The following is a 56,700-nucleotide window of genomic DNA, read 5'->3' as shown; positions in this document are numbered from 1 at the left end:
CAGCCGCCTCCGCAGGACCAGTACGGCGCGCCGCAAGATCAGTACGGCGCTCCGCAGGACCAGTACGGGGCCCCGCAGGACCAGTACGGCGCACCGCAGCCCCCGGCCGACCACCAGTTCGGCGGCCCGCCGCCCCAGTACGGTCAGCCTCAGCACGGCGCACCCCAGCACGGGGCACCCCAACACGGCGCACCCCAACACGGGGCGCCCCAGCAAGGGGGCCAGCCGCCGCTGCCGCCGCACGGCCGCGAGGCGACGCTGCTGCCGCCCGACCACAACCAGGGCCAGCGTCCCCCCGCCCCCGACAGCACGGCGTTCATGTGCCCGTACTGCGAGGCGGTGCTGAGCAACCCGGGCGCCGCGCAGTGCGACTCGTGCCTGCGTCCGCTGCCCAAGCAGGGCACGCCCGTCCTGCGCCTGCAGTTCCCGACCGGTGAACTGAAGGTGTCCGTCGGCCAGCACCTCGTGCTCGGCCGGGACGTGGGCCAGTCGCCGGTCGCCGCCACGTTCACGCAGTACGACAACGTGTCGCGGCGCCACTCGACGGTCTGGCTCGACCCGTCCGGCACGGCCTGGGTGCGGGACGAGGGCTCCACCAACGGGACGTTCGTCAACGGCGAGCGGCTCCCCCGCGGCGTCGAGGCGCCGCTCCGCAACGGCGACCAGCTCCGCCTGGCCGCCGACGTGACCGGGACCGTCCAGCTCAAGTAACGGCACGTGAGAAGGCGGCCCCGCGGTTCCGAGAACCGCGGGGCCGCCTCTTTCACGCGGCGGCGGGGCCGTTACCCGGCGCGCTTGGTGCGGGCGCGCGTGCGCTCGCGCTCCTTGGCGTCCAGCACGACCTTGCGGATGCGGACGTTCCCGGGCGTCACCTCGACGCACTCGTCCTCGCGGCAGAACTCCAGCGCCTCCTCCAGCGACAGGAGGCGCGCCGGGGTGAGCCGCTCCAGCTCGTCGCCGGTGGACGACCGCATGTTCGTGAGCTTCTTCTCCTTGGTGATGTTGACGTCCATGTCGTCGGCGCGGGAGTTCTCCCCGACGATCATGCCCTCGTACACCTCGGTGGTCGGCCCGACGAAGAACGTGCCGCGCTCCTGCAGGTTCGTGATCGCGTACGCGGTCGCGACACCGGACCGGTCGGCGACCAGCGAGCCCGACGGCCGGGTGCGCAGCTCGCCGAACCAGGGCTCGTAGACCTCGAAGACGTGGTGCGCCATGCCGGTGCCGCGCGTCTCGGTCATGAACTCGGTGCGGAACCCGATCAGGCCGCGGGCCGGGACGAGGAACTCCATCCGGACCCAGCCGGTGCCGTGGTTCGTCATGTGCTCCATGCGGCCCTTGCGGACCGCCATCAGCTGCGTGACGGCGCCGAGGTGCTCCTCGGGGATGTCGACGGTGAGCCGCTCGACCGGCTCGTGCTTCTTGCCGTCGATGGTCTTCGCGACGACCTGCGGCTTGCCGACGGTCAGCTCGTAGCCCTCGCGGCGCATGTTCTCGACGAGGATCGCGAGGGCCAGCTCGCCGCGGCCCTGCACCTCCCAGGCGTCCGGGCGCTCGGTCGGCAGCACCTTGATCGACACGTTGCCGACCAGCTCGCGGTCGATCCGGTCCTTGACCATGCGGGCGGTGACCTTGGTGCCCTTCTCGCGGCCCGCCATCGGCCCGGTGTTGGTGCCGATCGTCATCGAGATCGCGGGCTCGTCCACCGTGATCAGCGGCAGCGGGCGCGGGTCGTCGGGGTCGGCGATGGTGTCGCCGATCATGATGTCCGGGATGCCGGCGATGGCGATGATGTCGCCCGGGCCCGCGTCGTCGGCGGGCTTGCGGGTGAGCGCGTCCGTCATCAGCAGCTCGGTGATCTTCACCTTCTCGATGCTGCCGTCGTGCCGGCACCAGGCGACCGGCTGGCCCTTCTTGATCGTCCCGGCGCGCACCCGGCACAGCGCGATCCGGCCGAGGTAGCTGGAGGCGTCCAGGTTCGTCACGTGCGCCTGCAGCGGCGCGTCCGGGTCGTAGGACGGCGCCGGGATCGTGTCGGTGATGACCGTGAACAGCGGCTCCAGGTCGGCCGAGTCCGGCATCTCCCCGTCCGCGGGCTTGTCGAGCGAGGCCCGCCCGGCCCGGCCGGAGGCGTACACGATCGGGAAGTCGATCTGCTCCTCGTCGGCGTCGAGGTCGATGAACAACTCGTACGTCTCGTCCACGACCTCGTCGATGCGGGCGTCGGGACGGTCGGTCTTGTTCACGACCAGGATCACCGGCAGCTTCGCCTCGAGCGCCTTGCGCAGCACGAACCGGGTCTGCGGGAGCGGGCCCTCGCTGGCGTCCACCAGCAGGACGACGCCGTCCACCATGGACAGCCCGCGCTCGACCTCGCCGCCGAAGTCGGCGTGGCCGGGCGTGTCGATGATGTTGATCGTCAGCCCGTTGTGCCGGACGGCCGTGTTCTTCGCGAGAATCGTGATGCCCTTCTCGCGCTCCAGGTCGTTGGAGTCCATGACGCGGTCGTCGACGTCCTGGTTCTCGCGGAAGGCCCCGGACTGCCAGAGCATGGCGTCGACCAGCGTCGTCTTTCCGTGGTCGACGTGGGCGACGATCGCTACGTTACGGAGGTCGTCGCGCGTGGAGATGGGCATGCGGGTTACCTTGTGTGAGATTTCAGGGAGACGCCGCAGAACCACGGCAGCACTCCATTCTACGCGCCGCCGCGCGCCGCCCATCCCGAGCGCGTCCGTCACACCCGTCAGCGGGCTTCACACGGGCCCCGATTCGCGTACTTTGCCGATCCTTTGTAATCTTCCCGAGATCCGGTCGTCCGAAGCCCCACCCCCCGGGGCTGCGTCCGGAACGCCGAATCTCCCGCACGCCGGGAGAACCGGGGACCCACCTCCCTGGGGTGAATCGGCGCCCGCCGCGAGCGCGCGCCGTAGGGCGACTCCTGGCCCGAACCCGTCAGCTAACCCGGTAGGCGCGCGAGGAGAGGAGAACACCGGCTTGGCACCGGACCCCCACCGGCGGCGCCGCGTCGCGCCCGCCGCCACCGCGGCCACCATGCTCCTGATCGGCCTCGGCGCCACCGCGCCCGTCGCCGCGCACGCCGCCGGACCGTTCGCGCTCACCGCGGCCGCGACCGCGCCGACCCCCACCCCGACCACGGAGCAGGGCCTGCGCAAGAGCCTCGACGCGCTGAACGAAGAGGCCGAGATCCTCACCGAGAAGTTCAACAAGGCGCGGGTGGACTGGAAGGCTGCGCAGAAGGCCCAGCGGGACGCCACCAGGGCGGCGGAGACACTGCGCGCCCAGGCCGGCCCGGCCCGCGAGCAGCTCGGGCGGATGGCCGCCGCCACCTACATGGCCGGCGCCCCCGACGCGATCTTCGGTGCCGACGGCTCCCCGGAGGGGCTGTCCGAGCGCGCCTACCTCACCCAGAACCAGGCCGCCGCCGTCCAGGCCCTGAAGAAGCAGATCGACCGGGCCGAGGCCGCGCAGCGCACCGCCGAGGCCAAGACCGCGCAGGTCCAGAAGGCCTGGGAGGACGCCAAGAAGGCGCGCGCGGACGCCAAGGCCAAGGTCACCGAGGTGATGAAGCGCCTCGACAAGCTGACCACCACGAGCGCCCGCGACCCCCGCACCGGCCTCAGCGCGACGATCAAGGGCTCCGGCCTGCCCGCCAAGATGGCCCGCAAGGCGTACGGCAAGATCGGCTCCCCGTACGTGTGGGCCGCCGCCGGCCCGAGCAGCTTCGACTGCTCCGGCCTCGTCGTCTGGGCCTACGCCCAGGTCGGCAGGTCCGGCCTCCCGCACTACACCGGCGACCTGTACCAGCTCGGCACGAAGGTGTCCCGCGGCGCGCTCCGCTCCGGCGACCTGGTCTACTTCGGCGGCAACCTCCACCACATGGGCATCTACCTCAGCGACGGCAAGTACCTGCACGCCCCGCAGACCGGCGACGTGGTGAAGATCTCCAAGCTCTCCGACCGCTCCGACTACGCGGGCGCCAACCGCATCTCCTGACCGGCCCTCCCACGCGGCCCCTCGATCGTCGGGGGCTTCCTGCGGCGCGGTAGGAAGCCCCCGGCGTTTTTTTGGTATTTTTCTCCTCCTTCGGGCCTGGCGGCCCTCCATCGTCGAAGAACACGTGCGATCGCTGCATCGCATCCGACTCGCCTGGCGGCTCGCTGCGCGATCAGGTTCTCGCTCCGCTCGAACCTGCCTTCGGTCGCGATCGCGACGCTTGGGTCGTTGCGTGGTTGCTGCGCCGGTTGATGTCGTTGGACACGCCGGCCCGCCCGTTCCGGGCTCCGGTCGTGGGCGTCTGGGGGGCTAGGTCAGGCCCTCTTGGGCGAGTTGGTCTATGACGGGGCGGTCGCCGGGGAGCCAGGCGACCTCGTAGAGCTCGTGCGGGGCCAGCCAGCGTAGGGCCAGGTGTTCCAGGGGCCGGGGTTCTCCCTCGATGATCTCGGCCGTCCAGATGCGGAGGACCGCCTTCTCGCTCAGGCGCCAGTCGCCGCCGACGCGGCGGCGCAGCCGGACCTTGATCGCCAGTTCCTCGTGGCACTCGCGGACCAGGGCGTCCTCGTCCGACTCGCCCGGATCGACCTTTCCGCCCGGCAGCTCCCAGCCGCCCGCCATGTGCGGCGGCTCGGCCCGCTGCGCGCTGAGCAGCCGTCCGTCCGCGATGATCGCCGCACCCACGACCACGAGATCGATCGCGATCAGCCCCTCTCCGTCACGGCGGCCCGCGGGCCGCGCTCGCCCCGTGCGGCGTCGGCCAGCCGCGTCGCGTCCTGGACGATCTCCTCCAGATGGCCGCCGTGCGCGCCGCGCCAGTAGACCTGCCCGCAGTCGGCGCAGCGGCCGTAGACGTCGTAGTTGCGGCGCGTCCCCGCCTCCAGGCGGCTCTCGACCTCGCTCTTGTCGACCGGGACCAGCTCGCCGTTGCAGGCCGTGCAGCGGGTCCACGGGTGCAGGACGGGCGCGAACCGGTCGAGCAGGTCGCGGAGCTGGTCGTCCGGCCGGGAGCCGCGGACGTAGGCGCCGAACCACAGCGCCCGGCGCCGCAGGAGGCCGCGGTCCTGGGTGAGCAGGACGCGGCGCTCCGCGTTGGCCTGGACGACGAGCGCCGGGTCGTCCATGTCGTTGTGGTAGGCCGTGTCCAGGCCGAGGAGGCGCATGCGCCGCGCCAGGGTGCCGAGGTGGACGTCCAGCAGGAAGCGCGGCGCGTCCCGGCCCGGGTCGAGCGGGACGGCCTGGGGGCGCGGCACCGCCGCCACCTGCGCCTCGTCGCCCGCCTCCGGGCGGACGGACGGTTCGACGCGGGCGCCGCCGATCGTCATCGGACCGGCCTCGGGCAGCGGCACGCCGAGCGACTCCACGAGATGCCCGAGCGTGGACGTCCCGTCGCACGGCACCCGGTTCACGGCCTCCCGCCGGGTCGCGGGCAGGAACATCAGCAGTTCGCCGGCCACGCGGATCGTCATCTCGGACTCCACGCTGATCAGCATGCCACGTCACTCCGACGTTCCCCGACGCGTCGACGGCGGGTCCGGCGTACTCCCCCGCGGCTCAGGAGCGGCGGGCGGCCAGTTCGCCGACCTTCTTCTTGAAGTCGGGGCGCGCGAGCGGGCGGGTCACGCCGACCCAGTCCGACCGCTTGTAGGTCTTCACGCCGATCGCGGGCACGCACGTCGAGCAGGACGCCACGATCATCTTGCCCTTGCCGATGACCATCCCGACATGGCCCGGATTGTCCGAAGACGTTCCCGGGCCGGAGTTGAAGAACACCAGGTCGCCGGGCTGCTCCTTGCCCTTGGCGATCTTCTCGCCGAAGGGCCACTGCTGGAACGTCGTCCGCGGGAGGTTCAGGCCGACCTGCCGGTAGGCGGCCTGGATGAGGCTGGAGCAGTCCCACGCGTCCGGGCCGTTCGCACCGAAAACGTACGGCTTGCCGCGCTGCGCCATCGCGAACTGGATGATCTGCTCGACGAGGTCGCCGATGTTCGCGGGCAGCTCGTTGTCGTCGCAGTTGACGCCGTTCGCCTGGACGACCTTGAACTCGCCGCCGGCATAGCGCTTCGCCCAGTCGAGGACGAGGTCGACGTAGTCCGACGAGTGGTTGTACTGGAAGATCGCCGTCTTCATCCGCTGCGGGGCGCCGTTGTGCTTGAGGTAGGCGGCCGCCGAGGGGATCGCGTCCGCCGGGTCGTAGCGGTCCTTCTTGCCGTCCTTGTTCCCGTCGACGCCGAACGACGTGAACGTCGCGGCGAGGAACTGCATCGGGCCGCCCGCGCCCGCGTAGTTCTCCCCGCTGCCGACGCCGGGGAGCGAGGACCGGCCGTGGTCGGTCTCGACCTTGCCGATGCCGGCCAGCACGTTCCACGGGATGCCGTACTTCTTGCCCGCCTCCTCGTACAGCTTCAGGTAGTTCGCGGGGACGGCCTTCGCGTCGTTCGCCGCGGCGGGCTGGGCGTCGGCGCCGGCGACGTCCACGCAGTTCCCGCCGCCGCCGATCCCGCCGCCGAACATGAACTGGCTCGCGCCGAACAGGATCGGGACGAACACCAGCGCGACGAACAGCGTCGCGGCCGCACCGAGGCCGCCCGCGAACAGCAACCGGCGCGGGCTCATCCGGTGTCACCCGCCTGGCCGGCGTCGGCGGGCGCGAACGAGTACACCTTCAGCGAGCCGCCGTCGCGCGCGACGGTCACCGCGTACTGCTTGCTGTCGGTAGTGTCCTTGCCGCCCTTGGTGAGCTGCTGCCGGCCCGTCACCAGGAAGATGACCGAGTTGTTCTCGATGGTGCGCACCTGGTCGACGGACGCCGAGCCCTGCGCGACGACCTGCTCGCGGCGGCGCTCCTCCACCAGGCCCGGCGTCGCGGCGTCGCCTCCGAGCTGCCGGGTCAGGTCGTCGGTGGCCAGGCCGGACAGGCGGCCCATGTAGGTCTCGGGGGTCTCGTCGTAGCGGTACGTCCCGTAGGCGGCGACGAACCGCTGGGCCATGTCCGCCGCCGTGGCGAACTCCTGCCGGGAGAACGGCAGCAGCCGGTAGATGTCGAAATCGCCCGGGTTCACGGCGTTCTGGATGCCGGGCGGCGGGGACTGCGGGCCCGGCGGGCCCGCCGTCGGCGTGGCGCTCGGCCTCGCCTCCCGGTCTTCGCCGCCGTGGTCGGGCGAGGCGACGGTCAGGTAGATGCCGACGACGGCGAGCACGACCACGAGCCCCGCGAACAGGAGCTTGCGCCGGCGGTCGTTCAGGTTCACCGGTCGTCCCCGCCGGACTCACCGGACGGACGGTCGACCGGGCGCAGCCAGAACGGGATCGGCGGGCTCTCCTCGGAGCCGCGCCGGCCCCACAGCGGCGGGGGCTGCCGCCGCCCGCCCGGGTTCTGCGCCGGCGGTGTCCCGTTCCCGCTGGACGAGCCGCCGCCGCCGGAACCGCCGCGCTGCCTGGGGACATTCGCCGCAGGCGACCCACCGCCGGAACCACCGCCGGAACCGCCGGAACCGCCGCTCGAGCCGCCTCCGGAGCGGCCTCGGCCGCGTTCCACCGAGCCGCCCGAGCGTCCGGCGCCGCCGAACCAGCCGCCGCCACCGCCGGACCCACCGCCGTTACCGCCACCGGAACCGCCCGAGCCGCCGCCGGAACCACCACCGCCGCTGACGCCGCCGCCGTTGCCGCCGCGTCCCGACCAGGTGGTCGGCCGGACGGTGCCCGCTCCCGGACCCGTGCCGGACGACGGCTTCCCGCCGCCGGCCGCGGCTCCAGCGCCCGCACCGCCGCCGCCCTTCGCCACCGAGACGCCGCCCGGCCGGTCGGCCGCCGTCCCGCCGTCCGTCCGCCCGTCGCCGCGCGCGCCCGCGCGGGTCGGCAGGTTCAGCGGCGGCGCGCCGCGCCTGGACCGTCCCCGTGAGGCCGCCACGGCACCGCCCGCGCCGCCCGCGCCGCGCGGCTTCGCCGCCAGCACCGGCGCCTCCTCCGGCGACGGGCCCTCGCCCGTCCCGGCGGCCGCCCGCCGGTCCGCGACGGCGACCGCGGTGCCGGGCGTGACATCGCCCTGCGCCGCTGGCGCCACGCCCTCGGACGCCGCCTCGCGCTTCGCCCACCGGGCCAGCCGGTACCCGGCGGCGCCCGGCACGACCGCGCCGGCGACCCCGGTGGTGCTCCGGCGCGCCTCCGCGACCGACTTGTTGAGCTGGGCCTCGCTCTTCTCCCGCGACCCGACCGCCGAGTAGCCGACGGCGGAGAACAGGTGCTGGAACGGCTTGCGATAGATGAACGCCGCGAACGTCACGAGCGCGATGAGCAGGACCTGGAGCCCCCACGGCAGCGTCTCACCGAGGATCAGGCTGTACGCCCACAGCAGCAGCGACAGCACACCGATCAGCGCCGCCTGTTTGAGCAGCATCGACAGCAGCAGTTCGAGCCATCGGACGGCGATGACCCGTCCGATGCCCGGATGTATCCCGATCCCGAGGAAGATCGGCCCCGCGACGAGCAGCAGCAGGAACGCGATCTTCACGACGATCAGCGCGATCGCGATGACCATGATGAGCAGCCCGGCGACCAGCGCCGCGAACAGGCCGCCGAACGCGACCGCCAGCCGGTTCTGCCAGTTCTTGCCCTGATACAGGGCATACGTCTGCGGGTAGTTGTCCTTGATGTTCTTCGTGACGTCCTTGTAGGCGTCGGCCTTCTTGCCGAGGTCGACCTTGTTGCCGCCGTAGGTCTCCGGCAGATCGACCGCCTGCGACCACAGCAGCTTGTCGGCGTTCTCCTTGACGATCTTGGCGTTGGGGTCGGTCGTGCCGAACTCGCCCTGCAGCCACGGCTTGCAGACCAGCGCCACCCACAGCCCGTTGGCGTTGCGGGTCGTCGCGTCCAGGTTCTGCGAGGTCGCCGGATCGGGCTTGCCGTCCGGCCTCGGTATGCACGTCCCGCCCTTGGTGTCGCTCTGCGGCAGCGCCGCGTTGAACGCGGCGCTCGTCGCCTCCGACGTCTTCGTCCCGAGCGTGGTGAAGTCGGCGGGGCGCGCGACCAGCCAGATGAGCGCCACCATCGCGGCGACCATCCAGATCACGCCCTCGGTGACCTTGCTCGCCCGCTTGCGGACCAGCCCCCACCAGGCGAGCCACATCGCGCCGAGGATGACCACCCACGACCAGTAGCGCGCGTTGAACGTCTTGCCGATGTTGCTGATGACGCCGTCGACGGTGTCCTTGAGCCAGCCGAGCAGCGAGTCCGACGCGGCGGCCTGGTAGACGCTGATCGTCGTCCGGTCGACCGTCCGGACGATCGTGAACGTCGTGTTGGCGAGGGCGTTGCCCATCAGCGCCATCGCGTCCGAGCAGTCCATGTCGACCGCGTACCAGGTCTGCCCGGCCATGCCGTAGCGGTCGTAGTACGTCAGCTGCTCGACGGAGGTCTTCTGCAGCTTCTCGTTCGGGTAGTCGGGCGGCTTGATCATGCCGTCCGTCCCGGACCCGTACGCCTCGGGGGCGGGGCTGTCGGCCGGCCGGCACGGGCTGTTCGGGGAGAACGGCCCCGCACTCGCCATCGGCGACAGGAGGACGACGAAGATCGCCGCCACCAGCATCACGAGGACCGAGCGGCGGGTGCGCGGACGCGGCCGGAGGCGCCGGCGGCGGCCTGGGCGGTCCAGGACCGCGCGGTCGAGCCCTTCGCCGGGCGAGCGCTGCAGGCGCGCGTTCGTCCGGTCGCGGGGACCCCTCATCGACTGACCTCCTCGACCTCGGCCCCCGGCACGGTGAGTTCGGACGCGCCCGGACGGGACCGGGTCGGGTTGGTGTCCAGCCAACGCTGCAGTTCCTCGGAGATCAGGTCGACGCCGATACGCCCCGCTCGGCCGTCGAGGTCACGGAAGATGCATTCGCCGTTGCCGAGGTTGCGCAGCACGGCCTTGTGCTCGTCGGACGCCTCGACGCCGAGCAGCGACATGACGTTGCCGACCTCGACCCGTTCGGTGGAACGGAACGAGAACACCGACGACAGGCAGTTCGTCACCTGTTCGTTCAGCAGGTCCCCCGCGTTCTGGGAGACCAAGATCAGGGCGGTGTTCCGGGATCGTCCCATGCGGGACACCTCCGGCACCAGCTTCGCGCCCTCGGGTGTCGAGGTGATCGCCCACGCCTCGTCCAGGAAGATCGCCTTGGGCACCCGGCGGTCGAGGCCGTGCATGAGCCGCCGCGCGAACTGCGACACCAGGTACATCAGCGCCACCGACAGCCGCTGCTCGTAGGAGTAGTCCTCCCGCGGGATCGTGACGTCGGGCAGGGTGAGGCCGCCGAGCGTGAACACGGTCGTCCAGCCCTGCGTGTCGATGCGCTCCCCGCCGGACGGGTCGAAGCACAGCCGCGCGAGCTTCATCTCCGACATCGAGCGGAGCACCGCGCCGAGGTTCTTGGACGCGGGGTCCTGCGACGCCTCCAGATGGTCGACGACCCGGCCGAGCGACGGCCGCTCCGCGTTGGCGACCGCGCCGACCGCCTGGATCATCGCGGACTCGCGCTCCTCCGACATCCGCGGCAGCAGCAGCCGCAGCGTCTCGGTCGCCATCGTCTTCATCGTGGCGAGGTCGTCGCCGAACGAGAACGGGTCGAGCAGGCCGGGCGCGGCCGACCCGAGCGGCAGGATGCGCGCCCTGCGCCCCCGCGACTTCAGCAGCTGGACGAGCGACTCGGCGTCCCCCTTCGGGTCGATCGCCGCGATCGTCACGCCGCGCAGCGCCATCTGGTAGATCAGCAGCAGCGCGAGCGTGGTCTTGCCGCCGCCCGGCTCCCCGGTGATCGCCACCGCGGTCGGACGGTTCCGGGCCGCCGCGACCAGCGGGTCGAAGTGCACGATGGACCGGGCCCGGCCGAGCGTCTCGCCGATGTAGGGGCCGATCCAGCCCTCCTGCTCGTCGTCCGGACGGTCGCCGAGGTCGACGGTCGCGATGGGCATGCCGCCCGCGATCGTCCGCAGCGGCTGCCGCTGCGCGTAGGCGTTCAGCCGGATCTGGTCGCCCGGCAGCGACTCCAGGAACAGCGAGAACTGGTCGCCGGTCGAGTTGACGACGTCGATGCCGATGTCGCGGTAGTGCTCCACGACCGCGTCCACCCGCCGGGCGAGCAGCTCCTCGGTCGGCGCGGACACGATCAGCCGGTGCCACCCGTACACGAACGGCAGCCGCTCCTTGGTGATGCCGTGCTCCAGCATCCGGGCGGCGTCGATCTGCTCCGCGAGCGCGATCGGCGCCTCCGCGCCCGCCTCCCGGATGTGCTGGTCCATGTCGCGGGCGTGCGCGAGTTTCCGCGAGACGTCCTTGGACGCCTTCGCCGGCGGGATCAGCTTCATCCGCGCGCTGATCTCCACCGGGAACGGAAGCGCGTCGGAGTAGTGGAGCCAGGGCTCGCCGTCCGGGAACGGCATCATGTCCGGGAACCGGGCGAACGACAGGTACGCGACATACGACTGGGCGGTGGCGCTGCCGCCCGCGCCCGTGAAGTTGGGCTGCTCGATCCGCAGGTAGGAGCGCCCGTTGTGGATGGCGCCCTCGACGAGCGACTCGATCTCGCCCTTGCCCCACGTCCTGCGCGCGACGGCGGACGGCGGCGGATCGGCCAGCGACCCCGTCACCGCGTGCTGGAACAGCCACGCCACCTCGGTCGAGGTGGCGTGCCGGGCGTAGAGGGCGGACCCGCCGAGCGCGCGCCCGACCCGTTCGGCCTGCTCCGTCCAGCGCGCGATCTCCTTCTTGTCGATCGCGTCGTCGTGCACGCCCAGCACGTTCTCGCTGCGCTTGTAGAAGCCCAGCATCTGCGACAGCACCCCGCCCGACAGGTGCGCGCCCATGCCGCGCGGCCCGAGCCGCACCCCGAGGTAGACCTCCTTGGTCCAGAAGTCCTTCGCCCAGACGTGCGCGTAGGTCTCCTCCAGGTACTCCCGCCACCCGGCGCCGCCGTCGGACGTCCGGTCCAGGGCGAGCGCCCATTCCGCGGCCGGGTACGTCCGGTGCGCGATCCGCAGGTGGACCTCGGCGTCCTGCATCCGGATGCCCGCGAGCGCGATCGTGATGTTGGTGGCGAGCGCCTCGCGCTCCTCACCGGTGGTGAACTCGTACGTCACCGTCGGCAGGCGGAAGTACGCCCAGGCGGCGTTGTCGGTGAACAGCACCCTGTCGTCGAAGTACCGGACGGCCAGCCGGCTGGACTTGCTCATGCCGTCCTCCCGCCGTCGGTTCCGACCGGTGCGCGCCGCCCGTCCCCGGCGGGCGTCCGGGGGTGGGCGGCGCTCATCGATTCTCCCGTCGGACGGGCGGCCGCGCAGGGCTGCCCGGGAGAGTCTTTGCGGTCCGGACGGTCATGAACGTCAGGCGCGTCCGCCAGGGACGCCGGGTTCACCGCGGTCTCCGCTCGATGCCCGCGAGGGGCGCTCATCGGGTGGCCTCCTGCTCCTGCTGAAGCTCCTGGTAACGCTCGGGCATGACGGTGAAGCCACCGGCGACCACACCGGCGAGGGCGAGATAGGCGCGCCGCGTCGGCGTCCGCAGCGATTTCAGCTCGTTGCGCGGGGCGCGGTCCATGCTCAGGTGATCATCCCACGGGATGCGCACCAGGGCCCGGCACCGCCCGCGCGCCACGGCCTCGGCCTGCTCGACGTCGTCCATGCTGCGGCGGCTCACCCCGTTGATGACGGTGACCGCGCGGGACCGCAGTTCCTCGTAGCCGTGGCCGTCCAGCCACTCGAACGTCATCGCGACGGCGCGCGGCGCGTCCGCGCTGGCCGGGGCGACCAGCACGATCTGGTCGGCGTAGGGCAGCACCCGCGCGACGACCGCGGCGGCCGCGTCCAGCAGCGTCACCGAGTAGAACCGGTCGATGGTCCGGATCGCCAGCGCGTAGTCCCGGTCGTCGAGCGCCTGCAGCGGGTTCTTGCCCGCCGCGATGACATCGAGCCCCGACTTGGCCTGCGACGTGTACCGCCTCATGGCCGTGAGGCTGCCGACCTGATCGGCGCGCGTGATGAGCCCGGTGAGCGTCTCGTTGGTGTCGCTGCGCGTCCGGCGCGCCAGCGCACCCGGCCCGGGGTTCACGTCGATCGCGACGACGGGCTCCCCGTTGTGCTGCGCGAACGTGTGCCCCAGCATCAGCGCGGTGACGGTCTGCCCGGCGCCTCCGGTGCACCCGAGCACGACCACGTGCCGCGTCCCGTGGAACGGCTGCTGGAGCCGCTGCTGGTACTCGGCGTCGACCTCGCCGTGCCCGCCGCCGACCGCGTGGATGAGCCGCCGCAGCCCGCCGCTCGTGACCTCGTGCTCGGGCCCCGGCGGGGTGATCGCGGGCCCGGACGGCGGCGGCGCGGGCGGCGGCGGCAGCGGACGCGGCCGGACGGGCGACGCCGGCTGCGACCGCACCTCCCTGGGCGGCGCCTGCTCCTCCACGGGCGGCGCGGGCTCGGGCACCGGAGTCGGCGGCGCGGGCGGCGCCGCGGCCCCCTCGGCCGCGGGCCGCATCGGCCTGGACAGCCCCTCCGACCACGGCTTGGGCGGCTCCCGGCGCGGCGCCGGCGGCTGCCCGCCCTGCGCCCCGAACGCCCCGGGCACCACCGGCACGTCCGGCCGCGTCGCGGGCGGCGGCGCCCACGGTGGCGGCACCGGCGGCCCGGCGACCCTCCTGTCCCCCGCCTCCCCGGAGGCCGCGCCTCCCGCCCCGGACACCGGAGGCACGGCGTTCCCGGCCGTCCGCTCAGTGGCCGGACGCTCAGCAGCCGGAACGCGCACCTGAGGCGTCGCCTCGCCCGGCCGCCGCCCTTCGCCCTGCTGCGACTCACCCTGCGCACCCACCGCCTTGCGTCCGGCAACCCGCACATCAGACGAGTCACCCACCCCCGGAACACGCCGCTCCCGCCCTGCCTCCGCAGGCCCGGACGCAGCGGCCGCAGGCTGCCCGGCCTGAGAACCAGGCGCGGACGCTTGACCGGCCCCCCGCACGTCGGGCGCGCCGCCGGGAGTCTGGGCGGTCGGCGGGGGCTGAGCGCTCACCTGCTGCGACCGCTCCCGAGCGTCCTGCTCCGCAGGCGCAGACGCAGCGGCCGCAGGCTGCCCGGCCTGAGAACCAGGCACGGACGCTTGACCGGCCACTCGCACGTCGGGCGCGTCGCCGGGAGTCTGGGCCGTCGGCGAAGACTGAGCGCTCACCTGCTGCGACCGCTCTCGGGCGTCCTGCTGCGCAGGCGCAGACGCGGCGGCCGCGGGCCGTTCGGCCGGAGAACCGGGCGCGGGCGCTTGTCCGGCCGCGCCCGCCTCGGGCGTGTTGCCGGGGGTCTGGGCGGTCGGTGGGGGCTGAGCGTTCGCCTGTTGCTGTTGCTCCGGCGGCGTGTCGGGACCCCTAGAAGCCGATGCTTGACCGGGCGCCCATACTACGGACGGGTCGCCGGCGGCTGGAGTACGCGGCTCCTGGGTGGCCTCAGCCGCAGTCGCGGGGGCCGGACGTTCGGTGCTCGCGGCAGGGGTGTGGGTGGGCGCCTCTTGAGAGCCCGGTGCGGGGGCTCGGCCGGCTACGCGCACGTCGGACGGGTCGGCGGGCTTCTGCGGGGTCGGTGGCCTCGCTGGTGTCGCCGGGCTGCCCGCCTGCTGGGGGCGGCTCGGCGCGGGGCCCGGAACCTGGGAGGGCGGAGCATGACCGGGTGCCTGCGCTGCGGACGGGTCGCCGGGGGGCTGGGCGGCGGGTGGGTTTGCCCATGCCGGCGGGGGCTGAGCGCTCGCCTGCCGCGGGTCGGCGGGGGCGTTGGCTATCTCCTCGGCGGCCCGGCGGATGGCGGCCGGGTTCTGCTGGGGGATGTCGGGGCGGGTGGCGGGGGCGGCCTGCCAGAACTCGGCGGGGGCGCCCGGGCGGCGGACGCCGGAGGCCAGGGCGCGCTTGCCGGAGCCCGCGGCGGTCTCCAGGCGGGGGGTCGCCGGGGGGCGTTCCGCCTCGGCGGGGACGGGCAGGACGTCGTCCTCGTGGGAGATGTCGCGGGTGCTGCGGCGCCAGGGCTTCGGCGGCGCCGCCGCGGCCTGGGCGGCGTAGTCGGCCAGGGGCGGCGGGGCCGCGGCCGCCGCGGGGCGGGGCAGGCGGGCCGGGAGGGGGGTCGGCGCGGGCTCCCGGCGGCGCTTGCGGTGGGCCTTGACGGCGGCGCGCTCCATCGCGGCGGGGGCCTCGGCGCGGCGCCACACGCGGGCGACGATCACCACTTCGCGGGGTTCGCGGATCGGGGTGAGGCGGCACCAGGTGCGCGGCTCGGCGAGGTAGCGGCTGTGCGAGAGCAGCAGTTCGGTGAGGCGCTTGCCCTCGATGACCGGCCGCGTCGCCATCCAGGTCAGGAAGCCCGGCGGGACGATGTAGAGGACGTGCCACGGCGACTCGAAGGGGATGCCGACGAGCCTGAGCAGGAGGATCCACGGCACGAACACGCCGAGGAACACGCCGATCTGGACGAGCGGCAGCGGCATCGGCAGCCGCAGGTCGTACAGCTTGTAGAGCCGCTTCTCGATGCGCCAGATGTTCGTGTACGTGGGTAGATCCACGCCCCTACTCCCCTAACTGCGCTCCCGGACGATCAGGAGACGTCCACACCGAGGGCCTTGGCGATCGCCTTGGCCGTCGTCTCGATGATGTTCGGCACGTAGAAGACCACTCCGATTCCGATCGCCAGCACGATGAATTGGACGAAGCGCGTGATCTCGCGGGTGAACAGGAAGAAGATCGCCACAATGGAGACGATCACGAGGAACAGCGGGCCGAATATCTGGCGGAGCCAGTCGGCGAGCTGGTCGGTCTTGAGTTCGTCGTCCGCCAGGATTTCGTACGGAATCGACGCCATGAGGTGTTGCAGCATCGACTGACTACCTTCCTTGGTCGGCGGATTCGGGGGTTGGACGGTTCAATTCGCGGCCTCTCATGACGTGTTCGGTTCCGTGGTGCCGCGAATGTCGCGCACGAGCCAGGTCGTGCCCTTCTTGACCATGGCGAGCTGGTAGGTCTGCTCCAGCTCACCGCCGCCGCCCCCGGCGAGCTGCCACACCACCGTCGCGGTGACGGTGCGCCCGCCGTCGGGGCCCTTCGGCGCGACGACCTCCTTGACCTGCACGAACGTGACCGAGTTGGCGAGACCGGCGATGGTCGTCCCGTCGGAGAACCGGGACAGGGCCTCCTGGTTGCCGGTCGCGTACTCCTGGAAGAAGGTGCCGAGGAAGGGCTTGAGCTCGTTCTCCAGCGCGGTGTCGCGGTCGTCGACGCCGCCCTGCGGGAGCTGGGCCTTGGTCGGCGGGGGAAGAAGTGCGGGACGGGCCGACACGACGAGGGAGCCGCTCGTGTCGGCGTACACGGGAACGGCGAGGCGCAGCCACCGGTCGGCGGTGCGGGCGAGCAGTGTCACGGTCGCGTTGTGGGCGTCCCGCGCGTCCACTCCGGCGACCTGGACGGACTGCACCTGCATCTTCCCGACGCTGTTCCAGCCGAATTGCGCGTCGGCGCCGTCGGGCAGGAAGGTGCGCAATTGCGCCTCGCGGGCGGGGGCGTTCTTCTGGTCGTAGTTCAGATAGACGTTGGCGAACTGGAGGGCGAACGCGCCCGCGGCGCTGCTGGGGAACGCGGCGCTCTTCGGCGGCTTGGCCGCGGTGGTGCCCCCGCCGCCGGACGAGTCGTCGGCGGTGAACCGCTCGAACGGGGCGCGGACGCCGTTGACGAGGACCACGATGATCAGCGCCCACAGCACGGCGCGGCCGGCCCACACCCACCAGCGGCCGCCGGAACCGCCCCAGCGGCCGCCGCGCGGGCCGCCGCGGCCGCGGGGCCCGGGGGGCTCGGGCAGGTCCCACGACGGGTCGGCGGAGGACGCGAGCGCCCGGCCGGGCGCCGCGGTCTCCTCGACTACGGCGGTGTCACGGCCGCGTCCCGCGGCCGACCTGCGAGCCATCCTGCCTCCGCTCGCGCCTCGCCCCCGGTCGGCGCGCTCCCGTGCTGCCTGTGCTGCCTGGTCGTGTTCCGGTGGCTTTTCCGAACCCACCTCGGGCCCAGGGTAACCACGGGCGTCAATTGTTCCAGCGCATCGCAGCGATGCACAGCCCCGGCGCGCGGTTGTGGATAATGCAATCCACCTCAGCAGGAACGGGGAGGATTGCCAAACGGTGACGATCCCCTATCCAAGGCTCCGAAGAGTGCGCAGGTCCAGGTTTCGGACAAGCGGCACGACTCGGTTGTTGCTTGGTGACCGGGTCGCGGCAACGGCCGCCGGTTGTTCCCGAAAGAAACCGACAATGTGTCACATTCGCGACATCTCACGCCAAAACGCCCAGCTCACTGACCCCATGGGTCCCGAAGCGACCCGCTGTTGCCAAAATCACACTGGTCACGGCCGTTGTCAGACCCCGGCAGGCCGGTCGCCGGGGGTCGTCAGACGTTGAAGCGGAACTCCACGACGTCGCCGTCCTGCATCACGTACTCCTTGCCCTCCATCCGGACCTTGCCGGCGGTCCGGGCGGCGGCCATGGAGCCGGCGTCGACGAGGTCGCCGAAGGAGACGATCTCGGCCTTGATGAAGCCGCGCTGGAAGTCGGTGTGGATGACGCCGGCGGCCTCCGGCGCGGTGGCGCCCCTGCGGATCGTCCAGGCCCGCGCCTCCTTGGGCCCGGCCGTCAGGTAGGTCTGCAGGCCGAGGGTGCCGAACCCGATCCGGACGAGCTGCGACAGGCCCGACTCCTCCTGGCCCATGCTCTGCAGCAGTTCGAGCGCCTCGTCGTCGGGCAGCTCGATCAGCTCCGCCTCGATCTTGGCGTCCAGGAAGATCGCCTCGGCGGGGGCGACCAGGTCGCGCAGGCGCGCGCGCAGCGCCTCGTCGGTCAGCTCGCCCTCGTCGAGGTTGAAGACGTAGAGGAACGGCTTGGCGGTGAGCAGGTGCAGCTCGCGCAGCAGCGCCAGGTCGATGCCGGCCTTGTCCGCGCCCGCGAAGAGCGTGACGCCGTCGTTCAGCAGCTTCTGCGCGGCGTTGACGGCGTCGACGACGGCGAGCTTGTCCTTGTCCTTCTTGGTGCGCGCCTCCTTGTCGAGGCGCGGCAGGGCCCGCTCGATCGTCTGGAGGTCGGCCAGGATCAGCTCGGTGTTGATCGTCTCGATGTCGCGGGACGGGGCGACGTCGCCGTCCACGTGCGTGACGTCCGGGTCCTCGAACGCGCGGATGACCTGGCAGATCGCGTTGGTCTCGCGGATGTTGGCGAGGAACTTGTTGCCGAGGCCCTGCCCCTCGGACGCGCCCTTGACGATGCCCGCGATGTCGAGGAACTCCATCGTCGCCGGGATGATCTTCTGCGAGCCGAAGATCTCCGCCAGCGCGTGCAGGCGCGGGTCGGGCACCCCGACCACGCCGACGTTGGGCTCGATGGTCGCGAACGGGTAGTTGGCGGCCAGCGCGTCGTTCTTGGTCAGCGCGTTGAACAGGGTGGACTTGCCGACGTTGGGCAGCCCGACGATTCCGATGGAGAGGCTCACGGCGGTCAAGTCTATGAGCGCGCGGGGACCCCTCGTACGCCGCGCGTGCCGCCGCGCGTGCTGCCGTGAAACCGCCGCGAAACTCCGTCCGTCCCGCCGGATGTCCGGAACGCGGCGTCCGCCGGGCATCGGCGCGTCGCGGTCGCGCTTCGCCGCCGCGCTGCCACGATGAGCGGATGGACCTCGCGCTCCTCGCCGGCCTGCTCCTCGGCGCCGTCTTCGGCGCCGTCGCCGGGTACGCGCTGGCGACGAGCAGGCAGGCGAGCAGGCACGGCGCGCTGATCGCGCGGGCGCGGGCGGCCGAGGAGAAGCTCGCCTACGCCGAAGACCGGATGGCCGAGCACTTCGAGAGCCTGTCCGCGAAGGCGCTGGACGCGAGCAACCAGCGGTTCCTGGAGCTGGCGGACGCGCGGCTCAAGGCCGCCGGGGTCGAGGCGGCGGGCGAGCTGCAGCGCCGCGAGCAGGCCGTCGAGCACCTGGTCGCGCCGCTCAAGGAGACCCTCGCCAAGGTCGAGGAGCAGCTCCGCGAGGTGGAGACGGGCCGCCGCGAGTCGCACGCGATGCTGGCCAGGCAGGTCGAGTTCGTCCGGCAGAGCTCCGACCAGCTGCGCCGCGAGACCCAGTCGCTCGTCCGGGCGCTGCAGCGGCCCGAGGCGCGGGGACGCTGGGGCGAGCTGCAGCTGCGCCGGGTGGTGGAGCTGGCGGGCATGACGCACCACTGCGACTTCGACGAGCAGGCGAGCGCCGTCACGGCCGACGGCACGGTGCGTCCCGACATGGTGGTGCGGCTGACCGGCGGCAAGAGCATCGTGGTCGACTCCAAAGTCTCCCTGGCCGCCTACCTGCAGGCCGCCGAGAGCGGCGATCCGGTGCGGCTGGACGCGCACGCACGCCATCTGCGCGACCACGTCGACCGCCTGGCGGCCAAGTCGTACTGGCAGGCGTTCAGCCCCGCGCCGGAGTTCGTGGTCCTGTTCATCCCCGGCGAGGCGTTCCTCGCCCCGGCGCTCGACCGCGACCCCGGCCTGCTGGAGTACGCGATGCGCCGCCGGGTGCACATCGCCACGCCGACCACGCTCATCACCATGCTGCGGACGGCGTCCTACGCCTGGCAGCAGGCGGCCCTCTCGCGGAACGCCCGTGCGGTCTTCGAGCTGGGCAAGGAGCTGTACGAGCGGCTCGGCACGATGGGCCAGCACGTCGACGAACTGGGCCGCGCGCTCACCGGTGCCGTCAAGTCCTACAACCGGACGGTCGGCTCCCTGGAGACGCGCGTGCTCGTCAGTGCGCGCAAGCTGAACGAGCTGGGCGTGGTGGAGGACGGCCTGGAGGGCCCTCGTCCCGTCGAGGAGAGCCCCCGCGCGCTCTCCGCGGCCGAGCTCGCCGCGGAGGACCACCTCCCGGACGGCCTGCGAGACGGCCTCCGGGACGGCGGAGAGCTCCGGCCCGCACAAACCCCGGAAGCGGTAGGTTTCGACGCAGAGGCCATCCCCGAGCAGATCGACCGGCGCGACCGTCCCGAGCGGAGCGGACCGGGGAGTGCGGGGGATCCCTCCCCCACGGCGAAGGGGTGGCGATGAGTTCATCGACGGCACGCGGCGCGCCCGGCGGCGCCTCGCCGGCTCCGGGGGGTCCCGTGGGACGTCAGCACGGCGCCGCACCGCGTCCGCGCTCGCGCGCCGCGGGGAGCCCGGTCACGCTGACCGGACGCGGCGGCATCGTCGTCATGTTCGCCGCCGGGGTGGTCTGCGGGCTGCTGTCGCGCTGGTTCGACGTGCCGCTGCTCGCCGGCGCCGGGTTCGCGATCGGCTGCGCGCTGGCCGCGTTCGCGACGCGTCCCGCCGACCTGCTGACGCTCGCCGTCAGCCCGCCGCTGGTGTTCTTCGCCGCCACCTTCACGGTCGTGTTCGCGACCACGCTCGGCAACGGCTCGCTGCTGCGCGGCCTCACGGTCGGCGTCCTGGCCGCGCTGGCGGCGACCGCGCCGTGGCTGTTCTTCGGCACGCTGCTGGTGCTGGTGATCTGCCTGGCGCGGGGCCTCATGACCAACGTCCGCGAACTGCGCGACAAGCTCGTCGGGGTGCGTCTCTTCGAGAAGGAGGAGAACGAGAACCCCGTCCGGTGGGACGAGTCCCCCGCCACGACGCAGGAGCGCCGCCTCCACCACGGCGATGTCGACTAGCTCGATCGCCGTCGCCGTCGCCGGGGAAGGTGCGGGGGCCGTCCCGCCGCCGTCAGACCGCCGTGATGCGGAGGTCCTTGCGGAGTTCCTTGGGCAGGGAGAAGCGCATGCGCTCCTGGACGGACTCGATCTCCTCCGCCGCGCCGAAGCCCCGCTCGGCGAGCCAGGCCAGGACCTCCTGGACCAGGTCGTCCGGGACGGACGCACCGCTGGTGACGCCGACGGTGGTGACGCCCTCCAGCCAGGCGGGGTCGATCTGCTCGGCATAGTCGACGAGGTGGGCGCTGTCGGCGCCGTGCTCCTTGGCGACCTCGACCAGCCGGACGGAGTTGGAGGAGTTGGTGGAGCCGACGACGATGACGAGCTGGGACTGCGCCGCCATCTCCTTCACGGCGACCTGCCGGTTCTGGGTGGCGTAGCAGATGTCGTCGGACGGCGGGTCCATCAGCTTGGGGAACCGCTCGCGGAGCTTCTCGACGGTGGCGACGGTCTCGTCGACCGACAGCGTGGTCTGCGACAGCCACGCCACCTTCTCGGGGTCGCGGACCTGGACGTTGGCGACGTCGTCGGGGCCGTCCACCAGGTGGATGTGGTCGGGGGCCTCACCGGTGGTGCCGATGACCTCCTCGTGCCCCTCGTGGCCGATCAGGAGGATGTCGTAGTCCTGCGCGGCGAACCGCACGGCCTCCTTGTGGACCTTGGTGACCAGCGGGCAGGTGGCGTCGATGGTGCGCAGGTCGAGGCCCTTGGCCTCCTCGTGCACGGCGGGCGCCACGCCGTGCGCGGAGAACACGACGATCGCCCCCTCGGGGACCTCCTCGGTCTCGTCCACGAAGATGGCGCCGCGTTCCTCCAGCGTCTTCACCACGTGGACGTTGTGCACGATCTGCTTGCGGACGTAGATCGGCGCCCCGTACTTCTCCAGGGCGATCTCGACCGTCTGGACGGCCCGGTCGACGCCTGCGCAGTAACCACGCGGCTTGGCGAGCAGGACACGGCGCTGGCTGTTGGCGGTCATGGCTCTATCGTACGAGGGACCGGGGCAGCGGAGTGACCGGGCTGTGACCGACTCCATGCCGTTCTTGGACAGAATTCCATTAACCCGGGGAGACCCCGATCGCACCCATGGGGCAGAGTGGTCCCACGAGACGAGGCAGGAAGAGGAAGAGTCGATGACGAAATCGCCGCACCGCCTCAAGGAGCAGGTCCGGGACACGGTGGGCGAGCAGGTCCGCGATCTCCCGCTGCACGCCGTCCGGCTGGCCATGTTCGGTGTCGGCCGGGCGCTGCTGCTGGGCGACCGGCTCACCCGGGACTACAAGGAGATCACCGAGGGCGGTGGTGTGAAGCCGGTGCTCGGGCGGCTGCGCGACGACGTCCAGACCACGGCCGAGAAGGTCGTCGGGCGCGTGGCCGAGCGGGTCCGCGGCGAGGAGGCCGAGCCGGAGCCCGAGCCGGAGCCGGTCCGCCGGACCCGTCCCGCGGGCCGGACGGCCACCGCGCGCACGGCCGGCGACGAGATCTCCGTCGGCAAGCCCGGCGCCGGGCCGAAGCACGCGCCGAAGCACGCCAGGCCCGGGGTGCCGCCCAAGCCCGCCAAGCCGGGCGCGCTGGGACGCAGGCACGCCAAGCCGGCCGAGACGCAGGCCGACACGCCGGCCGACGCGCCGGCCGACAAGGGCGCGCCGATCGCCGAGCCCGCGCCGAAGCCGGTGCCGTCCGAGCCGAAGCCGGAGCCGGCCCCGCAGGCCGAGCCCGCCCCGGACCCGAGGCCCGCCGAGGCCGAGAAGCCGGCCGCGCCCGAGAGGCCCGCGCCCGCGCCCGCCAAGCGGGTGGAGCCCAAGCAGGCCGCCGAGGTCAAGCCCGAGCAGCCCGCGGAGGCCGAGCCGTCCGAGGCGACGGACGAGGCGACGGAGAAGGCGGTCGCCAAGGACGAGAAGGCGTTCGAGCCGAAGCCGGAGAACAAGCCGGCCGCCCCGGCGGAGGCCGCGCACATCGCCGAGGACCTGCCGGTCCCGAACTACGACACCGCGACGCTGCCGCAGCTGCGGGCGCGCCTGCGCGGCCTGTCCGTCGAGCAGGTGAAGCTGCTGCGCGAGTACGAGCGCAAGCACGCCGGCCGCGAGGACGTCGTCCGCATGTACGAGCGCCGCATCGCCAAGCTCAACGGCCTCAGCTGACGCCGCAGGCGACGAGAAGCCCCCGGCCGCCCCCGGGGGCTTCTCCCGTGTCAGGGCCCGCCGAGGAGCTTGTCGAAGGCGGGCAGCGCCGCCGCGACCAGCGCGCGCTCCGCGTCCGTCAGGTTCGCCAGCCGCTCGGAGAGGAACGCGAGCCGGCGCTCCCGCCCGTCGGCCAGCCGGTCCCGGCCCGCCGCGGTGATCCGGGCCGTGACGACGCGGGCGTCGGCGCCGTCCCGGCCGCGGGTGATGAGCTCATCGCGTTCGAGCCGGTTGATCTGGGCGGTCATGGTCGGCAGCCGGACGCCGTGCTCGGCGGCCAGCTCGGTCATCCGGCGCGGCCCGTGCTCCAGCGAGCCGAGCACGGACAGCTGCTGCGGCGTGACCGGCTGGTCGGTGCTCACCTGCCGCAGCATCAGCACCACGTGGCGCAGGCGCAGATTGAGCTGCTCGGCGAGCTCGCGTTCGGATGCGGTCACGTTCACTCCCTCGGGGTCGTCATGAGTAGTGTTCCTGCATGGCGATGGAGACCACGGCCGAATCCCCGGTTCCGGTGCGGGCGGTGCTGCAGGCGGTGAGCGGCTGGATCGGCAGGCTCGGCCGGATCTGGGTCGAGGGCCAGATCACCGATCTCAACGCCCGCGGCGGGACCGTGTACATGACGCTCCGGGATCCGGTGGCGAACATGTCGGTGCGGGTCGTCGGGCCGCGCGCGGTGGTCGAGGCCGCCGGGCCCGCGGTGACCGACGGCGCCCGCGTCGTGGTGCACGCCAAGCCGGACTTCTGGATCAACCGGGGGACGTTCTCGCTGAGCGTCCTGGAGATCCGGCCGGTCGGGGTCGGGGAGCTGCTGGCGCGGCTGGAGCGGCTGAAGCAGGTGCTGGCTTCGGAGGGGCTGTTCCGGCCGGAGCGCAAGCGCCCGCTGCCGTTCCTGCCCGGCAGGATCGGGCTGATCTGCGGGCGCGACTCCGACGCCGAGCACGACGTCCTGCAGAACGCCCGGCGGCGCTGGCCCGCGGTCGCGTTCCGGGTGGAGAACACCGCGGTGCAGGGCTCGTACGCGGTCGGCGAGGTCATGGAGGCGCTGCGGGCGCTGGACGCCGATCCCGAGATCGATGTGATCATCATCGCGCGGGGCGGGGGCGCGATGGAAGACCTGCTGCCGTTCTCGGACGAGGCGCTCGTCCGGGCGGTGTCGGCGGCGCGCACCCCGGTGGTCAGCGCGATCGGGCACGAGCAGGACTCCCCCATCCTGGACCTGGTCGCGGACGTGCGGGCCTCGACGCCGACGGACGCCGCGAAGAAGGCCGTGCCGGACGTGCGCGAGCAGCTGCAGCTCGTCCGGCAGCTGCGCGACCGGGGGCGGCGCTGCCTGGCGGGGGCCGTCGACCGGGAGCTGGCGTGGCTGAAGGCGGTGCGGTCGCGGCCCGCGCTGGCCGACCCGGTGCGCGAGATCGAGCGGCAGTCCGAACAGGTCGCGGCGCTGCGGGACCGGACGCGGCGGAGCCTGTCGGGGGCGCTGGACCGGGCCGGGGACGAGCTGTCGCACACCCGCGCCCGGCTGCTGGCCCTGTCCCCCGCCGCGACGCTGGAGCGCGGCTACGCGATCGTCCAGCGGGAGGACGGGGCGGTCGTGCGGGAGTCGGCGGCCGTGCAGGACGGGGAGGCGCTGCGCGTCCGGCTGTCGGACGGGCGCCTCGACGTGGCCGTGACCGGCCGTGCGGGGTCTTAGGGTGGGGCAGGTGGCCGACGATGAGGGGACGGCGGAGAAGCCGTCGTACGAGCAGGCACGGGACGAGCTGACCGAGGTCGTCAAGCGGCTGGAGGCGGGCGGGCTCACGCTGGAGGAGTCGCTCGGCCTGTGGGAGCGGGGCGAGCGGCTCGCCGCGGTGTGCGAGGAGTGGCTGGAGGGCGCCCGCGCGCGGCTCGCCGCCGCCCTGGACCGGCCGGGGAACGGGGACGCCGCCCCGTTCTGACGGTCAGGACGCCGGTGTCGGGGCCGTCGAGGGCACCAGCGTCGCGTCCTTGCTCTGCGGCTTGAGCGACGCCGCCAGGACCGCCAGCTCCTGGTAGGACGCGGTGCCGGTCACCACGATGCTCATGCCGTCCGGCAGGGTGCGGGCGAGGGTGTTCGCCTTCTTGTCCTTGCGGTGGTACTTCGTCCAGGTGACGCCGCCGACCTGCTGCGTCCCGACCGGTTTGCTGCTGTTGGCCATGCGCGGGACGTACTCGGACGCCTTCTCGTTGCTCTGCTCCAGCGCCGCGTACTCGTCGCTCGGCGTCACGAACCCGAGGTGCCAGGAGACGGGCTGCTCGCCGCCGGACCCCAGCCCGTTCAGCCGGGAGCTGTTCGGCTTCCAGCCGGCGGGCAGGCCCACGGGCGCGTACACGGTGTAGGGCGCGTCGCTGCGCATCGCCCACAGCTGCGAGCTGTAGTCGACGGCCGGCAGGACCTCCTTGTCGCTGCGCGGCGTCACGACGTAGATCGCCAGCACCAGTACCAGGCAGGCGGCCATCGCGAGCGTGAAGCCGCCGAGGCCCGTGGTGAGCCGCTTGTGCACGCCGGGGCTGACCTCGACGATCGGCCGCCCGGACGCGTCCTGCCGGGCCGGGGCGTCCTGCTCGCGCGCGCGCTCCGCGCCGTCCTCGGTCCGCGCCTCGGGGCGCGCCTCGGGTTCCGCGGCGGTGGAAGGGGTCTTGTCGGTCACCCCTCCAGGATCCCCCACGGTCAGCGCTGCTCCGTACGGGGGTTGCGGATCGTGCCGACGATGCCCATGATCTCCTCGGCGAGGCGGCGGGCGGCGTCCTCGTCGTCCAGCAGCGAGATCTCCGACACGGCGCCCGCCATCGCGCCGGTCAGCACGGTGACGAGGGCCTCGTCGACGCCGCCGCCCGGGGTGTGGAACAGCGCGGCGTTGCGGCGCGCCCACTTGTTGAGCCGCTGCCGCATGACGCGGTCGAACCCGGGCGGGCCGTCGCCGGAGATGAACAGCCGGGCGACGTCGCGCTCGTCCAGGCAGCCGTTCAGGTAGGCGCCCGCGCCGGCGATGAACTGCCGCATGGGGTCGGTCTCGCCCGCCTCCCGGACGGCGTTGATCGCCTCGCGGGTGCGCTCCTGCTGGTGGCCCTGGAAGTCCTCGAACAGCGTGAGGTACAGGTCCGCCTTGCCGTTGAAGTGGTGGTAGAGGCTGCCGACGCTGGCGCCCGCCTTGGCGACGATGTCGGTCACCGCGGCCTGGGCGAATCCCGACGCGCAGAAGACGTCCCTGGCCGCGGTCAGCAGTGCGCCGCGCGTGGCGGCCCCGCGGTCGGAGGTCCGCGCGGGCGCGTCGGCCGGGCGCCGCTCTCCCCCGTCGCGTGCCACCTCGCCGGACGAGACGTCGATGTCGCTGCTCATGGTGCCTGAGATTACGCCCTCTCCCATGGGGAAACGATCCCTTGCCCGCGTGACCGTCAAATCCGGGCGCCGCGCGGGGCTGGTACCACGGGTGCCGGTACGATCCGTGCGTTCGGCTGGTCTGGTCCAATTTGTGGCTTGCCGTCCGGTCCACGGAGAATCCGAGGCACCACCGAACGAAGGGGCTGCCCCGTCATGTCCGATGAGACCACCGTTTCCTCGCCGCTCACGACCGAGCCGGCGGCCCCCGACCGCAACCTGGCGATGGAACTCGTCCGGGTGACCGAGGCCGCCGCGATGGCCGCGGCCCGCTGGGTCGGCCGGGGCGACAAGAACGGCGCCGACGGGGCGGCGGTGAACGCCATGCGCCAGCTGATCAACACGGTGTCGATGCAGGGCGTCGTCGTGATCGGCGAGGGCGAGAAGGACCACGCGCCGATGCTGTTCAACGGCGAGCAGGTCGGGGACGGCTCCGGCGCCGAGTGCGACGTCGCGGTCGACCCGGTGGACGGGACCCGGCTGACCGCGCTCGGCATGAACAACGCGATCGCGGTGCTGTCGGTGGCGCCGCGCGGGTCGATGTTCGACCCGTCCGCCGTGTTCTACATGGAGAAGCTGGTGACCGGGCCGGAGGCGGCGGACGCCGTCGACATCGGGCGTCCGATCGCCGACAACATCCGCGCGATCGCCCGCGCGAAGGGCTCCTCGCCGCACGACGTGACCGTCTGCATCCTGGACCGGCCGCGGCACGAGGGCATCGTGAAGGAGGTCCGCGAGGCCGGGGCGCGGATCAAGTTCATCCTGGACGGCGACGTGGCCGGCGCGATCATGGCGTGCCGGCCGGGCACCGGCGTCGACCTGCTGCTCGGCATCGGCGGCACCCCGGAGGGCATCATCGCGGCGTGCGCGATCAAGGCGCTGGGCGGGGTGATCCAGGGCCGGCTGTGGCCGCAGGACGAGGCGGAGAAGCAGAAGGCGAAGGACGCCGGGCACGACCTCGGCCGGGTGCTGACCACCGACGACCTGGTGACGTCCGACGACGTGTTCTTCGCCGCGACCGGGATCACCGACGGGGAACTGGTCGACGGCGTCCGCTACAGCAAGGGGACGGCGGTGACGCACTCGCTGGTGATGCGCTCGCGCAGCGGGACGATCCGGACGATCTCCAGCGAGCATCAGCTGGGCAAGCTGCGCGCCTACAGCGCGATCAACTTCGACACGGCGGTCTAGCGGCCCCGGCCGAGCCGGCCGCGGACGCGGGCGCGCAGCGACCGCTTCGGCGCGCGGGCGCGCACCGAACCGAAGATCATCGTGCCGCCGACCTCGACCGTGGGCCCGTCCTGGGCGGGGCGGGCCCGCAGGTCGCGGGTGCTGAGGATGGTGCGGCCGGTGACGCTGACACCGACGCCGTCGGGGACGATCAGCCGGATCCGGCCGCCGAGCACGAGCGAGTCGACCACGACGTGGCGGCGCTGCAGCACGGCCTCGCGCAGGTCGAGTTCGACCGTCCCGAACAGGGCGAGCAGCGGCAGCTTCACCGGGACGACCCAGCGCCCCTCCCGCCGGGTGCGGCCGAAGAACACCGAGACCGGGCGGTCGTCGACGAGGATGGGCTGGGCCTCCTCGGGGCTGAGGTCGCGGGTGAGGCCGGTCAGCTCGCCGAGGGTGCGCGCGGCGTACACGCGGGAGGTGCGCTCGGAGTGCTCCTCCAGGGTGAGCCGCCCGTCCGCGAGGGCCTCGCCGAGGACGGCGGCGACGCGCTCCCGGTCGGCGTCGGATGCGCGCAGGTCGCGCACGCTGGTGGCCTTGGCGGCCGGGCGATGGGGGACGTCCACACCTAGAGGTTAACCGCCGGCGGGCGCGCGGCCTGCCGGAAAACCTGTTGGGGGCCTGCCCGCCCCCGTCCTTAGGGTGAGGGGTATGACCTTGCAACGTGCCCAGATCGTGGCCGCCCGGGACGGGGCGGGGACGGCGGCGATCAGCCTGCGCGGCGTCGTGAAGCGGTTCGGCGGCTTCACCGCCGTGGACGGGCTGGACCTGGAGGTCCCCACCGGGGTCTGCATGGGGCTGCTGGGCCCGAACGGCGCCGGGAAGTCGACGACGATGAAGATGCTGACCGCGCAGGCGATCGCCACCGAGGGCAGCATCGACGTGCTCGGCTTCAGCGTCCCCCGGGAGTCCAAGCGCGCGCGGGCCGCGATGGGGGTCGTCCCGCAGCAGGACAACCTCGACGAGGAGCTGACCGCGCGGGAGAACCTGGAGGTGTTCGCGCACCTGTACCGGGTGCCGCGCGGCGAGCGGCGTCGGGCGGTGGACGACGCGCTGGCGATCGCGCACCTGACCGAGCGGCAGAAGACCAAGGTGGACGACCTGTCGGGCGGCATGCGGCGGCGGCTGCTGATCGCGCGCGGGCTGGTGCACCGGCCCGCGCTCGTCCTGCTGGACGAGCCGACCGTCGGCCTCGACCCGCAGGTCCGGGCGGAGCTGTGGGGGCTGATCGACGGGCTGCGGGCCGGCGGCACGACCGTGCTGATGTCCACGCACTACATCGAGGAGGCCGAGCGGCTGGCGGACGAGTGCGCGCTGATGTCGCGCGGGAAGGTCATCGCGCGGGGGTCGCCGTCGGAGCTGGTGGCCGAGTACGCGGGCGACCGGGTCGTCGAGCACCACGGCCCGCCGGACCGGCTGGCGGAGGTGGAGCGGCTGGCGAAGGCCGCGGGCCTGCCGACGCGCCGCACCGGCCCGTCGGTGTCGGTGCTGAAGGCCGAGACGATCCCGCCCTCGCTGGAGGACGAGCTGGGCCCCGACGGCGTACGCCGCGCCGCGAGCCTGGAGGACGTGTTCGTGGTGCTGACCGGGGAGCGCGTCGAATGAGCGAAGCGAACCGGGGGGCGCGGGGGGTCGCCCCCCGCAGGAAGCAGGCATGAGCGAAGCGAACCGGGGGGCGCGGGGGGTCGCCCCCCGCAGGAAGCAAGCATGAGCGAAGCGAACCGGGGGGCGCGGGGGTCGCCCCCCGCAGGAAGCAAGCATGAGCGAAGCGAACCGGGGGGCGCGGGGGGTCGCCCCCGGCAGGAGGCAGGAATGAGCGTGCAAGCGGAGCGGGCGCCGCGGCTGCGGCGGTTCGAGTTCGCGCCCGTGCGGGGCATCTGGCGGCACGAGCTGGCCCTCTACAAGCGGTACTGGATGTCGCAGTCGTTCGCGTCGATGGTGGAGCCGACGTTCTACCTGCTGGCGTTCGGCTACGGGTTCGGCTCGATGGTCGCGGTGATCGCCGGCTTCCGGTACCTGGACTTCGTCGCGACCGGCGTCGTCGGGACGGCGGCGCTGTTCACGTCGATCTTCCCGGGCATGTTCAACGGCTACATCAGGCGCGTCTTCCAGCACACCTACGACGCGATGCTGGCGGCCCCCGTGGACGTCCACGAGCTGGTGACGGCCGAGGCGCTGTGGATCGCGGCCAAGTCGGCGGTCTACTCGTGCACGCCGCTGATCGTGGCGCTGTTCTTCGGCCTCGACCCCTCGTTCGGGATGCTGCTGGTGCCGTTCGTGACGTTCTTCACCGCGCTCGGCTTCGGCCTGTTCGGCATGTGGACGTCCTCGGTGGTGCCGTCGATCAACTCGTTCGACTACGTGATCACCGGCGTGGTGACGCCGCTGTTCCTGATCGCCGGGACGTTCTTCCCGGTGGACGCGCTGCCGGACTGGGCGCAGACGGCCTCCTACCTGAACCCGCTCTACCACTGCGTGGAGCTGGTCCGGGACGCGGTGTTCGGACTGGACCCGCTGGCCGATCTCGGCCATCTGGGTGCGCTGATCGCCTTCGCCGCGCTGATGTGGCTCATCGCCGTCCGCGGCATGCGCAGGCGCCTCATCGACTGACGCACCTGGGGAACATTGACCTGGCACGTACCCTGTCCCTACGCTGACGCGAATCTTCTTCATGTTGCGCAGCTCAGAGAGGTCGGGCCGCATGACCCAGGGCATCACCGCGCGGGACCGCCAGGCCCGGTTCGCCGCGTACACGGCGTTCGCCGTCCAGGGGCTCTGCTTCGCCTCGCTGGTGACGCAGGTGCCGCAACTGCAGAAGGCGCACCACCTGAGCGACGCCACGCTCTCGCTGGTGCTGCTCATGGTGCCGCTGGTCGCCGGGGTGGGCAGCGTCGCGTCCGGTGCCCTGTTCCAGCGGCTCGGCAGCGGCCCGGTGCTGCGCGTCGCCCAGCCGGCCGTCGCCGTCATGATCGCGCTGATCGGCCTCACCGGCGACAACGACCTCGCGCTGTACGCCGCGGTCGCGCTGTTCGGCCTGTTCGTCGGCGCGGTGGACGCCTCGATGAACGCGCAGGCCGTCGCGGTCGAGCGCCGCTACGGGCTCAGCCTCATCACCGGCTTCTACGCGGTGTGGAGCGTCGCGGGCATCCTCGGCGGGCTCTGGGCGTCGCTGTCCAACAAGATCGACCTGCCGCTGTCCGCCTGCTTCGCGATCGCCGCCGCCGCGGGGATCGCCGGCTCCCTCGCCTCCGGGCACCGCCTCTACCGCCGCGCGGAGGAGGGCGGCGGGCCGACCGCCGAGGAGCTGAAGGCCGCCGGGCGCAGCGTCCCGTGGCGCCCGATCCTCGTCGTCGGCGCCGCGATGGCCGTCGCCTACCTCGCCGACGCCGCGATCTCCAACTACGGCGCCAAGTACCTGGACGACGAGCTGTCCGCGAGTGACTGGGTCGCGCCGCTCGGCTACGTCGCCTACCAGATCACCATGGTGATCAGCCGGGGCGTCGCCGACTTCGCCGTCCGCCGCTCGGGCGCCGTCCAGGTGGTGCGGATCGGCGGGCTGGTCGGCATCGTCGGCATGGCCGGGGTCGTCGCGGCGCCGAACGCGGGCTTCGCCATCGCCGCGTTCGCCCTGGCCGGCCTGGGCCTCAGCGTGATCGCCCCGGTCTCGTTCTCCGCCGCCGCCCGGGTCGACCCCACGGGCCTGGGCGTGGCCGTGTCCCGGGTGAACATCTTCAACTACGTCGGCTTCGTCCTGGGCGCCGCCGTGGTCGGCGCCATCGCCCCCCTGAGCGCCGACCACGGCCTGCGCCTGGCCTTCATCGTCCCCACGGTCCTGATCCTGGTGGTCTTCGCCACCGCCAAGGGCTTCGCCCCGAAACCAGTTCCAGGCGCCGACCCCAACGCCCCCGCCATGGAACGCCCAGTCGCGTAGGTCATGGCAGGCCCCCGGCCGTGTTCGAGCACGCCCGGGGGCTTCAGCGGTCGATCACGCGTCTTCTAGTGATCTGATGGCCTTTTCGCCTTCGGCTTGGGCCTGTTCCGGCGTCATGTCCGTCAGGGCGCGGCTGAGTGCGACCTCGGCGGCGTCGGCGGCGGCACGCAGGGTGACCGCGTGCTCCTGTGCCCGCTCGAGGTCGCCCAGGCCGATGCAGTCGAAGGCCACCTGCGCATCGTGGCCGGCCATCTTCAGCTGCCGTGCGGCCTCGTCCAGACTCATCCATACCTCCTACACCGGGGATGCGGGTTCTACCCATCGGCACCGTGGGTAACCGCTTGACCCAGCAGTTCCGCCGCCTTGACCAGGCGGGTCTCGCTCAGGCCCGCGTAGCCGAGGACGAGCGCGGGCGGCGCGGCCGCGGCGCGCCCGGCCGACCAGAGGGAGCGGCCGCCCGTGACGGCCACGCCCAGCCGGGCGGCGCGGGCCACGACCGCGTCCTCGTCGCTTCCGGGCGGCAGTTCCACATAGAGGTGGATGCCCGCTGAGACGCCGTGCACCCGCGCGGCGGGGAGGTGGGCGCCGAGGGCGGCGGCGAGGGCGTCCCGCCGGGCGCGGTAGCGGCGCCGCATGGTGCGCAGGTGCCGGTCGTAGCCGCCGGTGCGGAGGAACTCGGTGAGCGCGTGCTGCTCCACGACGGGGGCGCCGAGGTCGGTGCGGGCGCGGTGGTCGCGCAGCCGCGCGGCGACGGCCGGCGGCGCGACGGCCCAGCCGAGCCGCAGCGCGGGCGCGAGGGACTTGCTCACCGAGCCGAGCAGGACGACCCGGTCGGGGTCCACGCCCTGGAGGCAGCCGACGGGGTCGCGGTCGTAGCGGAACTCGGCGTCGTAGTCGTCCTCCAGGATCAGGCCGTCCACGTCCCGCGCCCAGGCGATCAGCGCGGCGCGGCGGGCCGCCGACAGCACGACGCCGGTCGGGTACTGGTGCGCGGGCGTGACCAGGACGGCGCGCGCCCCGGTGCGGGCGAGCGCCGCGACGTCCAGGCCCTCGGCGTCCACCGGGACGCGGGCGAGCCGCAGCCCGGCGGACTCCATCATCGGCAGCTGCCGGGCGCTGGTCGGGTCCTCGACGGCGAGCGCCGGGTTCCCGCCCTGCCCGCGCAGCAGCGCGAGGAGGGCGGACAGCCCGTGCGCCACCCCGTTCATGATCACGACCCGGTCGGGGTCGGCGTGCGCGGCGCGGACCCGGCCGAGGTAGCCGGCGAGTTCCGCGCGCAGCGACGGGACGCCGCCGGGGTCGGGGTAGCCGAACGCGTCGTGCGGCAGGGTGCGCAGCGCGGCGCGGGCGGCGGCGATCCAGCGTTCGCGGGGGAAGGCCGCGAGGTCGGGGCGGCCGGGGGTGAGGTCGTAGGACGGCGGCGGGGGCACGGGGTCGCGGTCCGGCCGGTCCGGCGCACCGGGGCGGGGGGCCGGCTCGCCGGGGCGCGCGGTCTCCCCGTCGGCGCGGGCGAGCGGCGCGATCCGGGTGCCGTCGCCGCGCCGCGCGAGCAGGAAGCCCTCGGCGGTCAGCTGCTCGTAGGCGGTGACGACGACGCCGCGGGAGACGTCCAGGTCGCGCGCCAGGTCGCGGCTCGACGGCAGCCGGGTCCCGGCGGTCAGCCGGCCGGAGCGCACGGCCGCGCGGAAGCCGGCGGCGATCTGCGCCGCGAGCCGGCCGGCGGACCGGTCCAGGGGAAGGTGAAGGTCGGTCACATGACACTCAGCGCCGGGAGGTGGCGGGAGCGTCACGAGGGACGCATTGGTCCACGATTTGACACCGGTATTGGCCCTGGGCGGGGAGCCAATGCGCTTCTAGCGTTTCCTCCATGAACGGCTCTCAGCGACGCGGCACGGCCGGTGCCGGCACCGCGATGTTCCTGGTCGGCACGCTCACGGCGGTGTCGGCGACGATCGCGTCCTATCCCCTCTTCGGCGGCCAGGCGGTCCGGTACGCGGTCGCCGCGGCGGTCCTGCTGGGCGTCGCGCGCCTCGCCGGCGGACCCGCGGCGCGCCCGTCGCCGCGCGACTGGCTGCTGCTGGCCGCGCTGGCGGGGACGGGGCTGGTGGCGTTCAACGTCTGCATCGTCGAGGCGACCCGCGACACGAGCCCGGCCACGATCGGCACGGTGATCGCGGCGTCCCCGGTCGTGCTGGCGCTGGCGGGGCCGCTGCTGGAGCGGCGCCGCCCGGCCCCGGCGGTCGTGGCGGCGGCCTGCGTGGTCGCGGCCGGCGCGGCGCTGGCCAGCGGCCTCGGCGGCGGGAGCCCCCGCGGGCTGCTGTTCTCGCTCGGCGCGCTCGCCGGGGAGGTGTGCTTCTCGCTGCTGGCCGTCCCGCTGCTGCCCCGGCTCGGCCCGCTGCGGGTCTCCGCCTACTCCGCCGCCCTGGCGGCCCCGATGCTGCTGGCCGCCGGCGTCGCCGCGGACGGGACGGCGGTGCTGCGCGTCCCGACCGTCGCCGAACTGGCGGGCTTCGCCTACCTGTCCGCGGTCGTCACCGTGATCGCGTTCCTGCTCTGGTACGACGCGATCGGGCGGCTCGGCGCCGACCGGGCGGGGCTGTTCGCCGGGCTGATCCCGGTCAGCGCGGTCGTCACGACGGTCGCGCTCGGCCTGGGCCGGCCGGGGCCGGCGGATCTGGCGGGCGCCGCGCTGGTCGCGGCGGGCGTCGCGGTCGGGCTGGCGGCCCGGGTCGCCCCCCGCGAGGCCGCGGTTCCCGAGCCCGTAACCTGTGAGGCGGCCCCCATCGGAATCGCGCGAGGATCTGCCTGAGATGCCTGAGTTCTCCTACACCGACCTGCTGCCGCTCGGCCCCGACGAGACCGACTACCGGCTGCTGACCTCCGACGGCGTGTCCACGTTCGAAGCGAACGGGCGGACGTTCCTGCAGGTCGAGCCGGAGGCGCTGCGGCTGCTCACCGAGACCGCGATGCGCGACATCGCGCACCTGCTGCGTCCCGCGCACCTCGCGCAGCTCCGCCGGATCCTGGACGACCCCGAGGCGTCCCCCAACGACCGGTTCGTGGCACTGGACCTGCTGAAGAACGCGGGCATCGCGTCCGGCGGCGTCCTGCCCATGTGCCAGGACACCGGCACCGCGATCGTGATGGGCAAGCGCGGCCAGCACGTCCTCACCGACGGGAGCGACGAGGAGCACATCTCGCGTGGCGTGTACGACGCGTACACGAAGCTGAACCTGCGCTACTCCCAGATGGCCCCGGTGTCGATGTGGGACGAGAAGAACACCGGCAACAACCTGCCCGCCCAGATCGAGCTGTACGCGGCTCCCGGCGACGCCTACAAGTTCCTGTTCATGGCCAAGGGCGGCGGCAGCGCGAACAAGTCGTTCCTGTACCAGGAGACCAAGGCCGTCCTGAACCCGAAGCGGATGATGTCCTTCCTGGAGGAGAAGATCCGCTCGCTGGGCACGGCCGCGTGCCCGCCGTACCACCTGGCCATCGTGGTCGGCGGGACGTCCGCCGAGTACGCGCTGAAGACGGCCAAGTACGCCTCGGCGCACTACCTGGACACGATGCCGTCCGAGGGCTCTCCGCTGGGCCACGGGTTCCGCGACCTCGAACTGGAGCTCCAGGTGTTCGAGCTGACGCAGAAGCTCGGGATCGGCGCGCAGTTCGGCGGCAAGTACTTCTGCCACGACGTGCGGGTGATCCGGCTGCCGCGGCACGGCGCGTCCTGCCCGGTGGCGATCGCGGTGTCGTGCAGCGCCGACCGGCAGGCGCAGGCCAAGATCACGACGGAGGGCGTGTTCCTGGAGCGGCTGGAGACCGACCCGGCGCAGTACCTACCGGACACGACCGACGAGCACCTGGACGACGAGGTCGTCCAGATCGATCTGAACCGGCCGATGGCGGAGATCCGCGCCGAGCTGACCCGCTACCCGGTCAAGACGCGGCTGTCGCTGACCGGCCCGCTCGTCGTGGCCCGCGACATCGCGCACGCCAAGATCAAGGAGCGGCTGGACGCGGGCGAGCCGATGCCGCAGTACCTGCGCGACCACGCCGTCTACTACGCGGGGCCCGCCAAGACGCCGGAGGGCTACGCGTCCGGGTCGTTCGGCCCGACCACCGCCGGCCGGATGGACTCCTACGTCGAGCAGTTCCAGGCCGCCGGCGGCTCGCTGGTCATGCTCGCCAAGGGCAACCGGTCCAAGCAGGTCACCGACGCCTGCCGGGAGCACGGCGGTTTCTACCTCGGCTCCATCGGCGGGCCGGCCGCCCGCCTCGCCCAGGACTGCATCAAGAAGGTCGAGGTCCTGGAATACCCGGAACTCGGGATGGAGGCCGTCTGGAAGATCGAGGTCGAGGACTTCCCGGCGTTCATCGTGGTCGACGACAAGGGCGAGGACTTCTTCGCCGACACCACCGGTCCCGTCCTCACCATCGGCAGGCGCTAACGGCCGCCGGGGCGCCCTGCGGGGGGCGGACCACTGGCCTCCACAGGGCCTCCACAGGCCCCCGCAGGCCGCCCGCAGCCGTTGTTTCTCGTCGGTAGGTCACAGTATTGGGCCAAATATTTAGTTCCTGCTGAGGTCTCCCCGATGACCGCCTGGCCACTCCGGTATCTTTTCCGCCATGTCACAGTCAGAGCGCCTCGTTCTAGCGACGCGCTACCGGCTGGTCTCGGAAATAGGTCAGGGTGCCAACGGCACCGTCTGGAGAGGGCATGACGAGCTCCTCGACCGCGCGGTGGCGATCAAGGAACTGCGGCTGCCCGAGGACCTCTCCGAGGACGACCGGGTGGTCTTCTACCGCCGTACCCTGCGGGAGGCGCGCGCGCCGGCACAGCTGCGCACGCACTCCATCGTCGAGGTGTACGACGTCGTCATCGAGCAGGGCCGTCCCTGGATCGTGATGGAGATGATCGAGGCGCCCAGCCTCGAGCAGCTGATCGAGCGCTCCGGTCCGCTGCCGCCCGAACGGGTCGCGCACATCGGCCGCGCCCTGCTCGACGCCCTCAACGTCGCGCACAAGGCCGGGATAGTGCACCGCGACCTCAAGCCCAGCAACGTGCTGCTGGACGGCGACCGGGTCGTGCTGACCGACTTCGGCCTCGCGTTCTCCTCCGGCTCGGCGAGCCTGACGAAGACGGGCCACTTCATGGGCTCGCCCGCGTACGTGGCGCCCGAGGTCGCCGCCGGGGAGAAGGCCACCCCGCGGTCGGACCTGTGGTCGCTCGGCGCGACGCTGTACGCCGCGCTGGAGGGCCGCCCGCCGTTCGAGCGCGAGAACGTGATGGCGACGCTGTCCGCGCTGGCGAACGAGTCGGCCCCGTCCCCGCAGAACGCGGGCGCGCTCGCACCCGTCATCACCGGGCTGCTGGAGAAGAACCCGACCCGCCGGCTCAGCCACGCGCGCGCCGTCGACCGGCTGGAGCGGGCGCTGGCCGGGCCGCGGTCCGGCCGCCGCCCGCCGACGCCCCGCTACCGGCTGATGGCGGTGATCGCGCTCATCGGCGCGACGGTCGCCTCCTGCGGGATCGGCGCGACCGCCCTCATCGTCGGCATGATGAAGGAGAGCCCCGGGCCCTCCCCCACGGCCGCCGCCACGTCCCCCTCGAGCCCGCCGGGCTCCTCGCAGGCCGCCGTGCCGCCCGGGGTCGAGTCCAGCACGCTGGTCGTGCGGGCCCGCAGCGACGAGTGCAAGATCTTCGTCTCGGTGCCCGGCGACACGATCACGGTGCTCACCGACGAGAGCCTGCACACCGGCGACCTGCGGCAGTACGACCAGCCGCGGCTCAACGCCGTGGTCTACGACGCCTCCGCCTGCGACGTGTGGGTGAACGGCGAGGAGCAGCCCGCCGGCACGCCGAAGGAGCGCAAGAACTACACCCTGAACAAGGAGTGAGCCGGAACCCGGAGTGAGAAGTCCCACCCCGGGGAATGCGGGAGTCGCCCGACGGGCTGCCATGAGGGACGGCCGAAGATCGCAGCGGGAGGCTTCCATGTCCGAGCAGGGGTTCCGGGTCGAGCACGACTCCATGGGCGAGGTGCGGGTGCCGGCCGCGGCCAAGTGGCGGGCCCAGACGCAGCGCGCGGTGGAGAACTTCCCCATCTCCGGGCGGACGCTGGAGGCCGCGCACATCGCGGCGCTCGGCCAGATCAAGGCCGCGGCGGCGGTGGTGAACGCCGAGTTCGGCGTCCTCGACGCGGACATCGCCGGCGCGGTCGCCGAGGCCGCCCGGGAGGTCGCGGACGGACGGTGGGACGACCAGTTCCCCATCGACGTGTTCCAGACCGGGTCCGGGACGTCGTCCAACATGAACGCGAACGAGGTCGTCGCGACGCTGGCGGAGGAGCGGCTCGGACGGCCGGTCCACCCCAACGACCACGTGAACGCCTCCCAGTCGTCCAACGACGTGTTCCCGTCGTCCATCCACATCGCGGCGACGGGGGCCGTCCTGAACGATCTGGTGCCCGCGCTGCGGCATCTGGAGGCGGCGCTGGCGCGCAAGGCCGCGGAGTTCGCGACCACCGTGAAGTCGGGCCGCACGCACCTGATGGACGCGACGCCGGTGACGCTCGGCCAGGAGTTCGGCGGCTACGCGGCGCAGGTCCGGCACGGCGTGGAGCGGCTGGAGGCCGTCCTGCCGCGGCTGGCGGAGCTGCCGCTCGGCGGCACGGCGGTCGGCACCGGCATCAACACCCCCGAGGGCTTCGCCGCCCGGGTCATCGCGGAGATCGCGCGGGTCACCGGGCTGCCGCTGACCGAGGCCCGCGACCACTTCGAGGCGCAGGGCGCGCGGGACGGCCTGGTGGAGGCGAGCGGCGCGCTGCGCACGGTCGCGGTGAGCCTCACCAAGATCGTCAACGATCTGCGCTGGATGGGGTCGGGCCCGCGCGCCGGGCTCGCCGAGATCCGGCTGCCGGACCTGCAGCCCGGCTCGTCGATCATGCCGGGGAAGGTGAACCCGGTGATCCCCGAGGCGGTCGCGCAGGTCGCGGCGCAGGTCATCGGGAACGACGCGGCGGTCGCGTTCGGCGGCGCGTCCGGCAGCTTCGAGCTGAACGTGATGCTGCCGATGCTGGCCCGCAATGTGCTGGAGTCGGTCACGTTGCTGGCGAACGCGTCCCGGCTGCTCGCGGACCGCTGCGTGGACGGCATCGAGGCCGACGCGGAGCGCATGCGCGAGTACGCCGAGTCCTCACCGTCGATCGTGACGCCGCTGAACCGCTACATCGGCTACGAGGAGGCGGCGAAGGTCGCCAAGCAGGCGCTGCGGGAGCGCCGGACGATCCGCGAGGTCGTGCTCGAACACGGCTACGTGGACGACGGGAGGCTGACCGTCGAGCAGCTCGACGCGGCGCTCGACGTGCTCCGGATGACCGGATCGTCCGGCAAGTGAGGCTTGTACGCGTCCCAGTCGCCCGCAGGGACGCCGGGACGCGCCGGGCCCGGATCAGTACCAGCCGGCCGACTGGAAGTGCGACCAGCCGCCGCAGGGCGTCTTGTAGCGGTCCTTGATGTAGCCGAGGCCCCACTTGATCTGCGTGGTGGCGTTGTTCTGCCAGTCGGGGCCCGCGGTCGCCATCTTCGAGCCGGGCTTGGCCTGCGGGATGCCGTACGCGCCCGACGGGTTGGCCGCGTGGGTGTTCCAGCCGCTCTCCCGGTCCCAGAGCTTGACCAGGCAGCCGAACTGGCCGTCGCCGGTGAAGCCGAAGCCCGGCATGAGCTTCTTCGCGATCTCCTGCGCCTCGCCCTTCGGCACCGGGTCGCCGGACGGGCCGCCGCCGGTACCGCCGGTCTCCTTCTTCGGCTCCGGCTTCTTGGTCGGGATCGGCTCGCCCTTGGGGCGGATGGCCGGGCCCTTGCCCGCGTCCTCGCGCGTCACGCGGGACGCGCGTTCCAGGGCCAGCTCGCGGCGCTGCTGCTCCAGGACCTTCGGGTCGACCTTGGGCGCGTCCGCCAGCTGCCGGGACGGCGTGACGGTCGCGGCGGTGTCGCCGGAATCGCCGGAGCCGCCGGTCAGCGCGAACGCGGCGACCGCGCCGCCGCCGATCACGACGGCCGCGCCCGCGGCGACCGCGGCGATCCGCAGGCCGGTGCGCCTGCCGGAGCCGGAGCCGCCGCCCTGCCGCGGCGCGCCCTGCACCGCGTGCCGGCCGGAGGCGATCTCGTCGTGCGGCTCCCCGGCGGAGACGCCGGTGCGCGGGTGCTCCGGCGGTTCCGGCGGCATGGCCCGGAAGCCGAGCGTGTCGCCGGCGGGGGCGCCGATCAGGGTGCGGTCGGTGCCGGCGACCCGCACATCGTCCTCGTGCGGCACCGGCGGCGCGGCGACGGCCGGGGAGTCGAAGTTCTGTCGATCGTCTCGCCTAGGGGACCCGGGACGGTCTCCGTACAAGGCGGTCCTTCCGACGGTCGCACGCGCATGGGCACGCGCACGAGCTGTTTCCACCCCCCGCCCCGCGGGCCGCCGGGACGTCGCGCGGCTCCGGGCCCGGAGCCGCGCCGCGTCCGGTGCGCGTCGTGCTGGGGGGCCGCGCTCCGGCCTGGCACCGCTCGGGGGTGCTTACGGGGAGACACAATGCCGGAGCCTGCGGGCCGCTCCGCAACCGAAACGAGACAAATGCGGCCGATAGGATCGTTGTCAACTCCCCGGACGAACCACCGAAACCCCCGGCCGGCCTGCGGATCTCCGCCACCGCGGGCACGGATGTGACCTTAATCACAATCAACGGTACGAGGTTTGGTGATCACGTTCTGTAGGGAATGGATGAACGTGTTCTGAGACAAGAAACCCCGGCGGGCCACACCAGGCCCACCGGGGTTTCGACGTGCTCCGTCCGTCTGCTACGCGCCCACGTCACCGAGCATGTCGGTGACCAGCTCGGCGATCGGCGAACGCTCCGACCTGGTCAGCGTCACGTGCGCGAACAGCGGGTGCCCCTTCAAACGTTCCACCACGGCCGCGACGCCGTCGTGCCGCCCCACCCGCAGGTTGTCGCGCTGCGCGACGTCGTGGGTCAGCACGACCCGCGACCCGGCGCCGATCCGCGACAGGACGGTCAGCAGCACGCCGCGCTCCAGCGACTGCGCCTCGTCCACGATCACGAACGCGTCGTGCAGCGACCGGCCCCGGATGTGCGTGAGCGGCAGGACCTCCAGCATGTCGCGGTCGACGACCTCCTCGATGACCTCCGGCGTCGTCACCGCCGACAGCGTGTCGAAGACGGCCTGCGCCCACGGCGACATCTTCTCGTTCTCCGAGCCGGGCAGGTAGCCGAGCTCCTGACCGCCGACCGCGTACAGCGGGCGGAACACCACGACCTTGCGGTGCCGGTGCCGCTCCATGACGGCCTCCAGGCCCGCGCACAGCGCGAGCGCCGACTTGCCCGTGCCGGCCCGGCCGCCGAGCGAGACGATGCCGACGTCCTCGTCCATCAGCAGGTCGAGCGCGATCCGCTGCTCGGCCGACCGGCCGCGCAGCCCGAACACCTCGCGGTCGCCGCGCACCAGCTTCACCGACTTGTCGGGCAGCGTCCGGCCGAGCGCCGAGCCGCGCTCCGACAGCAGCCGCAGGCCGGTGTGGCAGGGCAGGTCCCTGGCCTCCTCCAGGTCCGTGCCCCCGGTCTCGTACAGCTCCTCGACGGCCCCGGCGGTCACCTCCAGCTCGCGCATGCCGGTCCAGCCGGACTCGACGACCGCGAGCTCCGCCCGGTACTCCTCGGCGGCGAGCCCGACCGCGGACGCCTTCACCCGCATCGGCAGGTCCTTGGAGACGAGCACGACGTCCCGTCCCTCGTGCGCCAGCCAGCCGGCCACCGACAGGATCCGGGTGTCGTTGTCGCCGAGCCGGAAGCCGTCCGGCAGGACGCTCGGGTCGGAGTGGTTCAGCTCGACGCGGAGCGTGCCGCCCTGGTCGCCGTGCGGCCCCGCCACGGACACGGCCTCGTCCAGCCGGCCGTGCCGCAGCCGCAGGTCGTCCAGCGTGCGCAGCGCCTGCCGGGCGAAGTACCCGAGCTCTGGGTGGTGGCGCTTGGCCTCCAGCTCGGAGATGACGACGATGGGGAGTACGACCTCGTGCTCGGCGAACCGGGTCAGCGCCCCGGGGTCGGCGAGCAGGACGCTGGTGTCGAGGACGTACGTGCGCCGCTCCGGAACCGAGGCTCCGGAGGTGTTCCCGGACGTGCCGGGACGGCGCGGGGAGGATGTGGCCACTCGATCTCCCTGACTCTGGGGAACCTACCGGTGGCGCGCAGGTCCGCCCGTGACGGGGCGGTGGTCCGCGGAGGACGATCAGGTACCGTAGCGCCGGTGCCGCGCGGCGTAGGAGCGCATCGCCCGGAGGAAGTCGACCTTGCGGAAGTCCGGCCAATGGACTTCGCAGAAGTAGAACTCCGAGTGGGCGCTCTGCCAGAGCATGAAACCGGAGAGACGCTGCTCCCCCGAGGTGCGGATGACCAGGTCCGGATCCGGCTGGCCGCGCGTGTAGAGATGCTCCGCGATGTGCTCCACTTCGAGGGACTCGGCGAGTTCCTCGATGCTGGTGCCCCGGCTCGCCTGCTCGATGAGCAGTGAGCGCACCGCATCAGCGATCTCACGCCTACCTCCATACCCAACCGCGACGTTCACAATCAGGCCGGGAGCGCCGGATGTGGCCTCACCCGCATCTTTCAGGACGTGGGCGGTCTTATCGGGCAGCAGGTCGAGGGCGCCGACGGGCTGGACGCGCCAGCCGTCGGCGGCGAGCTTGCGGACGGTGTTCTCGATGATCTCCAGCAGCGGGTCGAGCTGGGCGGCGGGCCGGTTCAGGTTGTCGGTGGACAGCAGCCACAGCGTGACGACCTCGACCCCGGCCTCGGCGCTCCACTGCAGCAGCTCGGAGATCTTCTGGGCGCCGCGCTGGTGCCCGGTGTTGACGTCGGCGAGGCCCATCGACCTGGCCCAACGCCGGTTCCCGTCCAGTATGACGCCGACGTGCCGGGGGGTGACGTCGGTGGGCAGGTCGGCCTCGACCCGGCGCTCGTACAGCCGGTAGACGACGTCGCGGACCGTCGCGTAGGGACCGCTGCGGCGGAGGGCGGATACCAGCCGGCCGCCCTCGGCGGGGCGCCGTCGCGCCCCCTCGCTCCGCTCTCCGCGCGGCTTCGCGATGCGCGGTACTCCCCTACGCCGAACCCCCATATGGGCTTCCCTTCGAGCGACCCCGTCCCTGCCGGGAGGACGCTCAATTATGGCGCGGCCGCCGCACTTATCCCGCCGTTTCGGTGAGGTCAGGGTAGTGCGCGGACGGGCCGGGAAGGGCCGGTCGGCCTGCTCCGGCCGCGGGGTTCAGGCCGTCGGGCCCGCGGCGCGGGCGCGTTCGACGTGCTGCAGGGCGGTGCGCAGCTCGGCGAGCCAGGCGTCGGTGTTCTTGCCGACGAGCCGGACGCACCAGGCCAGCGCGTCGCTGCGGCTGCGCGCGACGCCGGCGTCCACGAGGGTGTCCAGGACGCGCCGCTCGGGCTGCCGCAGCCGGGTCATGACCGGCACCGACAGGTGGGTGAACATCTCCCGCTCGCCGTCGCACTCGATGCCCCAGGAGACCTTGTAGCCGAAGCGCTGCTCGGCCTCCCTGGCGATCCCGATGCGCCGCTCGCGGGTGTCCTCGCGGAACCGCTGGACGTGCCCGGCGATCACCCCGGCCCGCTCCGGGCCCTGCACCGCCCCGGCCGCCGCCGGCACCGCCAGCCGCCCGATGACGCTGGCCTCCTCGCGGTCGAGGACGACCTCGGGCGCGCCGTCGAACCACTCCTCCGGAAGCCGCCCGGAGAACCAGCCGCGCAGCTCCTCGGCCGCTTCGCTCGTAGTCATGTAATCAAAATTACAGCCATTCACATGCATCACGCCAGCCCGTACCGCGTTTGACATCGACCATCTTTTGAGAGTTACTCTCATTTTCTAGTCACAGTCATTTGGAGGTCCATCCGATGAAGCCCGGACACACCCGGCGCTGGCTCGGGCTCGGCGCGCTGTCGCTGTGCATGCTGGCGCTGGGGTTCGACATGACGATCCTCAACGTGGCGCTGACCACGCTGTCGGAGGACCTGCACGCGAGCATCGGCGAGCTGCAGTGGATCGTCGACTCCTACCTGGTCGTCTTCGCCGCCGTCCTGCTCCCGGCCGGGCTGCTCGGCGACCGGCTCGGCCGCAAGCGGATGCTGCTGGCCGGCCTCGCCGTCTTCGGCGCCGCCTCGCTCGCCGGGGCCTTCGCGGGCGGCACCGGCGGCGTCATCGCCGCCCGCGCGTTCATGGGGCTCGGCGCGGCGGTCGTCCTGCCGCTGTCCATGTCGATGCTCCCCGCGGTCTTCCCGCCGGAGGAGCGGACCCGGGCCGTCGCGGTCTGGTCGGCGGCCAACGCGCTCGGGCTGCCGCTCGGCCCGCTGCTCGGCGGCTGGCTGCTGCAGAACTACTGGTGGGGCTCGATCTTCCTGATCAACGTCCCGGTCGTGGTGATCGGCGGCCTCGCGGTCGCGTTCCTGCTGCCCGAGACCCGCGACCCGGCCGCGCCGCGCGCCGACCTGCCCGGCACCGTCCTGTCGATGGGCGGCCTCGTCGCGCTGGTGTACGGGGTGATCGAGGCGCCGGCCCGTGGCTGGACCGACCCCCTCGTCGGCGCCACGTTCGTCCTCGCCGTACTCCTGCTCACCGGGTTCGTGCTGTGGGAGCGCCGGGCCGCCGAGCCGATGCTGGACCTGGCGCTGTTCCGCGACACGTCGTTCACCTGGGCGATGGTCGCCGCCGTCACCGCGAACCTCATGCTGGGCGGGATCCTGTTCGTCCTGCCGCAGTACCTGGAGGCCGTCCAGGGCGCCGACGTCTTCGACACCGGGCTGCGGCTGATCCCGATGCTGCTCGGCCTCATGGCCGGCGCGGTCGCCACCGACCGGGTCGCGGGCCGCATCGGGCACAAGCCGGTCATCGTCGCGGGCCTGCTGGTCCTGACGGCGGGCTTCGGCTGGGGCGCGCTCACCGCGGCCGGCGACGGCTACGCGGCCACCGTCCCGTGGCTGGTCGTCATCGGCATCGGCTCCGGCCTCACGATGATCCCCGCGATGGACGCGGTGCTCGCCGCGCTCCCCGCCGACCAGGCCGGCCGCGGCTCCGGGCTCGTCCAGACCCTGCGCCAGACCGGCGGCACGCTCGGCGTCGCGGGCCTCGGCAGCCTCCTCGCCGCCGTCTACCGCGACCGCGTCTCCACCGGGCACCTGCCCGCGGACGCGGCCGGCGCGGCCCGCGACTCCATCGGCGGCGCCGTCCGGGTCGCCGCCCGGCTGGAGGACGGCGGGCTGCTCGCCTCCGCGCGGGACGCCTACGTCCACGGCATGGACGCGGTGCTCGCCGCCTGCGGGGCCGCCGCGCTCGCCGCCGCCGTCCTGCTGTGGCTGTTCATGCCGCGCCGCGCGGCCGCGGGTGCGGTGCCCGCCGCCGATGACCGAGAATCGACGCATGAGCACGTCGTCCCCTGAGCACGCGACCGACCGGCTGGAAGACCGGCTCTCCCGCCTCCCGCTGCGGGAGCGCAAGAAGCTGCGGACCCGGAGGGCGATCCAGGACCACGCCCTCCGGCTCTTCGGCGAGCAGGGCTACGACGAGACGACGGTCGAGCAGATCGCGGCGGCGGCGGAGATCTCGCCGAGCACGTTCTTCCGCTACTTCCCCACCAAGGAAGACGTCGTGGTCACCGACGAGTACGACCCGATCATGGCGCAGATCATCCGCGACCAGCCGCCCGAGGTGTCGGCGATCGAGGCGCTGCGCGCCATGCTGCGCGAGATCCTCCCGCAGCTGTACGCCGACGACCTGGAGGCCCTCCGGACGCGGATGCGGCTCACCGCGACCGTCCCCGCCGTGCGGGGCCGCACGTTCGAGTCGATGCGGAGCACTTTCGACCTGATGAGCGAGGCCATCGGCGAGCGGACCGGCCGCGCCCCCGACGACCCGGAGGTGGAGGCGTTCAGCTGGGCCGTCCTCGGCGTCATGCAGGCCGCCATGAACCGCCTGATCGAGGACAAGGTCACCTACGAGGAGCTCCCGGCCCTCCTGGACCACCACCTGGAGTTCCTCGGCCGCGGCTGCCCGCTGTGAGGCGGCCGGGTCAGCCGATGGCGCCGGCGACCTTGGCGGCCGTCTTCGGGCTCACCCGGACGGCGCCGCGCATGTTGCGGGTGTAGACCTTCTGGACCTGCACCACGGTGCCCGTGCGCGGGGCGGCGATCATCTTGCCGTTGCCCAGGTAGAGGGCGATGTGCGAGATGTAGCCGGGGGCGGTCGGGTCGTTCGCCCAGATGAGCATGTCGCCCGGCTCCGCCTTGCTGTAGGGGATCACCCAGCCGGCGCGGGCCTGGTCGGCGGCGACGCGCGGCAGCCTGATGCCCGCCTTGGCGAACGCGTACTGCATCAGGCCGGAGCAGTCGTAGCCGCCCTCGGCCTCGGACTCACCGCCCCACACGTACGGCCAGCCGAGCCGCGTGTACGCCGCCTTGATCACCGTCTGCACCTGCCGCGCGTTCATGACCTGGCCGTTGGAGGCGGGCAGGTTCCCGCTCTTCGGGAAGTCGATCTCCGGGTTGACCGCGACGGCCTTGGCCTGCTTCGGCAGCACCTTGCGGAGCTTCTTGATGAACGTCTTCGGCTCGCTCTTCGGGACGCTGATCAGCATCGCGTTGCCGCTCGGCATCCCGAGGGCCTGCGCGGTGGTGTGCGAGATGACCGCGTCGACGTCGCTGATGCCCATCGTCGCGTAGGCGCCGACGCGCAGCTGCGACTGCCGGTGCTTGCCGCCGACCGGGACCTGGCTGCCGAGCTTGACGCCGCCGTCGCTGCCCATCGTGAACGAGATCCCGACGTCGCCGGACGCCAGGTTGCGCCACAGCGCGTCCGACTTGGCGGTCGGCTTCGGCGTGTAGTTGCGGAACGTGGACGGGTTCACGCCCATCAGCCCGACCCGCTTGCCCGCGACCATGCCCTGCACGGCGTCCACGACCTCGACGCCCTGCACACCCTTGGCGCCGCGGATCCGCTGGACGACGTCCGCAGGCAGCGTCGTCGGCGCCGCCACGAGGACGTGCGGGGTGAGCCGCTTGCCGAGCGGCGCGACCGCCGACGGCGACAGGCTGGTGCTGCCGGACGCGGCGACGTACCGGGCGCGCTGCTGCTGCTGCGTCCGCGGCGGATCGGCGGGCCCGTCGTCGTGCGCGACGAGCACCGCGACGTTGGCGGCGAGGGTGGTCAGCACCGAGACGCCGATGATCGTCGGTAGGACCCGGCGGTTCGGCTTTCCCACTGCCACACTCCTCGAAGGTCGCCCTGCGTCCCGACCGGCCTGCCGGCCGCCCCTGGGACACGACTATGACCCAGGCGGGCGGCCACCGTCCAGATACCCGGCCCACCACCGGGCACCCTCGTCCGTCCGGCCCCATCGGGTCAGTTCCGGCCCGGCTACTCCTTGGTAACACCAAGCGAGAACGAGAGCAAGGTCACGCTGCCATAAAGTAGACCATCAGTCCAATTGCCCACGTAGTTCGCGGGTCAGGTCGGACGTGGTCGTCACGGGCAGCCGGCACACGAACCCGCGGCACACGTACGCGGCCGGGACGCCGTCGACCAGGCCGCGCCCCTCCAGCAGCGGCACGCCCTCCGCGTCCGGCGGGCCGACGCTCACCACCGCGCCGGGCGCGACGGCCATGAGGGCCGTCCGGTGCAGCCCCCGCGTACGCCGGTCGTCCGGGTCGCCGACCACCGCGATCTCGACCGGGCCCGTCGCGTGCGCCTCCGCCACGGCCAGCCCCCACCCGGCGAACCGGGCGTGCTTGCCGGCGAGCGTCCCGGCCGGGGCCAGCGCCGCCCCGGCCGCCTCCCGGTGCCAGTCGGACCCGGTGAGCGCCGCGAACGACAGCAGCGCGCCCGCCGCCGCGAACTGCCCGGACGGGGTCGCGTTGTCGGTCGGGTCCTGCGGCCGCCGGAACAGCCGCTCCGCGTCGTCGGCCGTGTCGTAGAAGCCGCCGTGCCCGTCCGCGAACCGTTCCAGGACGGTGTTCAGCAGCTCACCGGCCAGCCGCACGTGGTGCGGGTCACCGGTGACGCCGTGCAGGGCGATCAGGCCCTCGGCCACGTCTGCGTAGTCCTCCAGGACGCCGGAGTTGGCGCCCGCCGCCCCGTCCTTGGACGTCCGCGCCAGGCGCCCGTCGCGCTCGTGCACGTCCACCAGCAGCCGCGCGACCTCCTCGGCCGCCCGGACGAGGTCGGGCCGATCGAACAGGGCGCCGCACTCGGCCAGCGCGGCGATGGCGAGCCCGTTCCACGCCGCCACGACCTTGTCGTCGCGCGCGGGGGGAATCCTGTGCGCGCGCGCCGACAGCAGGGCCGTCCGCACGCGCTCGTACCGCTCGACGTCGTCGGGGTCGCTCAAGAGCTGCAGAACCGACGTCCCGTGCTCGAACGTCCCCGTCACCTCGAAGAGGCCCTCCGCGAACGCGCCGTCATCCTCGCCGAGCACCTCCCGGAGCTGCGCGGGCGTCCACGCGTAGTACTTGCCCTCGACGCCCTCGCTGTCGGCGTCCAGCGCAGAGGCCAGACCGCCCTCGTTCGTCCGCAGGTCGCGCAGCATCCAGTCGCACGTCTCCAGCGCGATCCGCCGCGCGAACGGCGTCCCGGTGAGCCGCCACCAGTGCGCGTACACCCGCGCCAGCAGCGCGTTGTCGTAGAGCATCTTCTCGAAGTGCGGGACGACCCACCGCGCGTCCACGGAGTACCGCGCGAACCCGCCGCCGAGCTGGTCGTACATCCCCCCGCGCGCCATCGCCTCCAGGGTGTGCGACGCCATCGCGAGCGACTCTTCGTCACCGGTCCGCGCGTGGTGCCGCAACAAGAACTCCAGCACCATCGACGGCGGGAACTTCGGCGCGCCCCCGAACCCGCCGGTCGCCCCGTCGTAGGACCCGGCGAGCACCTTCACCGCCTCCGCGAGCGCCTGCCCGCCGGGCACCTCCGTGCCGGCCAGCCCCGACCCCCGCGAACTGAGCGCGTCGACGACCTGCTGCCCCTGCCCCACCACGTCGTCGCGCTGCTCCGTCCACGCCTTGCGGACGGCCTGCAGCAGCGCCTGGAACTGGGCGCGAGGGAAGTACGTCCCGCAGTAGAACGGATGCCCGTCCGGGGTCATGAACACCGTCATCGGCCACCCGCCCTGGCCCGTCATGGCCTGGGTCGCCTCCATGTAGACGGCGTCGATGTCCGGCCGCTCTTCCCGGTCCACCTTGATGTTCACGAACAGCTCGTTCATGACCCGCGCGGTCTCACCGTCCTCGAAGGACTGATGAGCCATGACATGACACCAGTGGCAGCTCGCGTACCCCACCGAGAGGAGGACGGGGACGTCCCGCCGCCGCGCCTCGGCGAACGCCTCGTCGCTCCACTCCCACCAGTCCACCGGATTCCCGGCGTGCTGGAGCAGGTACGGGCTGGTCGCGTCCTTGAGCCGGTTCATGTCCTCGATCCTGCCCGATCGGACCCCCGCCTCACTCCCCTACGCGCCTACTGGGCGGACAGGTCGGCGAGGGCGGGTTCGACGGCGCGGTGGAAGGTGGGGTAGGCGTAGATCATGTCGCGCAGGGCGGCGGTGGGGGTCTCGGTGTGGACGGCGACGGCGAGGAAGCCGAGGACCTCGCCGGCGGACGGGCCGACGGCGGTGGCGCCGACCAGGGTGCCCCATTCGGTGTTCTCGACCAGCTTGATGAAGCCGTCGTTGCCGGCCTTGTGGATCCAGCCGCGGGCCGACTCGGGGATCTGCGACATGCCGGTGCGGACGGGAAGGTTCTGGTCGCGGGCCTGGGCTTCGGTCAGGCCGACCGTCGCCATCTCCGGGTCGGTGAAGATGACGCGCGGGACGGCGCGGTAGGAGGCGGGCGAGCCCTCCTCGCCGAGGATGTCGCGGACGGCGATGGCCGCCTGGTACATGGAGACGTGCGTGAACGCGCCCATCCCGGTGATGTCGCCGATCGCCCACACGCCGTCGGCGGCGCGCATGTGACCGTCCACGGAGATGCTGCGGGCGTTCTCGTCCAGGCCGACCAGGTCGAGGCCGATGCCCTTCAGGTTGGGGCGGCGGCCGGTCGCGATCAGGAGGCGGTCGGCGGTGAGGGTCTCGTCGCCGAGGTGCATGGTGAACGCGTCGTTCTCGTGGGTGACGGCGGTGGCCCTCGCGCCGGTGCGGACGGTGATGCCCTCGCGTTCGAAGACCTTCCGGATCAGGGCGCTCGCCTCGGGCTCCTCCCTGCCGAGCAGGCGGTCGCCCGCCTCGACGACGGTGACGCGGCTGCCGAACCTGGCGAAGACCTGCGTCATCTCCACGCAGACGACGCCCCCGCCGAGGATGATGAGGGAGCCGGGGACCTCGGTGGCCTGGACGGCCTCGCGGTTCGTCCAGAACGGGGTGCCGGCCAGGCCGTCGACGGGCGGGACGGCGGGCGCCGTGCCGGTGTTCAGCAGGACGCCCCGGCGGGCGCGGAAGACCTGGTCGCCGACGGTGACCTCGTTCGGGGCGGTGATGCGGCCCACGCCGCGCACGAGCCGCACGCCCTTCCCGGTGAGGCGGTCGGCGGCGACCTTGTCGTCCCAGGAGTCGGTGGCCTCGTCCCGGATGCGCGTCGCGACCGTCGCCCAGTCGGGGGTGACGGTCGCCTGCCCCGCCATCCCGGGGACGCGGCGGGCGTCTTCGAGCAGGTCCGCGGCGCGCACCATCATCTTCGTGGGGACGCACGCGTAGTAGGGGCATTCGCCGCCGACCAGCCGGGACTCCACGGCGACGACCGACAGGCCCGCCTCCGCCAGCCTCCCGGCCGCGTCCTCTCCCCCGGGGCCCATACCGATCACCACGACATCGCACTCGTCAGCCATGAGGTCAATCCTGCCCACCTTCAAGCCCGGTTAGGCGGCGCGGCGGCATCGGGATCCGGTCGAGATCATGGACGAGGGTGATGGCGCCGCCGAACACGGCGGACGCCTCGTCCACGTACCGGTGCTCGTCCTCGGCGGGGTAGCGCTCGGAGAAGTGGGTGAGGACCAGGTGCCGGACACCCGCCTTGGCCGCGACCGCGCCCGCCTGCGCCGCCGTCAGGTGGCCGTACTCGGCGGCCAGGTCCGCGTCCTGGTGGAGGAACGTCGACTCGATGACCAGCATGTCGACGCCGTCGGCCAGTTCGTGGACGCCGTCGCAGAGCCGGGTGTCCATGACGAACGCGACCTTCTGCCCCGGCCGGGGCACGCTGCATGCGTCGAGGGTGGCGGTGCGGCCGTCCGGCGCGGTGATCCGGCCCTCCTCCTGGAGCCGCCGGATCATCGGCCCGCGGATGCCCCGCGCGGCGAGTTCGGCGGGCAGCATCGTGCGGCCGTCCGGCTCCTCCAGCCGGTACCCGTACGCCTCGACGGGGTGGGACAGCCGCCGCGCGACCAGGGTGAACGGGGCGTCGCCGGTGTCGAGCGGCATCCGCTCACCGGAGACCGGACGCTCGCGGATCACGTCGGTGTCCCGGAAGGCGGTCGCGTGCCGCAGCCGCTCCCAGTAGGGCGCGCCGCTCGCCGGGAACGCGGCGTCCACCGGATGCTCGACGCCGTCGCGGGCGATGCGCTGGACGATGCCGGGCACGCCGAGGCAGTGGTCGCCGTGGAAGTGCGTCACGCAGATCCAGGTCACGTCGTGCGCGGAGACCCCGGCCCGCGACATCTGCCGCTGCGTCCCCTCGCCGGGGTCGAACAGCACGCCGTGGCCGTCCCAGCGCAGCAGGTAGCCGTTGTGGTTGCGGGCCTTGGTGGGCACCGCGCTGGCGGACCCGAGGACGATCAGATCGCGAACCGACATCCCCCCATGGTGCCGGGTGGCGAAGCCGTGCAAGCGCTTGGTTATTCTGTGCGCGATACAGACGACTCAGGGAGGCTCCATTGGCCGCGAGCAAGCGCGACAAGATCAAGATGACGCCGGACGAGGTGGACGCCTACCTGGCCGCCAACTTCAAGGTGCAGATCGCGACCATCGGCAAGGACGGCGAGCCGCACCTGGTCACGATGTTCTACGCCCTGCTCGACGGGAAGATCGCCTTCACCACCTACAAGGCGTCCCAGAAGGTGCTGAACCTGCGCCGCAACCCGACCATGACCTGCCTGGTCGAGGACGGCACGGAGTACGGCAAGCTGCGCGGCGTCGTCCTCTACGGGCGCGGCGTCGTCATCGAGGACCCCAAGACGCGCAGCAAGGTCGGCATGGTCGTCGGCTCCCGCATGGCGGGCCTGCCGGTCCCGGAGATGGGCGAGCCGATCGACCCGGTCATCGCCGAGGGCATCGAGCAGGCACTCGCCAAGCGCGTCCTCATCGTCATGGAGCCCGACCGAATCGTCAGCTGGGACCACGGCAAGATGTCAACTACTCGGCCCTGAAGGGACCGGGCTTGCTCGTTCGGTCCCTTGGGGGCTTTGTTTACGCTCCCGACTGCCCCCTACGGGAGGGCGGTCACGGGTCGCATCCACTCGCCCCTGGACGGGGGCGGGTTGGGGCATGTTGACGAATACCCACGCCGAGCGTGCGCGGTTGCGTACGTTGACCCCGGCGACGACGTCGGCGGGCCCAGCGAGGCCGCACCGGCGACATGTGAAGTGGTCCCGCGCAGGACGGTTGTTCCTGGCGGTGTGGCCGCAGCGCGGGCAGCGCTGGGAGGTGTAGGCCGCATCCACCTCGATGTAGGGCACGCCGTGGCGGCGTGCTTTGTAGGCGATGAACTCGCCTAACTGGTGGAAGGGCCAGGAGGACAGGCGTGCCCGCTGGTCGCGTGGAACCGTGACCCGTCCGCGGATCCCACTCAAGTCCTCGAGTGCGATGCCGCGTCCGGTGCGTGCCGCGACGGCGACGACCTGCTTGGAAATCGTGTGGTTGACATGCGTGGCGTGCCGCGCTTCGCGGCGGGCCCGCTTCTTCAATAATCTGGCGGCTGCGCGGGTGCGTTTGGCTTGAATTTCGGCGCGTTTGCGGGCCTGCCACCGCCGGTACCGGGAAAGGCGGCGGCCCTGATGGTTGTCGCCATCGGAGGTGGTGGCCAGGTTGACGATGCCGCGGTCCACCCCCACCCAGTCGACCGGCTCGAACGGCTCCGGTTCGGGGACGTCGCAGGTGGCCAGCAGGAACCATTTCCCGTCCCGGTACACCAGATCCGATTCGCCCTTGCGGTGCGCGGCCAGCATCTTGGCCTGCTCGGGAGAGCAGGCGAACCGCAGGTTCCTGCACCGCCCCGCCGTGGTCCAGATGCTGACGGTGCCCGCGTCCAACTGCCACGACAGGTTGCGGTCGTCGAAGGTGTGCGCAGCGTCCGGCCGGAAGGCGATGGGTTTGGACTCGGCCTTGCGGCGGCACTTGGATGCCGGGCCGCCGAGACGGCCGTTGCGGATGGTGCCGCGCAGGGTGGTGTAAGCGTCCACGACCCGCTTGATCACGTGCTGGGCGGCCTGGGCGCCCAGCCCGGCCGCTTTGAGATCGCCGTAGCACAGCCTCCGCAAGGGCAGTTCACGGCAGCGCAGCCCGAACTCTGCGAAGGCCGCGGCCGAGACCTGGTCGGCGGCGGTGTTGACCCGATGGAGGGTGTGTTCCAGTGCCGCCGCCTGCTCGGGTGTCGGCAGGAGCTTGACCTGCACAACCAATTTCACAATCCGTGACTGTATCATTACAGACTCTAGGTTGTCTGGGGCCGAGACGGGCGCCGCCGGGGCGCCGCGTACGAGAGAAGCGCTTCCTCCCGGCCCTGAAGGACCGTGGTTCCTCGCTAGAAGCCCGCTGAACCCGCCGGAGTCAGCCGGGCTCGACGTCCTCGTCCCAGACCAGATCGCCGGCCTGGAGCAGGGCGGCCGTTTCGGCGGCGTGGTCGGCTCGCTGGTGGGCGGCGTCGGCTATGTGGACGAACATGGCCGCCTGCTCCTCCGGTGTGCCGTCCTTGCGCAGGATCTCCAGTGCCTGGCCGAAGAAGTTGGTGGCCGCCACGGGACGGTCCGCGCGCAGGTACGCCTCACCCAGGGCGGTCAGGGCGCCGGCGCGCTCGTGGCCGTCCGGTTCCGGAAGGGCGGCGAACTCGTCGGGGAGCGGGCCGAGCAGTCCGATGGCGCGGTCCAGGTCGCCCGTCTCGGTCAGGGCGCGGGCGAGGTCGAGGCGGGCCCGCAGGATCGCGCGAGGGTCGCCGTCGGCCTCCGCACGGTCGAGGTGCTCCCGCATGACGTCCGCGGCCTCCGACCAGCGTTCGCGGTGGAGGAGGGCCGCGAACTGCGAGTCGTCGTCCGCCGCACGGGTGAGGGCGTGATCGAGCAGGCGGCGGAGTGCGGCGTCGCCCTCGTCCCGTCCGGCCCGGTCCCGGGCCTTGTCGCGGACGTCGCCCGCGAGCCGGAACCGGTCGCCGGACGCGGTGACGAGGCCGTGCGCGGCCAGCGTCTCCAGCAGTTCGCGGGCCTCCGGCTCGGAGACGTCCGCGAGGGCGGCGGCCGACGCGGGGCCGACGCCGCCGCCGGGCGGGAGGCTGAGCAGCCTGAGCAGCCGGGCCGCCGCCGGGGCGAGCCCCCGGTAGGCGTCCTCGAAGTTCGCGCGCACGACGGGGGTCCTCCCCGGACGCGGCCCGATCGAACCGGGCTAGTCCGCGCTCAGGCGTCGTCCCCGGGGCTCTTGGCCGCCTTGGCGCTCCTGGCCTCCTCGGCGCGATCCCACTCCTGCTGCTTCAGCTCCTCTTCGCTGGGTGCCTGGATCTTCTTCATCTGCTTGGTCATCGAGCGGACCAGGAAGATCGTCGCGACCAGCAGGGCGAGGAAGACCACGAAGCCGAGGACGCCGGGACTGACCGTGTCATTGTTCAGTGGCATGGCGCTGAGGGGAGGCATTACAGACACACCTTCTCCCGGATGCCGGCGAACAGGTCGTCCTCCGGCAGCTCGGTGTCGACGAGGGACCTGGCCAAATGGTAGTCCTCGGTCGGCCATGCCTCGCGCTGGACGTCCATCGGGACGGCGAACCAGGCCCCGTTGGGGTCGATCTGGGTGGCGTGGGCGAGGAGGGCGCGGTCCCTGGTCTCGAAGTGGTCGGCGCAGGGGACGCGCGTGGTGACGTCCCACTGGGCGCGCCGGTCGCCCTCCTCCTCGAAGCGCTTCATCCAGTCGGTGTAGGGCGACTCCAGGCCGGCGTCCTGCATCGCCGTGTGGAGGGCGAGGATGCGGGCCTTGGTGAACGTCATGTGGTAGTAGAGCTTGAGCGGCTGCCAGGGCTCGCCCGCGTCCGGGTAGCGCTCCGGGTCGCCCGCGGCCTCGAACGCCTCCACCGACACCTCGTGGCACTTGACGTGGTCGGGGTGCGGGTACCCGCCCTTCTCGTCATAGGTGAGCATCACGTGGGGGCGGAAGTCGCGGACGGCGCGCACCAGCGGCTCGGTCGCGGTCTCCAGCGGCTCCAGCGCGAAGCAGCCCGCCGGCAGCGGCGGCAGCGGGTCGCCCTCGGGGAAGCCGGAGTCGACGAAGCCGAGCCAGTGCTGCCGGACGCCGAGGATCTCGCGGGCCCGCGCCATCTCCGCCTCGCGGACCTTGCCGATGTCGGCCTTGATCTCCGGCCGGTCCATCGCGGGGTTCAGGATGTCGCCGCGCTCGCCGCCGGTGCAGGTGACGACGAGCACCTCGACGCCGTCCGCGACGTACTTGGCCATCGTGGCCGCGCCCTTGCTGGACTCGTCGTCGGGGTGGGCGTGCACCGCCATGAGCCGCAGCGGCCCGGCGCCGCCGCCGCACGGCCGGTCGAGCGTCGTACCGTCGATGACCTCGGACACGGATCTTCCTCTCGGAACTCTTCTGGGCGCCCCCGGTTCGAGGCATGCGCCGGCACAGACGAGAATTGTCCCCGACAACGTCCGCCCACCGCACGGAGATTCCCCGCCATGACGACCAGCGTGTCGAAACCCGCGGCCCCCGCCGAACCCCGGCGCGGCCGGGTCGGGATGGTGATCGCCGGCCTGCTCGCGGCCTCGACCGCGCTCGGCATCGGGATTCTCGCCGCCCATGCTGGGCAGACTCCCGGCATAGTGCCACAAACCGTCTCGTACGACATCACCGACAGCACGGTGACGATCAACTACACGGTGGCCAAGGAGTCGGGCGACGAGGTCCGCTGCACGGTCGACGCCTACGACACCGACTTCGCGATCCTGGCGAAGAAGGAGATCTCCGTACCGGCCGGGAAGTCCGGAGTGAAGGGGACGGAGACGCTGACGACGCCGTCGCGGGCCACCGGAGCCCGGATCCACGACTGCCGGAAGGCGTGACCGGACGGACCGGACCGAAGATGCGCCCGGGAAGCGCCGAGCCGCGATTTGCGGATTGCGGACGCCGAGTTCAGGGAACCTTTACCCGCACACACCGGATAGGCTAGAGGTTTCACCCGGCCGCACTTCATGTCGATGTGACACCCACCCGCGTGGGCGGGTGAGGATCGCAACATGTGGATGAGGAGTACCCGTGACCGAGACCCGCGCTGACAACGTCACCTGGCTGACCCAGGAGGCGTACGACCGGCTCAAGGCTGAGCTGGACCATTTGTCGGGCCCGGGCCGCATCGAGATCGCTCAGAAGATCGAGGCGGCGCGGGAGGAGGGCGACCTGCGCGAGAACGGCGGCTACCACGCGGCCAAGGAGGAACAGGGCAAGATCGAGGGCCGCATCCTGCAACTCCAGGGCATCCTGGAGAACGCGCGCGTCGGGGAGGCCCCGCGCACCGAGGGCGTCGTCGGCCCGGGCATGACGGTCACGATCTCGTTCGAGGGCGACGACGAGGAGGTCACCTTCCTGCTCGCCTCCCGCGAGGAGGTCGGCGCCCCCATCGACGTCTACTCGCCGAAGTCGCCCCTGGGCGCCGCCATCGACGGCAAGAAGGTCGGCGAGAAGGCCACCTACACGCTGCCGAACGGCCGCCCCATGACCGTCGAGATCCTCGACGCCACCCCGTACGGAGCCGCCTGACCGCCCACCCGGAGCGGCGGCCTCCCCTGGCCGGGTGCGCGAGCACGGAGAACGTCCCGCGATAGCGGCCCTGTGCGATCCGGGTGCATCCGGCGATGGCCGGGAGTGATGGTTCTTACGCGGTGCCCTGCTGGGGGGCCCGCCCCCCGGCGGCTCGGCCACCCGGGGCC

Annotated in this window: 50 protein-coding genes and 1 riboswitch (1 of these 51 only partly in view); of the genes, 20 read left to right on the top strand and 30 right to left on the bottom strand. The window is 72.6% G+C overall.

Annotation, left to right across the window (positions count from 1 at the left end):
• Window positions 1-711, top strand: the 3' portion of a protein-coding gene (locus ABZ806_RS21610) for an FHA domain-containing protein (RefSeq protein WP_500219128.1). Its footprint begins 669 nt before the window's first position; the window shows 711 of its 1,380 coding nt (coding positions 670-1,380); its start codon lies off the left edge, out of view; the stop codon is at window positions 709-711.
• A 71-nt stretch (window positions 712-782) separates the two neighbouring features.
• Here the strand turns inward: ABZ806_RS21610 and typA are convergent, their stop codons facing one another.
• Entirely contained in the window at window positions 783-2,636 is a 1,854-nt protein-coding gene (typA, locus tag ABZ806_RS21605; RefSeq protein ID WP_500219127.1) for a translational GTPase TypA, read from the bottom strand.
• Window positions 2,637-2,838: 202 nt separating this feature from the next.
• Window positions 2,839-2,987: riboswitch (cyclic di-AMP (ydaO/yuaA leader) on the top strand.
• A gap of 7 nt (window positions 2,988-2,994) precedes the next feature.
• Between typA and ABZ806_RS21600 the strand changes: the two genes are divergently transcribed.
• Window positions 2,995-4,014, top strand: a complete 1,020-nt coding sequence (locus ABZ806_RS21600; RefSeq protein ID WP_500219126.1) for a C40 family peptidase — start codon at window positions 2,995-2,997, stop codon at window positions 4,012-4,014.
• Between the two features lie 309 nt (window positions 4,015-4,323).
• Here the strand turns inward: ABZ806_RS21600 and ABZ806_RS21595 are convergent, their stop codons facing one another.
• The 10 genes from ABZ806_RS21595 to ychF all read right to left on the bottom strand — a co-directional run bounded on the left by ABZ806_RS21595 (window position 4,324) and on the right by ychF (window position 18,524).
• Complete coding sequence (locus ABZ806_RS21595; RefSeq protein WP_500219154.1) at window positions 4,324-4,710, bottom strand: (deoxy)nucleoside triphosphate pyrophosphohydrolase; 387 nt, start codon at window positions 4,708-4,710, stop codon at window positions 4,324-4,326.
• A gap of 5 nt (window positions 4,711-4,715) precedes the next feature.
• Complete coding sequence (locus tag ABZ806_RS21590; protein ID WP_500219125.1) at window positions 4,716-5,504, bottom strand: Mut7-C RNAse domain-containing protein; 789 nt, start codon at window positions 5,502-5,504, stop codon at window positions 4,716-4,718.
• 61 nt (window positions 5,505-5,565) lie between these two features.
• The gene (locus tag ABZ806_RS21585; RefSeq protein WP_500219124.1) at window positions 5,566-6,627 is read right to left on the bottom strand and encodes a C40 family peptidase; all 1,062 of its coding nucleotides are present in this window, start codon (window positions 6,625-6,627) and stop codon (window positions 5,566-5,568) included.
• The gene (locus tag ABZ806_RS21580) at window positions 6,624-7,262 is read right to left on the bottom strand and encodes a hypothetical protein (RefSeq protein WP_500219123.1); all 639 of its coding nucleotides are present in this window, start codon (window positions 7,260-7,262) and stop codon (window positions 6,624-6,626) included. Before ABZ806_RS21580 ends, ABZ806_RS21585 begins: the two co-directional genes overlap by 4 nt.
• Window positions 7,259-9,733 carry a type IV secretion system protein gene (locus ABZ806_RS21575; RefSeq protein WP_500219122.1) on the bottom strand — a complete coding sequence of 825 codons (2,475 nt, stop codon included), beginning with the start codon at window positions 9,731-9,733 and terminating at the stop codon, window positions 7,259-7,261. The genes ABZ806_RS21580 and ABZ806_RS21575 overlap by 4 nt, the downstream gene beginning before the upstream one ends.
• Window positions 9,730-12,219, bottom strand: a complete 2,490-nt coding sequence (locus tag ABZ806_RS21570; RefSeq protein ID WP_500219121.1) for an ATP-binding protein — start codon at window positions 12,217-12,219, stop codon at window positions 9,730-9,732. Before ABZ806_RS21570 ends, ABZ806_RS21575 begins: the two co-directional genes overlap by 4 nt.
• Window positions 12,220-12,433: 214 nt before the next feature.
• On the bottom strand, window positions 12,434-15,565 hold the full coding sequence (locus ABZ806_RS21565; protein ID WP_500219120.1) for a TcpE family conjugal transfer membrane protein: 3,132 nt from the start codon (window positions 15,563-15,565) through the stop codon (window positions 12,434-12,436).
• Window positions 15,566-15,597: 32 nt separating this feature from the next.
• Window positions 15,598-15,876: a hypothetical protein gene (locus ABZ806_RS21560; protein WP_131943116.1), complete on the bottom strand. Its 279-nt coding sequence runs from the start codon at window positions 15,874-15,876 to the stop codon at window positions 15,598-15,600.
• A gap of 60 nt (window positions 15,877-15,936) precedes the next feature.
• A complete protein-coding gene (locus ABZ806_RS21555; protein ID WP_500219119.1) occupies window positions 15,937-16,956 on the bottom strand; it encodes a conjugal transfer protein in 1,020 nt (339 codons plus the stop codon).
• Between the two features lie 476 nt (window positions 16,957-17,432).
• Window positions 17,433-18,524 carry a redox-regulated ATPase YchF gene (gene ychF, locus ABZ806_RS21550; protein ID WP_500219118.1) on the bottom strand — a complete coding sequence of 364 codons (1,092 nt, stop codon included), beginning with the start codon at window positions 18,522-18,524 and terminating at the stop codon, window positions 17,433-17,435.
• Between the two features lie 176 nt (window positions 18,525-18,700).
• Here ychF and ABZ806_RS21545 point away from each other — a divergent pair, with 176 nt between their 5' ends.
• Window positions 18,701-20,104: a DNA recombination protein RmuC gene (locus ABZ806_RS21545; protein ID WP_500219117.1), complete on the top strand. Its 1,404-nt coding sequence runs from the start codon at window positions 18,701-18,703 to the stop codon at window positions 20,102-20,104.
• Between the two features lie 56 nt (window positions 20,105-20,160).
• On the top strand, window positions 20,161-20,706 hold the full coding sequence (locus ABZ806_RS21540; protein ID WP_500219116.1) for a DUF6542 domain-containing protein: 546 nt from the start codon (window positions 20,161-20,163) through the stop codon (window positions 20,704-20,706).
• 52 nt (window positions 20,707-20,758) lie between these two features.
• On the opposite strand, the gene ABZ806_RS21535 is transcribed toward ABZ806_RS21540, so the two are convergent.
• Window positions 20,759-21,724 (bottom strand): 4-hydroxy-3-methylbut-2-enyl diphosphate reductase, encoded by a 966-nt coding sequence (locus ABZ806_RS21535; RefSeq protein ID WP_500219115.1) that lies wholly within the window; start codon window positions 21,722-21,724, stop codon window positions 20,759-20,761.
• 154 nt (window positions 21,725-21,878) lie between these two features.
• Between ABZ806_RS21535 and ABZ806_RS21530 the strand changes: the two genes are divergently transcribed.
• Entirely contained in the window at window positions 21,879-22,886 is a 1,008-nt protein-coding gene (locus tag ABZ806_RS21530) for a DUF8129 domain-containing protein (protein WP_500219114.1), read from the top strand.
• Window positions 22,887-22,936: 50 nt separating this feature from the next.
• On the opposite strand, the gene ABZ806_RS21525 is transcribed toward ABZ806_RS21530, so the two are convergent.
• Window positions 22,937-23,362: a MarR family winged helix-turn-helix transcriptional regulator gene (locus tag ABZ806_RS21525; RefSeq protein WP_500219113.1), complete on the bottom strand. Its 426-nt coding sequence runs from the start codon at window positions 23,360-23,362 to the stop codon at window positions 22,937-22,939.
• Window positions 23,363-23,400: 38 nt separating this feature from the next.
• Here ABZ806_RS21525 and xseA point away from each other — a divergent pair, with 38 nt between their 5' ends.
• Both xseA and ABZ806_RS21515 read left to right on the top strand, forming a co-directional pair.
• Window positions 23,401-24,615: an exodeoxyribonuclease VII large subunit gene (gene xseA / locus ABZ806_RS21520; RefSeq protein ID WP_500219112.1), complete on the top strand. Its 1,215-nt coding sequence runs from the start codon at window positions 23,401-23,403 to the stop codon at window positions 24,613-24,615.
• A 10-nt stretch (window positions 24,616-24,625) separates the two neighbouring features.
• The gene (locus ABZ806_RS21515; protein ID WP_500219111.1) at window positions 24,626-24,859 is read left to right on the top strand and encodes an exodeoxyribonuclease VII small subunit; all 234 of its coding nucleotides are present in this window, start codon (window positions 24,626-24,628) and stop codon (window positions 24,857-24,859) included.
• A 3-nt stretch (window positions 24,860-24,862) separates the two neighbouring features.
• Here the strand turns inward: ABZ806_RS21515 and ABZ806_RS21510 are convergent, their stop codons facing one another.
• Together ABZ806_RS21510 and ABZ806_RS21505 are read right to left on the bottom strand one after the other, a co-directional pair.
• Window positions 24,863-25,591: a DUF4245 domain-containing protein gene (locus tag ABZ806_RS21510; protein WP_500219110.1), complete on the bottom strand. Its 729-nt coding sequence runs from the start codon at window positions 25,589-25,591 to the stop codon at window positions 24,863-24,865.
• A 20-nt stretch (window positions 25,592-25,611) separates the two neighbouring features.
• Entirely contained in the window at window positions 25,612-26,280 is a 669-nt protein-coding gene (locus ABZ806_RS21505) for a TetR/AcrR family transcriptional regulator (RefSeq protein ID WP_500219109.1), read from the bottom strand.
• Window positions 26,281-26,475: 195 nt separating this feature from the next.
• Here ABZ806_RS21505 and glpX point away from each other — a divergent pair, with 195 nt between their 5' ends.
• A complete protein-coding gene (gene glpX / locus ABZ806_RS21500; RefSeq protein WP_500219108.1) occupies window positions 26,476-27,510 on the top strand; it encodes a class II fructose-bisphosphatase in 1,035 nt (344 codons plus the stop codon).
• On the opposite strand, the gene ABZ806_RS21495 is transcribed toward glpX, so the two are convergent.
• On the bottom strand, window positions 27,507-28,115 hold the full coding sequence (locus ABZ806_RS21495; protein WP_500219107.1) for a DUF1707 SHOCT-like domain-containing protein: 609 nt from the start codon (window positions 28,113-28,115) through the stop codon (window positions 27,507-27,509). The two genes, glpX and ABZ806_RS21495, sit on opposite strands and share 4 nt — an antisense overlap.
• Window positions 28,116-28,224: 109 nt before the next feature.
• Between ABZ806_RS21495 and ABZ806_RS21490 the strand changes: the two genes are divergently transcribed.
• From ABZ806_RS21490 to ABZ806_RS21480, 3 genes are all read left to right on the top strand, one after another.
• Entirely contained in the window at window positions 28,225-29,154 is a 930-nt protein-coding gene (locus ABZ806_RS21490) for an ABC transporter ATP-binding protein (RefSeq protein ID WP_500219153.1), read from the top strand.
• 207 nt (window positions 29,155-29,361) lie between these two features.
• Complete coding sequence (locus ABZ806_RS21485; protein WP_500219106.1) at window positions 29,362-30,159, top strand: ABC transporter permease; 798 nt, start codon at window positions 29,362-29,364, stop codon at window positions 30,157-30,159.
• 91 nt (window positions 30,160-30,250) lie between these two features.
• On the top strand, window positions 30,251-31,480 hold the full coding sequence (locus tag ABZ806_RS21480) for an MFS transporter (protein WP_500219105.1): 1,230 nt from the start codon (window positions 30,251-30,253) through the stop codon (window positions 31,478-31,480).
• A gap of 54 nt (window positions 31,481-31,534) precedes the next feature.
• On the opposite strand, the gene ABZ806_RS21475 is transcribed toward ABZ806_RS21480, so the two are convergent.
• Together ABZ806_RS21475 and pdxR are read right to left on the bottom strand one after the other, a co-directional pair.
• Window positions 31,535-31,765, bottom strand: a complete 231-nt coding sequence (locus ABZ806_RS21475; RefSeq protein WP_163061242.1) for a hypothetical protein — start codon at window positions 31,763-31,765, stop codon at window positions 31,535-31,537.
• Window positions 31,766-31,794: 29 nt separating this feature from the next.
• Window positions 31,795-33,234, bottom strand: a complete 1,440-nt coding sequence (gene pdxR / locus ABZ806_RS21470; protein WP_500219104.1) for a MocR-like pyridoxine biosynthesis transcription factor PdxR — start codon at window positions 33,232-33,234, stop codon at window positions 31,795-31,797.
• Window positions 33,235-33,347: 113 nt separating this feature from the next.
• On the opposite strand from pdxR, the gene ABZ806_RS21465 reads away from it, so the two are divergent.
• The 4 genes from ABZ806_RS21465 (at window position 33,348) to ABZ806_RS21450 (ending at window position 38,879) form a co-directional block, all read left to right on the top strand.
• On the top strand, window positions 33,348-34,289 hold the full coding sequence (locus ABZ806_RS21465; RefSeq protein WP_500219103.1) for a DMT family transporter: 942 nt from the start codon (window positions 33,348-33,350) through the stop codon (window positions 34,287-34,289).
• A 1-nt stretch (window position 34,290) separates the two neighbouring features.
• Window positions 34,291-35,931 carry a fumarate hydratase gene (locus tag ABZ806_RS21460; RefSeq protein WP_500219102.1) on the top strand — a complete coding sequence of 547 codons (1,641 nt, stop codon included), beginning with the start codon at window positions 34,291-34,293 and terminating at the stop codon, window positions 35,929-35,931.
• A 178-nt stretch (window positions 35,932-36,109) separates the two neighbouring features.
• Window positions 36,110-37,381, top strand: coding sequence for a serine/threonine-protein kinase (locus ABZ806_RS21455; protein WP_500219101.1), 1,272 nt, complete (start codon window positions 36,110-36,112; stop codon window positions 37,379-37,381).
• Between the two features lie 97 nt (window positions 37,382-37,478).
• Window positions 37,479-38,879: a class II fumarate hydratase gene (locus ABZ806_RS21450; protein ID WP_500219100.1), complete on the top strand. Its 1,401-nt coding sequence runs from the start codon at window positions 37,479-37,481 to the stop codon at window positions 38,877-38,879.
• Between the two features lie 54 nt (window positions 38,880-38,933).
• On the opposite strand, the gene ABZ806_RS21445 is transcribed toward ABZ806_RS21450, so the two are convergent.
• The 4 genes from ABZ806_RS21445 to abmR form a co-directional block, all read right to left on the bottom strand.
• Complete coding sequence (locus ABZ806_RS21445) at window positions 38,934-39,875, bottom strand: aggregation-promoting factor C-terminal-like domain-containing protein (protein ID WP_500219099.1); 942 nt, start codon at window positions 39,873-39,875, stop codon at window positions 38,934-38,936.
• A gap of 449 nt (window positions 39,876-40,324) precedes the next feature.
• On the bottom strand, window positions 40,325-41,692 hold the full coding sequence (gene phoH2, locus ABZ806_RS21440; RefSeq protein ID WP_500219098.1) for an RNA 5'-3' helicase PhoH2: 1,368 nt from the start codon (window positions 41,690-41,692) through the stop codon (window positions 40,325-40,327).
• Between the two features lie 78 nt (window positions 41,693-41,770).
• A complete protein-coding gene (locus ABZ806_RS21435) occupies window positions 41,771-42,658 on the bottom strand; it encodes an isoprenyl transferase (RefSeq protein ID WP_500219097.1) in 888 nt (295 codons plus the stop codon).
• A 147-nt stretch (window positions 42,659-42,805) separates the two neighbouring features.
• Complete coding sequence (gene abmR / locus ABZ806_RS21430; protein WP_500219096.1) at window positions 42,806-43,327, bottom strand: ATP-binding transcription factor AbmR; 522 nt, start codon at window positions 43,325-43,327, stop codon at window positions 42,806-42,808.
• 116 nt (window positions 43,328-43,443) lie between these two features.
• On the opposite strand from abmR, the gene ABZ806_RS21425 reads away from it, so the two are divergent.
• Window positions 43,444-44,982: an MFS transporter gene (locus ABZ806_RS21425; RefSeq protein WP_500219095.1), complete on the top strand. Its 1,539-nt coding sequence runs from the start codon at window positions 43,444-43,446 to the stop codon at window positions 44,980-44,982.
• Window positions 44,963-45,601, top strand: coding sequence for an acyl-CoA-like ligand-binding transcription factor (locus tag ABZ806_RS21420; RefSeq protein ID WP_500219094.1), 639 nt, complete (start codon window positions 44,963-44,965; stop codon window positions 45,599-45,601). The genes ABZ806_RS21425 and ABZ806_RS21420 overlap by 20 nt, the downstream gene beginning before the upstream one ends.
• 10 nt (window positions 45,602-45,611) lie before the next feature.
• On the opposite strand, the gene ABZ806_RS21415 is transcribed toward ABZ806_RS21420, so the two are convergent.
• The 4 genes from ABZ806_RS21415 to ABZ806_RS21400 all read right to left on the bottom strand — a co-directional run bounded on the left by ABZ806_RS21415 (window position 45,612) and on the right by ABZ806_RS21400 (window position 51,371).
• Window positions 45,612-46,799 (bottom strand): C40 family peptidase, encoded by a 1,188-nt coding sequence (locus ABZ806_RS21415; RefSeq protein ID WP_500219093.1) that lies wholly within the window; start codon window positions 46,797-46,799, stop codon window positions 45,612-45,614.
• A 216-nt stretch (window positions 46,800-47,015) separates the two neighbouring features.
• Complete coding sequence (locus tag ABZ806_RS21410; RefSeq protein WP_500219092.1) at window positions 47,016-49,001, bottom strand: thioredoxin domain-containing protein; 1,986 nt, start codon at window positions 48,999-49,001, stop codon at window positions 47,016-47,018.
• 47 nt (window positions 49,002-49,048) lie between these two features.
• Window positions 49,049-50,410, bottom strand: coding sequence for a dihydrolipoyl dehydrogenase family protein (locus ABZ806_RS21405; protein WP_500219091.1), 1,362 nt, complete (start codon window positions 50,408-50,410; stop codon window positions 49,049-49,051).
• A gap of 4 nt (window positions 50,411-50,414) precedes the next feature.
• Entirely contained in the window at window positions 50,415-51,371 is a 957-nt protein-coding gene (locus ABZ806_RS21400) for a ribonuclease Z (RefSeq protein WP_500219090.1), read from the bottom strand.
• A gap of 80 nt (window positions 51,372-51,451) precedes the next feature.
• Here ABZ806_RS21400 and ABZ806_RS21395 point away from each other — a divergent pair, with 80 nt between their 5' ends.
• On the top strand, window positions 51,452-51,943 hold the full coding sequence (locus tag ABZ806_RS21395; RefSeq protein WP_500219089.1) for a pyridoxamine 5'-phosphate oxidase family protein: 492 nt from the start codon (window positions 51,452-51,454) through the stop codon (window positions 51,941-51,943).
• Here ABZ806_RS21395 and ABZ806_RS21390 read toward each other — a convergent pair.
• From ABZ806_RS21390 to mca, 4 genes are all read right to left on the bottom strand, one after another.
• Window positions 51,926-53,200 (bottom strand): RNA-guided endonuclease InsQ/TnpB family protein, encoded by a 1,275-nt coding sequence (locus ABZ806_RS21390; RefSeq protein ID WP_500219088.1) that lies wholly within the window; start codon window positions 53,198-53,200, stop codon window positions 51,926-51,928. The two genes, ABZ806_RS21395 and ABZ806_RS21390, sit on opposite strands and share 18 nt — an antisense overlap.
• 142 nt (window positions 53,201-53,342) lie before the next feature.
• Window positions 53,343-54,128, bottom strand: a complete 786-nt coding sequence (locus tag ABZ806_RS21385; protein ID WP_500219087.1) for a hypothetical protein — start codon at window positions 54,126-54,128, stop codon at window positions 53,343-53,345.
• 50 nt (window positions 54,129-54,178) lie between these two features.
• Window positions 54,179-54,394 carry a hypothetical protein gene (locus tag ABZ806_RS21380; RefSeq protein WP_500219086.1) on the bottom strand — a complete coding sequence of 72 codons (216 nt, stop codon included), beginning with the start codon at window positions 54,392-54,394 and terminating at the stop codon, window positions 54,179-54,181.
• Window positions 54,395-54,411: 17 nt separating this feature from the next.
• A complete protein-coding gene (gene mca, locus ABZ806_RS21375) occupies window positions 54,412-55,275 on the bottom strand; it encodes a mycothiol conjugate amidase Mca (protein ID WP_500219152.1) in 864 nt (287 codons plus the stop codon).
• Between the two features lie 177 nt (window positions 55,276-55,452).
• Between mca and ABZ806_RS21370 the strand changes: the two genes are divergently transcribed.
• Window positions 55,453-55,836, top strand: a complete 384-nt coding sequence (locus ABZ806_RS21370) for a DUF4307 domain-containing protein (protein ID WP_500219085.1) — start codon at window positions 55,453-55,455, stop codon at window positions 55,834-55,836.
• 193 nt (window positions 55,837-56,029) lie between these two features.
• Entirely contained in the window at window positions 56,030-56,530 is a 501-nt protein-coding gene (gene greA / locus ABZ806_RS21365) for a transcription elongation factor GreA (RefSeq protein ID WP_500219084.1), read from the top strand.
• Window positions 56,531-56,700 lie beyond the last annotated feature (170 nt).

Source organism: Spirillospora sp. NPDC047418, from assembly GCF_040643275.1.
Taxonomy (GTDB): Bacteria; Actinomycetota; Actinomycetes; order Streptosporangiales; family Streptosporangiaceae; genus Spirillospora.
The sequence above is the reverse complement of the archived record's forward strand: the minus strand, read 5'-3'. Positions and strand labels throughout refer to the sequence as shown.

Excerpts from the sequence above, each read along its gene's own strand:
- typA (WP_500219127.1), bottom strand. The coding sequence starts at position 2,636 with ATGCCCATCTCCACGCGCGACGACCTCCGTAACGTAGCGATCGTCGCC.
- ABZ806_RS21590 (WP_500219125.1), bottom strand. The coding sequence starts at position 5,504 with ATGCTGATCAGCGTGGAGTCCGAGATGACGATCCGCGTGGCCGGCGAA.
- ABZ806_RS21585 (WP_500219124.1), bottom strand. The coding sequence starts at position 6,627 with ATGAGCCCGCGCCGGTTGCTGTTCGCGGGCGGCCTCGGTGCGGCCGCG.
- ABZ806_RS21575 (WP_500219122.1), bottom strand. The coding sequence starts at position 9,733 with ATGAGGGGTCCCCGCGACCGGACGAACGCGCGCCTGCAGCGCTCGCCC.
- ABZ806_RS21570 (WP_500219121.1), bottom strand. The coding sequence starts at position 12,219 with ATGAGCAAGTCCAGCCGGCTGGCCGTCCGGTACTTCGACGACAGGGTG.
- ABZ806_RS21560 (WP_131943116.1), bottom strand. The coding sequence starts at position 15,876 with ATGCTGCAACACCTCATGGCGTCGATTCCGTACGAAATCCTGGCGGAC.
- ABZ806_RS21555 (WP_500219119.1), bottom strand. The coding sequence starts at position 16,956 with ATGGCTCGCAGGTCGGCCGCGGGACGCGGCCGTGACACCGCCGTAGTC.
- ABZ806_RS21545 (WP_500219117.1), top strand. The coding sequence starts at position 18,701 with ATGGACCTCGCGCTCCTCGCCGGCCTGCTCCTCGGCGCCGTCTTCGGC.
- ABZ806_RS21535 (WP_500219115.1), bottom strand. The coding sequence starts at position 21,724 with ATGACCGCCAACAGCCAGCGCCGTGTCCTGCTCGCCAAGCCGCGTGGT.
- ABZ806_RS21530 (WP_500219114.1), top strand. The coding sequence starts at position 21,879 with ATGACGAAATCGCCGCACCGCCTCAAGGAGCAGGTCCGGGACACGGTG.
- xseA (WP_500219112.1), top strand. The coding sequence starts at position 23,401 with ATGGCGATGGAGACCACGGCCGAATCCCCGGTTCCGGTGCGGGCGGTG.
- ABZ806_RS21505 (WP_500219109.1), bottom strand. The coding sequence starts at position 26,280 with ATGAGCAGCGACATCGACGTCTCGTCCGGCGAGGTGGCACGCGACGGG.
- glpX (WP_500219108.1), top strand. The coding sequence starts at position 26,476 with ATGTCCGATGAGACCACCGTTTCCTCGCCGCTCACGACCGAGCCGGCG.
- ABZ806_RS21485 (WP_500219106.1), top strand. The coding sequence starts at position 29,362 with ATGAGCGTGCAAGCGGAGCGGGCGCCGCGGCTGCGGCGGTTCGAGTTC.
- ABZ806_RS21480 (WP_500219105.1), top strand. The coding sequence starts at position 30,251 with ATGACCCAGGGCATCACCGCGCGGGACCGCCAGGCCCGGTTCGCCGCG.
- ABZ806_RS21475 (WP_163061242.1), bottom strand. The coding sequence starts at position 31,765 with ATGAGTCTGGACGAGGCCGCACGGCAGCTGAAGATGGCCGGCCACGAT.
- ABZ806_RS21465 (WP_500219103.1), top strand. The coding sequence starts at position 33,348 with ATGAACGGCTCTCAGCGACGCGGCACGGCCGGTGCCGGCACCGCGATG.
- ABZ806_RS21460 (WP_500219102.1), top strand. The coding sequence starts at position 34,291 with ATGCCTGAGTTCTCCTACACCGACCTGCTGCCGCTCGGCCCCGACGAG.
- ABZ806_RS21455 (WP_500219101.1), top strand. The coding sequence starts at position 36,110 with ATGTCACAGTCAGAGCGCCTCGTTCTAGCGACGCGCTACCGGCTGGTC.
- ABZ806_RS21450 (WP_500219100.1), top strand. The coding sequence starts at position 37,479 with ATGTCCGAGCAGGGGTTCCGGGTCGAGCACGACTCCATGGGCGAGGTG.
- ABZ806_RS21435 (WP_500219097.1), bottom strand. The coding sequence starts at position 42,658 with ATGGGGGTTCGGCGTAGGGGAGTACCGCGCATCGCGAAGCCGCGCGGA.
- abmR (WP_500219096.1), bottom strand. The coding sequence starts at position 43,327 with ATGACTACGAGCGAAGCGGCCGAGGAGCTGCGCGGCTGGTTCTCCGGG.
- ABZ806_RS21425 (WP_500219095.1), top strand. The coding sequence starts at position 43,444 with ATGAAGCCCGGACACACCCGGCGCTGGCTCGGGCTCGGCGCGCTGTCG.
- ABZ806_RS21420 (WP_500219094.1), top strand. The coding sequence starts at position 44,963 with ATGAGCACGTCGTCCCCTGAGCACGCGACCGACCGGCTGGAAGACCGG.
- ABZ806_RS21410 (WP_500219092.1), bottom strand. The coding sequence starts at position 49,001 with ATGAACCGGCTCAAGGACGCGACCAGCCCGTACCTGCTCCAGCACGCC.
- ABZ806_RS21405 (WP_500219091.1), bottom strand. The coding sequence starts at position 50,410 with ATGGCTGACGAGTGCGATGTCGTGGTGATCGGTATGGGCCCCGGGGGA.
- ABZ806_RS21400 (WP_500219090.1), bottom strand. The coding sequence starts at position 51,371 with ATGTCGGTTCGCGATCTGATCGTCCTCGGGTCCGCCAGCGCGGTGCCC.
- ABZ806_RS21380 (WP_500219086.1), bottom strand. The coding sequence starts at position 54,394 with ATGCCACTGAACAATGACACGGTCAGTCCCGGCGTCCTCGGCTTCGTG.
- mca (WP_500219152.1), bottom strand. The coding sequence starts at position 55,275 with ATGGCGGTGCACGCCCACCCCGACGACGAGTCCAGCAAGGGCGCGGCC.
- ABZ806_RS21370 (WP_500219085.1), top strand. The coding sequence starts at position 55,453 with ATGACGACCAGCGTGTCGAAACCCGCGGCCCCCGCCGAACCCCGGCGC.